Below are 48,230 nucleotides of genomic sequence, written 5' to 3' on the forward strand. Positions count from 1 at the left end.
AGTGCATCGGTATCCGCAAGCCAGAGTACCAGCATCCTGGACAGTCAGACGCCGTCTGAAGCAAGTGCTTCGGCATCAGCTTCCGCCAGTGCAAGTGCTTCTGCATCAGCTTCAGCTAGTGCAAGCGCAAGCTACAGCGAATCGGTATCTGGTTACCCAAGTCTGAGTGCATCACAGTCCGCTCAGGTATCCGCGATCGACTCCGCAAGCATCAAGGACAGCCAAGAACTGTCATTACTTGCCAGCTTGAGTGCATCGATTAGCGCTTCTGAAAGTGCCAGCGGTTCAGCATCAGTCAGTGCATCTGAAAGTGCTTCTGATAGTGCAATCCTTTCCGCTTCCGATAGCGCATCGGTATCCGCAAGCAACAGTGCCGACGGCTCTGCGATCGCCAGTGCTTCCGCAAGTGAATCAACCGACGCCTCCGCAATTGGCAGCTTGTCTGAGAGCATCTCTATTAAGAACTCGCAGTCAATTCCAGCCAGCGAATCCGCTAGCGCCTCCGCAAGTGCTTCCGCATCAGCTTCGGCTAGTGCCAGTGCTTCGACGAGTGCCAGCGAAAGTGCATCGGTATCCGCAAGCCAGAGTACCAGCATCCTGGACAGTCAGACGCCGTCTGAAGCAAGTGCTTCGGCATCAGCTTCCGCCAGTGCAAGTGCTTCTGCATCAGCTTCGGCTAGTGCAAGCGCAAGCTACAGCGAATCGGTATCTGGTTACCCAAGTCTGAGTGCATCACAATCCGCTCAGGTATCCGCGATCGACTCCGCAAGCATCAAGGACAGCCAGGAACTGTCACTACTTGCCAGCTTGAGTGCATCGATCAGTGCCACCGACTCTGCTTCGATTAGTGCTTCTGAAAGTGCTAGTGATTCAGCTACGGTCAGTGCGTCTGAAAGTGCCATCAATAGTGCATCACTTTCAGCTAGTCACAGTGCTTACGGCTCAGCGGTTGTCAGTGCTTCTGCTAGTGAGTCAACTGATGCATCAGTGATCAGTAGTCTATCTGAGAGTTTGGCAAACGCTGCTCGGCGGACAATAGCAGGGAACGCTTTGCGCAGTGCTTCTGCGAGTGCTTCGACATCAGCTTCGGCTAGTGCTGATGCTTCAACGAGTGCCAGCGTGAGCGCCTCTGTATCGGCAAGCCAGAGCACCAGCATTTTGGCTAGTCAGACGCCTTCTGAGGCTAGTGCTTCGACATCAGCTTCGGCTAGTGCTGATGCTTCAACGAGTGCCAGCGTGAGCGCCTCTGTATCGGCAAGCCAGAGCACCAGCATTTTGGCTAGTCAGACGCCTTCTGAGGCTAGTGCTTCGGCATCGGCTTCAGGTGTGGCCAGCGCCTCTGCATCAGCTTCGGCTAGTGCAAGTGCCAGCTACAGCGATGCGGTCTCCGGTTATCCAAGCTTGAGTGCTTCTGTATCGGCTCAGGTATCGGCAATCGACTCTGCAAGCATCCGCGACAGCCAGATGTTGTCACTGCTCGCTAGTCTAAGTGCCTCGGTCAGTGCCACTGACTCGGCCTCTGTCAGTGCTTCCAATAGCGCTAGTGGTTCTGCCACAGTTAGTGCTTCTGAAAGTGCAGTTGCTAGCGCATCACTGTCAGCCAGTCACAGTGCCTATGGTTCTGCGGTGGCCAGTGCTTCTGCTAGTGAATCGACAGATGCATCCGCAATCAGTAGCTTGTCTGAGAGCTTGGCTAACGCTGCTCGGCGGTCAATGGCAGGGAACGCTTTGCGCAGTGCTTCTGCGAGTGCTTCGACATCAGCTTCGGCTAGTGCCAGCGCTTCAATGAGTGCCAGCGAGAGTGCTTCAATCTCTGCAAGTCAGAGCACCAGCATTCTGGCTAGTCAGACGCCTTCTGAGGCGAGTGCTTCGGCATCCGCTTCAGGTGTGGCCAGCGCTTCTGCATCAGCTTCGGCTAGTGCCAGCGCAAGCTACAGCGAATCGGTATCTGGTTACCCAAGTCTGAGTGCTTCTGTATCCGCTCAGGTATCGGCAATCGACTCTGCAAGCATCCGCGACAGTCAGATGTTGTCACTGCTCGCTAGTCTGAGTGCTTCTGTCAGTGCCACTGATTCGGCCTCTGTCAGTGCTTCCAATAGCGCTAGTGGCTCTGCCACGGTTAGTGCTTCTGAGAGCGCCATCGACAGTGCTAAGGCTTCGGCAAGCATCAGTGCTCATGGCTCTGCGATTGCCAGTGCTTCGGCTAGTGAATCCGCTGACGCCTCGCTTCTCAGCAGCTTGTCCGCAAGCATGTCTGACGTGGCTCGTCGGTCACTTACCAGTGGCGCCATCAGCAGTGCCTCTGCGAGTGCTGCAACATCAGCTTCGGCTAGTGCCAGTGCTTCGACGAGTGCCAGCCAGAGTGCTTCGATCTCTGCAAGTCAGAGTACCAGCATTTTGGCCAGTCAGACGCCTTCTGAGGCCAGTGCTTCGGCATCCGCTTCAGGTGTGGCTAGTGCTTCTGCATCAGCTTCGGCTAGTGCCAGTGCCAGCTACAGCGAGTCAGTATCTGGCTACCCAAGTCTGAGTGCTTCTGAGTCGGCACAGGTTTCGGCCATCGACTCGGCAAGCATCAAGGACAGCGAGACGCTTTCACTCCTCACTAGTCTGAGTGCTTCCTACAGTGCCGACGGTTCGGCTTCCACGAGTGCTTCCGTCAGTGCTAGCGGCTCCGCTTCTGCTAGTGGCTCTGCTTCCGCTTCCGCTAGCGGTTCGGCTTCTGCCAGTGCCTCGCAGAGTACCTCTGCTCTGGCGTCTGCTAGTGCAAGCAACAGTGCTTCCGTTTCTACCAACATCGCAACCGGTGCTGGCAAGCATAACGGAAATACTGGCAACGGCAGTCGTGCGGTATCGACATCTGCGACTAACGCAGCTCGTGCTCGTCAGGCGCGCATCAAGAATGGTGCTCGGACTAACAACCGGCTGCCAAAGACGGGTGAACGCAGTGAATCACTGCTTTCCGCCATCGGTGCAAGCTTGATTGGCCTGATGGGAATTGGCGCTGCGGCTAGCCGCAAGAAGCGTCGTCACCAGGCTAAATAGGCCGTCTAAGATCTAAGGAATTAACAGAAAGGCTCTTCACCTACCTGCAAATGCAGGTTGGCTGAAGAGCCTTTTTGCGTGGGGAAGATTAAACATTGAATAAGCGAAGCGAATTCGGAGGTTGGCGAGCCAAGGCCAAATGATAAACAATTAGAATAAAATATTTAGATGTTTTTTTATCATTCTTCGAGGATGGTGTTACGACTGAACTTTATGTTATTCAACGATAGGCTTGTTTGAAAATGCGCTTGATGGCATGAAAGATGAGCACAAACGCCGAAGTGACAGGGATAATCAACGAAATTCATGCGACTTGTTAGTGCAAAAGCTTCATCAGTGTGGTTTCAAGCTTTGATTGATGCAATTGGCACGGCCACTGATCAACACTGTTCTTTGCCGGCGGCACCAAGAACTAACGGAAAAATGAAAAAATTATGAAAGTTTAGCAATCTTCTATGTTATTTTTATTGAATATTCTTATTGACGAAATATTTATGGGTTGTTATACTTTGGGCGTTATCTAATACTTCGCTGGGCGCAAAGGCGTCAGGGGGACAGCGAGTCAAATAGGAGGAACTCTATAATGAAGAAGTCTTTACTTGTTAGTGCTGCTGCTCTTGCTTTGGCTGCTGCCGCAACGGTTGCACCTATGACCGTGTCCGCTGCAACTGCAGATGGCAGTGCCCAAGGTACCACGACAGCCGAATTCACTGTTACTGCCGGTGACGATGGTAGCACCACGCCTGGTGGCGACAATGGTAGCGGCGTCAACAAAGATTTGTGGCTGGTTAATGCACCTGACATGAACTTCGGCACCACGACAGTCGCTAAGATCATTGCTGGTACCGCGGCAATGAACTATCAGGATGGTAAGGTTAAAGTCCAAACAGGCGATGCTGCTGAAAACACTGATGGCAAGTTGGCAGTTAGCGACTTGCGTGGTAACGGGGCGGGCTGGAAGCTTTCCGCCAACCTTACTCAGTTCACCAATAACGCAGATAAGACAGATGCCAACAAGTTGGATGGCCAGCTTGCACTCGCGCTGACAAATGTTGTTGCGCCGAACGCTACGCTTGGCACTGCGGCTACGCTTAAAACCGATGGCCAGGACGTCACAATCTGGACCGCTGGCAAGGACGAAGGTCAAGGTGCTAACACGGCTGACGTGGACACTGCGACTAAGTTGACCCTTGATAAAAATGCTCAAGTTAAAGCTGTTCAGTACGATGCAACCATTACCTGGACACTTTCCAGCACCATTACTGCAGGCTAAGCCACTCATGTGAGTACTTAACGCGATCGAGGGGCGTCCTCGGTCGCGTTTTTTCAGATTAAGGCTTAAAGGCCTTGTATCCTTGTTTTTCCATTATCGAAAGGAGTTTTACCTTGCGCCTTAAAACCTTGTTGTTCATCGCTTTGGCGGCCCTGGGTCTGGGGGTTGCCCAAGTGCAGCCCAACCAAACCCAAGCGGCCTCCGGAGCGGCGTACACCGTTAGCCCTGTCATTCCTGATAATCAGCGGACCTCAGTGTCGAGCTATTTTGACCTCGTCGTCAAACCTGGGGCCACCCAACCAATAACAGTAGCGGTGACCAACGCAACGGCGGGGGTTCGGCATATTAAGGTGTCTTTGACGCATGCCTATACACAGGATAATGGGGAGATTGGCTATAAACCTAATGGTCGCACGGATTCGTCCGCGCAGTACCGCGTTGATCAGTTAGGCCAAAAGAGTCAGGTGGTGACCTTGGCCGGGCATCAGACGAAGCGGGTGACTGTGAACCTGAAGATCCCGGAACAAGGCTTTAACGGTGTGCTGCTTGGTGGCCTGTATCTTGTCGACAAAGAAGAAACTGCTGGCAGCACTGGTGATGGCGTTCAGTTCAAAAATCGTTATGCGACTCTGGTCGGCATTCAATTGCAAACCAGTACCGGCGCAATCAACAATGTAAAGCCAGACCTGAAGCTGAAAGCAGTTGGGGCAGGGATTCAAAGCAACCAACCGGGCGTTTTGGCGACCGTTCAAAATCCAATGCCAACCTACTGGGGCAAGATGCTGTTTACCGCGAAGGTGTACAAGCGCAACTCCAACACCGTCGTCATGAAGCGGACCGCGAGTGGGTATACGACGGCGCCGAACAGCCATTTTGACTTCGGGATTACCCAAAAAGACGGGCTCACCCCGGGTGATTACACGTTGGATTTGCTGGTCACTGGCCCCCACGGCCGCTGGCACTGGAAGCGCAACTTCTCGATTTTGACTGAACAAGCACAAAAAATTAACAAAAAACTGGCGTTGAAGACGCCGTTTGTCATGCCATGGTGGGGTTGGATCCTCATCGGCATTGGCATTGTCTTGCTCCTAGGCTTGCTGTGGTGGCTGATTTTACTGCTGCTGCGTCGCAAGAAGGATGCTCAGGCTGAGAATACGCCGCAATAGCGGAAAGGAGCGTGCCCTATGCGATATTGGAAAATCGGCTTAGCAGTGGCCCTCACCGCAGCCGGCCTCACCCTCGGGGGCACCGGGGTGAACGCGGCGACGAATACGGGCGCGGCGGTGGGTCAAACCGTCGCCGAGTTCGTGGTGCTACCGAGTCCCTACCAGCCAAGTAAGCCGGGTAAACTGCCGTCGCGGGTGACCCCGGCGGATCACGTGCCTGGCACTAAAAGCGCGACCGGCCAAACTCACGGCGTTTTGCCTAAAACCGGTGAAACGCTTGCCTTGGTTTTAGCTGGTGTCGGCTTTGGCTTACTGGGATTAATTGCCATGATGTTGTTGCTGCTGTGGCGGCGAAGGGAGGACGCGACTAATGAAGCACTTAACTAAAAAGCGCCTGAGTCGCTGGCTGACCCTTGCTGCGGTGGCAACGCTGACCGCTGGGCTTGGCGGCACCGTGCAAACGGTGAAGGCAGCAGATGATATCTGGACTCATGCGACTGACCTTAACGGGAACCGTTTCCCGGAACCACTGGATCCAGATACCGGACTGCCAGCCTATGTCCCATTTGACCAAGCGATGACTACGGATGGCATTACGGGCACTAGTAGTAAGGTGTTGTCTAATGCTGCCGGTAATAATGTGGCAGTTCAGTTGACGAACGGTAAAACTCAATCAGGATCGATCTGGAGTACGTCAAAGCTTAAACTCCAGCAGACCTTTTCGACCAAGATGCACATCTACTTTGGGAACAATCCGAATCCTGCTGATGGGATGGCATTTGTGCTGAGAGGCGATAAACCCACCCAGGTTTACCAAAACGGGAGTGGCGTTGGGGTTTGGGGTGCCGGCACGAATCTTAACATCAAAGGTCAGATGCCAAACGCTTTTGCCGTGACCTTCGATACCTACTTCAACGGTGATACGACGGACAAAAATGTTGATAAGATTGCGGCAGGCTTTTCATCATCTGATGATGCCCAATACATTGGCTGGGGTTTTCCGGGGTTCCTTAACGGCAGCAATTCGGCCATCATGCAATATCAACGTGGTGATAAAGGGCAACTCTTGTTCGACAAGACCAATGCGGCTGATGGCGGCCTCAACAAGACAGGGTATGGCACAGACATGGGCCTTGGTGGCTATTATGTGCCGACTAAAAAAAGTGGTGAGAAATTCACCGACGGCCAGTGGCATACGGTCAAAGTTGACTGGGCCCCCGATACCGCAAAAGACGGCGGTGGGAGTTTAACTTTTAGTATTGAGCTCAGCTCAAGCCACACCTTCAGCAAGACCATGACTTGGACAGCGGCTGACATCACCAAGATCTTCGGTACTACTGCGATTTCTCAAGGGGTTAGCTGGGGCTTTACCGGCTCTACCGGGGCTCAAGCCGAAGAAGGCGTGGTGACCTTCGAAACTATTCCTGGCGTCGTTGATGCTAGTGTGGCTGCCACGGTCATTAGTCGTGATGGCTCCGCGGCGCCGAAGTCAGTTTATGAAGGCGACGCGCTCGCCCAGACTTACACTATTACTTATAACAGTAGTAACAGTAAGCAGAATTGGCCGGTGCAGAACACCACGAATACGGCGACCTTGACCGGCACGCTGCGAACGACCACTGGTTATGGTTTTGAGGTCAATGCTAATGGAAAAGTGAGCGTCACCATCCTCAGGAATGGCGTGACGCAGACGGCGGTGGGGATACCAACCAAAACGGCTCAGGTGACTGATAAGTTTGGGCAAACTAAGACTTATGCGACCCAGGTTGATGTCAGCTTATCAGGGTTTCTGAATTCAATTAGCGGGGTTCAAAGTTATACGGTCACGGCTCCCATCTTGGCGGCAAAGAAGAATGATGCTGCTACGGAAGGGGCCGGGGTCGTTGTGGGTAACAACGCTCGTTATACGACGACCGTGAGCACGCCAGCCGTACTTGAAAATCCACTGGGCATTGGCGCGCCGAATTTTCTCTTTAAAAATCTGAGCGTCGGCCAAATTATTAAAGGTCTGTCGGGCGTTACTGGCACGATGGACGGCACTGGCAACCTTGTCGCCGCGGCGCCCACCGGGGTGCATACGACGATTACCGCTTCCATGACGCCGGTTAACTTTCCGGCTGGGACTGGCTACACGGCCGGGAACACGACCATCGGCTTCACGTACAGTGGCCGCAATGTCACCTTGCCGGATAACAACACGGCGCAAACAGTCTACAGCGCCGATACGCCGCCAACCAGCGGCGCGATCACCAATCTGAAGCTGGGGATGCAGCCGTATCCGCAGATCAAGTTGGGTAATTATACTTCGACGATTACTTGGACCATTGCGGCGACACCGATTGCCGGTTAAAGAGAACGAACATAACGCGTCAAAAAGAGCCGACCAACTTGGCAATCAAGTTGATCGGCTTTTCGTTTACACTGACTGTTTGTTGCTGACGCCAACAGCCGCCTATTCTGTCGGTACTTGTCGCCGCATCTCCGCGTACTCCGGTTTCGTCTCGAATTCATGTAGCGCAAAGGAGCACAGCGGCTCGATCTTCTTGCCTTCCACGCGGGCTTGATCGACCACGGCTTTCACCAGCTTGCCGGCGATGCCCTGGCCGCGCAAAATCGGGTCAACGTAGGTGTGGTCGATGACGTAATTCTGACCATCATCGATGGGCTGGAAGGTCACTTCCGCAATCAGTTTCCCGGTATCGTCATTTAAGAAGTAACGGCCGGTTTCATGTTGAAAGGTCATCATAATTTCCCCCTTTTGGCTCGGTTAGGCGAGTCTTCTTTGATTATATGGTAACAATTTGAAAAGGTTAGTTCAAGAAAGCGCTGACAGCCGCAAAAAGCGGGGCGGCTCGTGGTAGAATGTGACGTATACCATTAAGGAGGAGACACGATGCGTAGTCGCGGCTTTGAAATTGTTTCGGCGTTTGAAAATCAGGGGGTGAAGCTCCCGGAACGGCAAACCAAAAATGCCGCTGGGTATGACTTTTTTGCCCGGGAGGATTTTGTCCTCAAGAGTATTTGGCGCTATGACTTCATTCGTCTGTTCCGCCTGATCAAAAACGAGCACCCGCTGACCGAACAGGACTTCACCCGGGCCACTAAGATCCTGAAGCCGCTGTTGGTCCCGACTGGGGTGAAGGCCTACATGCAGCCGAATGAGGTGCTGATTTTGGCCAATCGCTCCAGCAACCCGTTGAAGCGTGGGTTGGTGATTCCGAACGGGATTGGCGTGATCGACGCGGATTATTACAACAACACCAGCAACGAAGGCGAAATCTTTATCCAAATGCTCAACTTCTCGCCGCGGGATGTGGTGATTGAGCAAGGTGAACGCATCGGCCAAGGCATCTTCATGCCGTATCTGCTGGCCGATGGCGACACTGGGAACGAGAATGTCCGCACAGCCGGGTTTGGCTCCACTGGGAAGTAATAGCAAAGGAAGCGAGTAGATGGCCAAGGCTAGAACCAAATATGTTTGTCAAAATTGTGGCTACATCTCGGCCACCTTCCTCGGCCGCTGCCCGAACTGTGGGGCGTGGAATTCGCTGGTGGAAGAAACCGAAGCGCCAGTGAAGACGGCGGCGCCGCGCAAAACCAGCGGCGGCACCAAAATCACGCCGCAGCGGCTCAATGAGGTGTCGCTCAAAAAAGAGCCGCGCGTCGCCACCGAACTCAATGAGCTGAACCGCGTGCTTGGCGGCGGCATTGTGCCAGGCTCTTTGATTCTGATTGGCGGCGATCCGGGGATTGGCAAGTCGACGCTGCTGACGCAGGTGTCAGGTTACCTGGCCCGCGGCGGGGCGAAGGTCCTGTATGTGTCCGGGGAAGAAAGTGCCAGTCAGATCAAGCTGCGTGCGATGCGCTTGGGTGTGGGTGATTCGGGGATGTACCTGTATCCGGAAACGGATATGCCCAGCATCACTGCCGCCATCGATGACATGGCGCCAGATTATGTCATTATCGACTCGGTGCAGACCATGAACGTGCCGGATATGAATTCAGCAGTGGGATCGGTGAGTCAAATCCGCGAAGTCACCGCGGAGCTGATGCGGATTGCCAAAACTAACCAGATTACAATTTTCATTGTGGGCCATGTCACCAAGGAAGGCGCCATCGCGGGGCCGAAGATTTTGGAGCACATGGTGGACACGGTGCTGTACTTTGAAGGTGACATGCACCACACGTACCGCATGCTGCGATCGGTGAAAAACCGCTTCGGCTCCACCAATGAAATTGGCATCTTCGAGATGCACCAAAACGGCTTGGCTGAAGTGGCTAATCCCTCTGAGCTCTTTCTGGAGGAGCGGCTCGCCGGTGCCACCGGTTCAGCGGTGGTGGTGTCAATGGAAGGCACGCGGCCGATTTTGGTTGAACTGCAGGCCTTGATGACGCCGACCATGTACGGTAACGCCAAGCGCACGTCTAGCGGCTTGGACCATAACCGCGTCAGCCTGATTATCGCCGTGCTGGAAAAGCGTGCCAACTTGATGCTCCAAAACCAGGACGCTTACCTGAAGGCGACTGGTGGGGTGCGGCTGGATGAACCGGCAATCGATTTGGCGATGGCGATGGCGATTGCCAGCTCGTATCGCGATACTGAAATCGCCCCGACGGACTGTTTTGTCGGCGAAATTGGCTTGACTGGCGAGGTGCGCCGGGTCAATCGGATTGAGGATCGCATCAAAGAAGCGGCAAAATTGGGCTTTAAACGCATTTTTGTCCCTAAGAATAACCTGCAGGGCTTCGCTTCCCGTGATAAAATTAAAGTGATTGGTGTTGCCAGCGTCAGTGAGGCGCTGCAAGTCGTATTCAATCAGAAAGGAGGAACGAAATGAGAAAACGTGTGATTGCAATCGTGTTTGGGTTAGTCGGCGTCGGCGTTGGCGTCAACACGCTGCCGTTTTTGTGGATGCTCTTGCATCTGGACAGCATCGCGTGGTTGAACAACGCGATTGTCGACGGTTTGATCGGCGCCGTGGTGTTCTTGGCCATTTCTGAAGTCGCGTCTGGTTGGATTATTCGCAAACTCGATCAAGCAGAAAAATATCTCAGCACGAAATCGGCATCGTTCCTGTTGTTTGGTGTGTTAGGCACAATTGTTGGCCTGGTGTTAGCTGCCATTATTTCAATTCTCTTTTATAATCTCCCCGGGCCATGGGGCGTGCTGTTGCCGCTGGTATTGATGATGTTGCTTGGTTACTTCGGCTTTCGGCTGGGGACCACGCGGCGCGACGAATGGCGCAAGCTCTTCGGCCAGCGTAATCGTGACCGCGATCGTGATAAAAAAGAGGATGACAACGCGGCGCTGCTTGATCGCCGGGTGGGGGACAACTTCCGCAAGTACAAGTTGCTCGATACCAGTGTAATCATTGACGGCCGCGTGCAGGCGATTGCCAAAACTGGCTTTTTGGAAGGCACGTTGCTCGTGCCAACCTTCGTGGTGCATGAGTTGCAGCTGATTTCCGACTCGGCAGACGCCTTGAAGCGCGGCCGCGGCCGCCGCGGGCTGGATATCATCAACCAGATGAAGGCTGATGACGAAATCAACGTGGAAATGTATGACGGCGATTTCGAGGACATGACTGAAGTGGACAGCAAGCTGCTGAAACTGGCCAAAATGCTGGATGGGATTGTGGTGACCAATGACTACAACCTCAACAAAGTGGCCCAGTTCCAAAACGTGCCCGTGCTCAACATCAACGAGCTGGCCAATGCCTTGAAGCCGGATCTCATTCCAGGCGAGCCGATGACCGTCACGGTGATCAAGTCAGGGACTGAGCGTCAGCAAGGCGTCGCCTACATGGAAGACGGCACGATGGTCGTGGTCGAAGATGGCCAGTTCTACATGAACAAGCCCCTGAACGTCATTGTGACCTCTGCCATCCAAACCGCAGCCGGCCGGATGATTTTCGCCAAGCCTGCCCATCAGCAGCAGTCCTTGCGTGATGAAGCCGGCAAGGATGCCAAACCAGAGGCGTCAGAACCGAAGAACACTAAAAAGAAAAAGTAAGGCCGAGGCGCTCGCCGCCTCGCCGACCGAGTCGCCAGCGCATTGTCGCTGACGGCTTTTTTTGCAGAAAAACGGCGCCGGTGCCGCAATGAAAACTCGCAACCGGGCGTGTTTGGAGCCGCCCCTTGTGGTACACTGTCAATGCAAGTGCACTGCGCTTTATTTGGTGCACGCCCCAGTTTGGGGAACAAAATTATGGAGGCATCGTGCATTGACAGATCGACCAATTCGGGTGCGTTACGCACCGAGTCCAACCGGACATTTACACATCGGGAACGCGCGGACGGCGCTGTTCAACTATTTGTTTGCCCGGCATAACAACGGGACAATGGTGCTGCGGATCGAAGACACAGACACCAAGCGCAACATTGCAGACGGGGAAAAGAGTCAGATCGAAAACCTGCACTGGCTGGGGATCGACTGGGATGAAGGCCCTGATAAAGGCGGCGACTTTGGCCCTTACCGGCAATCTGAACGCAAGGACATCTATGAACGCTATATCCAGGAACTGATGGATAAAGGCCAAGCTTATGAATCCTACAAAACCGAAGCCGAATTGGAAGCCGATCGTGAAGCCCAAAAGGCCAATCACGAAATGCCGCATTATGTCTACGAATACGAAGGCATGACCGAAGCCGAGAAACAGGCTAAAATTGCCGCTGCTAAGGCGCAAGGCCTACAGCCGGTCATTCGCTTCCACATTCCAACGGACAAGACCTACGAATGGAATGATATCGTCAAAGGCGACATTTCCATCGAAGGTAAAACCATCGGTGGCGACTTTGTCATCATGAAACGTGATGGCATGCCAACCTATAACTTTGCGGTGGTGGTTGATGACCATTTGATGGAAATCACCCATGTGCTGCGTGGGGATGACCACATCGCTAACACGCCTAAGCAAATCGCGATTTACGAAGCGCTGGGCTGGGAACCACCGGTGTTTGGCCACATGACCTTGATCATCAATGGCGAGACTGGCAAGAAGCTGTCAAAGCGTGACGAATCTGTTTTGCAGTTCATCGAACAGTATCGCGAACTGGGCTACCTGCCAGAAGCCATGTTCAACTTCATCACCTTGCTGGGTTGGTCACCAAAAGGGGAAGACGAAATCTTCTCCAAGAAGGACTTCATCAAGCTCTTTGATGAAACCCGCCTGTCCAAGAGCCCGGCGCGCTTCGATAAGAAGAAGCTGGAATGGGTCAACAACCAGTACATTAAGAAGACCGATCCGAACGAACTGACCGCCTTGGCCAGCGAGAACCTGATCGAATCCGGCCGATTGCCAAAGGATCCAGATCCAAAGACTTTGGAATGGGCGCGGCAACTGATTAGCCTGTATATCCCGCAGATGAGTTACACCGGCCAAATCACCGAGCTGTCCAGCATTTTCTTCGAAGCGCCTAAGGCTTTGGATGAAGCTGCGCTGAAGGAATTAGCTGACGACAACGCTTTGCCAGTGATCCAAAACGTGGCCACCAAGCTGCGCGCTTTGGATACCTTCTCGGCTTACTTCATCAACCAGGCGGTTTACCACACCCGGCTTGAAACCGGCGTGAAGGGCCGCAAGCTCTACATGCCAATTCGTATCGCCACCACCCGTGAGATGCACGGCCCACAACTGGCCGAAACCATCGAACTGATGGGTCGCGAAAAAGTCTTAGCCAACATCGATTACGTGCTGCAAGCTTTGCAGAAGTAAGATGTTACCTCAACAGCCACTCCTAACGGGGGTGGCTGTTTTGAGTATTGCCCGGGAAATAGCAGTGCCTTGGTTCGATGGAAATTGTTTCAATTCATCCTTGCTACTTCACACCAATCCTGTTACAATAAATGTTGCAAGTTACTTATATTGTCACAGGACGAAGGGAGCGCTTTTTATGACAACATATGCTTTAACAGCTGCGACCGGTCACTTTGGCCAAACCGCGGTCAAACAATTGGTGGCGTTAGTCGGGGCTGAGAATGTGGTAGCGTTGGCCCGCAATGTCGACAAGGCGAAGGGCTTAATGCCAGCTGGCGTGACGGTGCGGCCTGGTGACTACACGGATCAGGACCAGTTGACGGCTTCACTGCAAGGCGTGGATCGGTTGCTATTTATTTCGTCGCTGCCAGGTGGCAAGATATCACGGATTCAGCAGCATCAGAATCTGATTAATGCGGCTAAGGCGGCGCAAGTCGGCTTTGTTGCCTACACCAGTTTTCCCCATGCGGATCAGTCGAAGGCCCCACTGGCGGCGGATCATCAAGCAACTGAGCAGGCACTGAAGGATTCGGGTTTAACGTATGCCTTTTTGCGCAATAACTGGTACTTGGAAAATGAAGCAAACGGCTTGAAGAAGGCGGCTGCTGGGAAGCCCCTGGTTTACGCGGCGGGCGCTGGCCAGGTTGGCTGGGCCTTGGAACGGGAATACGCCGAAGCGGCGGCCAAGATTTTGGTGGCCGATGCGCCAAAGGCCGTTTATGAATTGTCCGGCCCAGCGCGGACCTATGCTGACTTGGCGGCGGCCATTGATGGGGCAACGGCGCAGGCGCTCGATGTTGCGACATACAAACAAGGGCTGGAGGCGGCAGGCCTGCCAGCTGGTGCGGTTGCTGCGTTGTCTGGCATTCAGCAATCGATCCGCGACGGCCAGTTGACGCCAGATGGTGATACGCTGTCCGCCGTGCTGGGCCATGAATTGACCCCGCTGGCTGACGCGATTCAGGCAGTCCTGCGAGGGTAAATTGATGAAATACTCGCATAAGCTCAGCGACGGGGTGCACATTTTGGCCTATGTCGATATTTACCAAGACGCCGATCTCTCCAGTGGTGCCATCGCCGCCAGTATCGAAGCCAATCCGAGCTTGGTGCGCCGGCTGATGGCCCAGCTGGTTAAGGCCGGCCTGCTGACGAGTCAGCCTGGGGCCGCCGCGCCGGCGCTGGCCCGACCAGCGGCAGAGATTTCGCTGCTGGATGTCTACCAGGCTTTGGAGGGCAACAAGGAGCTGCTGCATATTGATGAGAAAACCAACCCGCAATGTATCGTTGGCGGTAATATCCAAGCGAGCTTGAATGTGGCTTACGCGCAGGTGCAACAAGCGGCCGAAGCGCAAATGGCGGCGATTAGTTTGCAGGGGATTATCTCAGATATTCTTCAGCGTGAAGCGGCGAAACATTAATCCAATTGGACAAAAAAGGTCAACGTCTTTAAGGCGTTGGCCTTTTCTAATGATACGAATCATTGAGCTTGAAGGAACGACTTGATTAAGCCGCGTGTCTCTTGAGCAGGAACGCCCCGCCCAATGCCGCAATAATGGCCATGAAACCCAGTCCAGCCAAAGCTGCCTCTTTCGCGTCGCCAGTCCGTGGTAGACTGGCCTTGGTGGTCTTCTTTGCCGCGGTTGCAACGACCTTATGGCCTGTATTCTTGGCTGACTTGGCCGGGGTCTTCACAGGTTTTGGCTGCGGCTTGCCTTGGTTATCTTTAGCAGCTTGCTTGCCGGTGTCGGTTGGTGTCGGGGTGGTTTCAACCGGTGTTTCTGCTTTAGCCAAGGCATCGATGGTCAAAGACAGTGGTGCGATATCGGTCATCCCAGTGCTCAGCACAACAGCTTGCTTGGCATCCGTCAGCGGGACGTCGATTTCGTACTTACCACCGGCGCCAATCACGGTTTCCGCTAAAGGTGCGCCGTCCACAGACTTGGCATAAATGGGTTCGCCTGTTGACAGGTCTGGATCGACGACGGTACCAGTGATGCGAGCGACTTTAGCGTCTTGGTCGTAAGTCACTTTGTCAGAGGTAATTTCTTTTTTGGCCAAATCGCCTTTGGTAATCAGGCCCAGTTTGCGCTTCAAGCTAAGGAGCCGGAACACGTGCTGGTCGATTTCGCTTTCTGACAAGTTGCCCGCTTTAACGGCATCAAGCAGGGCCGGAATGGCTTTCGCGTAATCATTATTCATGATGCCGTCGTTACCAGCTTCGGCAGCTAGCACGTCGACAGCAACGTCATTATGTTCCTGAGCAAACTTGGTGATGGCGCCCATACCCAGGCCGTCGGTGATAATCACACCTTGGAAGCCAAGTTCTTCGCGCAGCAAACCTTGAACGACCTTCCGCGATAGGGAGGAAGGATAGTCAGGATCAACAGCCTTCATCACAATATGAGCAATCATAATGGAATCAACGCCGGCTTCAATCCCGGCTTTGAACGGCAGCAGGTCCTCTTGTTCAAATTGTTCCTTGGTGCGATCAACCACAGCAAAATCCGTATGCGTGTCGATGGCCGCACCGTAACCTGGGAAGTGTTTCAACGTCGCCGCAACATTTTGCTGCCAAGCCGGAACGACTTGCTTGATGTAGTCCGCTGTGGTCGCGTAGTCCTGGCCAAATGAGCGGGCGTAGATGAAGGCATCCTTGTCGCTGGTGGTGTCTGCATCAGGGGCGAAGTTCCAGTTAACGCCAAGGTCACGTAGCATTGCACCGACATCGGTGGCCTCTTTCAACACTTCTGGCATGCCGCCTTCAGCATACGCCTGCTGCGGCGAAGGGAAGGCGCGATAATCGGACACGACTGGATTATCACTCAGCCGTGAAACCTTGCCGCCTTCCTGGTCAATACCGACCAGCAGCGGCAGATCAGCAGCATCTTGGAAACTCTGCATTTTGGTCTTAAACGCTGCTGCGTCTTTAACACTGGTGAAATCGGCGCCGTAAACAATCAACCCACCCAGGTGATATTTGGCGACGTCTTGGCGCACCTGCTGGTTGTCCTGCGGGGTGCGCGAGATAAACATTTGCCCAACTTTTTCTTCCAAGGTCATCCGGCTGATGTACGCGTTGATGTCTGCGTCAGTCAGCGTGTTGTCAGCCGTCGCGGCGTGAACCGTGGTGGCGCTGAAGCCGCTACTCCCCAGCAGCAGTCCAGCGGTACTCAACGTGGTGACCAAAAGATTTGCCCATTTCTTCATAACCCATGTACTCCTCTCGAGCCAATAATGGCTAGTGCACTGTCATTGGTCTATACTCCTCCTTGCTCAGGGTGAGTATAGCACCGGGAAATGATTGATGGAAGCGTTTTATAATATCTTTTTTAATTTTTTCACAAGTGTGAACGCCTTTATTTTGTGGGTATTAATTAATTAAATAACAATATAATCCCGGCGGTCTGGACCAAAACGGGATGGAGTGACGGTTGGAATACGCAAAGGATAAACAAGAAACTATTTTTCGAGTTAAAACTGCCTTTGCCTGTTGTCTGTAGTTGCGCTGCGTGAGGCCAACGCCCGAGCATGTAGCTACGCCCGAAGCCTCACCGCCAAAGAACGGCGGTAATGCTTCAGGCTGACATGCGGCAGAAAGGCTAATCATCCGGCTAAGTGCGGCCTCACTTCACAGCCTTTTACTTGCCGGTTTTAGTTGCGCTGCGGTTGGCAACGCGCGAGCGACTTGATCAGCCTGTAGCGCATAGCGTACAGGCTGACATGCGGTAGCAGCTACGCATCATGCCTCGAAGCCAAAGAACGGCTTCAATGCATGACGCTAGGCTATTCGTCGAGCTAGAAGCGCCAACCTCCACAGCCGGTTTTACACAACTTCATTTGGCGGGTAGAATAGTCTAATACGAAACGGGGGAGAAACGATGGCCAGTGCGGCGCAGAGTATTTTGAAAGAGAAATTCGGCTACGATGAGTTTCGGCCGGGGCAGGACGCAGCCATTAAGCGCGTGCTGGCGCACGAGAACACGCTGGTCATCATGCCCACTGGCGGCGGGAAATCGCTGTGCTATCAGGTGCCAGCCCTGCTGCAAAGCGGCCTGACGGTGGTGGTGTCGCCTTTGATTGCCTTGATGAAGGATCAGGTCGATGCCCTCAATGAAAATGCCATTCCTGCCACTTACATCAACAGCACCGTGGCATATCCAGAGGCCCAGCACCGGCTGGAGATGGCGGCGCGTGGTGAGGTAAAGCTGCTGTATGTCGCACCTGAGCGGCTAGAGATGCCGGATTTTCAGCAGGATCTGGCGAGCCTGCAGATTGACTTGCTAGCGGTAGACGAAGCACACTGTATTTCCCAGTGGGGCCATGATTTTCGACCGAGCTATCTGCAGCTGCAAACCATTGCCGCAGCCCTGCCGTCGCACCCGACGGTTATTGCATTAACCGCCACGGCGACGACGCGAGTGGCGCTGGATATTGGTCAGCGGCTGAACATTCCCGAAGCGGGGATGATCAACACTGGCTTTGCCCGACCAAATCTGAGCTTTCAAGTGGTCAAGGACCAGGACAAGGATGCCTTTTTGCTCGACTATTTGAAGCTCAACCAAACGCAAAGTGGCATTGTCTACTGTGCTACCCGCAAAGAAGTTGAGCGGCTTTATTTGCTACTGGAACGCCAAGGTATTGCCGTGACCAAGTATCATGCGGGGTTGTCCGAGCAGGAACGCACGGCCAATCAGGAAGACTTTCTCTTTGATCGCAAGCCGGTGATGGTGGCGACCAACGCTTTCGGAATGGGAATCGACAAAAGTAACGTGCGCTTTGTCATTCACGCTCAGGTGCCAGGCGACCTCGAGTCTTATTATCAAGAAGCCGGCCGCGCCGGGCGGGACGGGTTGCCCAGTGAGGCGATTTTGTTGTTTGCCCCAGCTGATTTGCAGATTCGCCGGTTCTTTATTGATCAAAGCGAAGGCGATGACGCTTACAAGCAAAATGAATACCGCAAGTTGCAGGTGATGAATCAATACGCCAACACCGGCGATTGTCTCCAGCAATTCATCCTGCAGTATTTCGGGCAGGCTTCACAACCCTGCGGCCAGTGCTCGAATTGCCGAGACGACCGCGAAGCCGTGGATGTGACGCTGGATGCGCAAAAGGCACTGTCCTGCGTGGTGCGGATGCATGGCCGCTACGGCAAGGGCCTGATTGCTGATGTGCTGGCAGGCTCCAAAAGTCGGCGCTTGACGCAACTGGGGCTGGAGCAGTTGTCCACTTACGGCTTGTTAAGTAGCTGGCGTAAAAAAGACATCAGCGGCTTTATCGACTTTCTGACGGCTGATGGCTACCTGATGCCTCAAGGCGGGCAGTATCCGACCCTGGGGCTGACGGAACTGGGCGCGCAGGTGCTGCGCGGCGAGGCGCAAGTGATGCGTAAGCAAGCCGTCAAGGCGCGCCAGTCGCTGCCAGTGGACGACGAGCTGTTCCAGCAGCTGCGCAGTTTGCGCTATGACTTAGCGCAGAAGCAAGGCGTGCCGCCGTATGTGATTTTCTCTGACGAAACGCTGCGGCAGTTGTGCCTGCTGCGGCCGCAAACCGAAGCCCAGATGCTCAATGTCAAAGGCGTGGGCCAGGTCAAAGTCGACAAATACGGGGCAATTTTCCTTGAAGCCCTGGCCGCGGATTAAAGGGCGCAACTAGCAACGACGCGGGTTTTCGAGTATGATACAAGAGACATAGGGGGCGACAGAATGCTGCAACTATATAACACGCTCACGCGGCAAAAAGAACCATTCACACCGATCAAACCAGGGGAAATCAGTATGTATGTCTGTGGCCCCACGGTGTACAACTATATTCACATTGGCAACGCCCGCTCGGCGATTGCCTTTGATACCATCCGCCGGTACTTCGAGTATCGCGGCTACAAGGTGAATTATGTCTCAAACTTCACCGATGTTGACGATAAAATCATCAACGCTGCGCATGAAACCGGCGAGGCGCCGCTTGACTTAGCACAGCGCTTCATTGATGCGTTCATGGCCGACACCGGCAAGCTAAATATCGAACCAGCCACGGCGCATCCTCGCGCCAGTCAAATGATTCCGGAAATCATTAGCTTCGTTGAACGGCTGATGGCCAAGGGCTATGCCTATGAATCCGAAGGCGATGTCTATTATCGCGCCCGCAAGTTCAAGCACTACGGCGAGTTGGCTAACAAAAACGTCGACGAACTGGAGCAAGGCGCCTCCCAGCATGTGGCCGATGCCGAAACCGCCCGTAAGGAAGATCCGATTGATTTTGCCTTGTGGAAAGCGGCCAAACCCGGCGAAATTGCCTGGGATTCGCCTTGGGGCCAAGGCCGGCCAGGCTGGCACATTGAATGTTCCGTGATGAGTACCACCCTGCTAGGCGATACCATCGATATTCATGGCGGCGGCCAGGACCTCGAGTTCCCGCACCACGAAAACGAAATCGCTCAGAGCGAAGCCGCTACCGGTAAGAAATTTGTCAACTACTGGATGCACAATGGCTTTGTGACCATCGGGGAAGCCGACGAAAAAATGAGCAAGTCGCTGGGTAATTTCATCACGGTGCATGACATTGTCAAAACTGTTGATCCTCAAACGCTGCGCTTTTTGATGGCCAGCACCCAGTACCGCCGGCCGATTCGCTATTCTGAAGCCGGCCTCAAGGAAGCCGCCCGCAACCTCGAACGGTTGAAAATTGCCCGCGAGGCCGTGGCCTACCGGCAGCAAGGCGCCCAACCTGGCAGCAGTGCAGAGGTGACGGCTCAGTTGGCCAGTCTGAAAGGCGCCTTTATCGCCGCCATGGATGACGACATTAACGTGCAAAATGGCCTGGCCGTGGTTTACGATTTGGCCAAGCTGATGAATGAAGTCGCCGGCGCCGATACGGTTTACGCAGACACCCTGCAGGCGCTACTCGATGTGCAGGCGCAGTGGCTGGCGATTTTCGGCGTGCAGTTCCAAGCCGAGCTGCTGGATGCCGACGTCGAAGCCTTGATTGAAAAGCGCAATGCCGCCCGGGCCGCCAAGGATTTTGCCTTGAGTGACCAGATTCGCGACGACTTGCAGGCCAAAGGAATTTTACTGGATGATACCGCACAAGGAACGAGGTGGCGCCGCAAATGACAGCTGACGCAAAACAATTGAATGGCATTGCCCTGGCGTACCTGGGGGATGCCGTGTATGAAGTTTACGTGCGCGAGCACCTGTTGGACCGCGGGTTAGTGCGGCCCAGTCAGCTGCAAAAAGCGGCGAAAAGTTTCGTGTCGGCCAAGGCCCAAGCGGCGCTGATTGGCGAAATGGAAGCCCAAAATCTGCTGTCTGAGGAAGAATGGGACTATTTCAAACGCGGGCGTAACGCCAAAAGCTACACGCACGCGAAACATACCGATGTGGTGACGTACCGCATTTCCACCGGGTTCGAAGCGTTGTTTGGTTATCTGAAGTTAACCGCGCAAACGGCGCGCATTGATGAGCTCGCTGCCTGGTGCATTGCATTTGTCGAAGAAGGAGGGACAGGCCATGGCCAATTCAAGACCAAGTGAAGCCCATCGCAGTCAGCCCAAGGATCAAGCGCACGAGGATGAATTCGTCTTCGGCCGCCATGCTGTGGCCGAAGCGCTGAAAAATGGGAGCGCCAAAACCATCAACAAGCTGTTCGTCCAAAACGGCCTGAATAGCGATCCGGTGCGGGCGATTGTCGATAAGGCGAAGAAGCAAAAAATCCTGGTTAGCCAGGTGCCGAAGACCAAGCTGGATCTGTTGACCGATGGTGGCAATCACCAAGGCGTGATGGTGGCGATGACGCCTTACGCCTATGCCACCTTGGATGAGCTGTTCGCGCATGCCGAAGGCCACGACCCGTTCTTTGTGATTTTGGATAACTTAGAAGACCCGCAAAACCTCGGCTCAATTTTACGGACAGCTGATGCGATTGGCGTGGATGGGATTATCATTCCCAAACACCGCGCGGTTGGTTTGACCAGCACCGTGGCGAAGGTCTCAACTGGGGCCATTGAGCATGTCCCGGTGGCGCGGGTGACGAATTTGGCCCAAACCATCAAGCAGCTCAAGGATAAAGGGGTCTGGATCTTTGGCACCGCTATGGATGGCCAGGACTTCCGCCAGTGGAATGCCACCGGCAGTATCGCCCTGGTGATTGGCAACGAAGGTAAAGGCATTTCCCCTGGGATTGCCAAATTGATGGATGCCACTTTGACCATTCCAATGGTGGGTCACGTGCAAAGCCTCAATGCCAGTGTCGCTGCCGGCATCTTGATGTATCAAGGCTTTACCAGCCGCGGAGGCAAATAAATGCGCCGGCATTTGTTGATTGTGGATGGCTACAATGTGATTGGTAATTGGCCGGAATTGGCCAAGCTCAAAGCCACCGGTCATTTTGACGCCGCTCGCGATCAACTGCTAGACGAAATTGCCGAGTACCGGGCGCATGAAGACGCCGAAATTATTGTGGTGTTTGATGCGATGTATGTGCCCGGCATCGGCGAAAGCTATGATAAGTGGCAGTTCAAAGTGGTGTTCACGCAGCAGGATGAAACCGCCGATAGCTACATCGAGCGCCTAGCCAATGATCTGAATACGCCGCTGGTGCAGCTCACCGTGGTCACTTCTGATCAGGCGGAACAGTGGACGGTGTTTTCGCGCGGGGCACTGCGGATTTCCTCACGCGAGTTCCATGGCGAAATTGCGCGGTCGAACCGCGAGTTCACCCATTCCACTGACCCGTTCATCATGCGGGAAAGCAAGCGCAACACCCCTTGGAGCAGTGAACAGCTGCGCAAGTTGGATAAAGCGCGGCGCAAGCTCACGCGGCATCCAGATCAAGATCAATAAAAAATGATCAGCCAAAGTAAAATCTTGGTTGGTCATTTTTTATTTGGCAGACGTCACTTCGAATCAAGCAGCGCGTCAGTGATGTCAATTTTCTTGGTGATGATGCCTTGTTCATAAAAGACATCGGCGATTTTTTGCTGCTCGGCAACAATCGCATCGGTGACTGGCGCCATCGAGAAGGTGCGGCGCTCCACAGTGAGCTTCATAATCTTCTTCGACAGTTTTAGCGTTTTGCTTAGCATATCGATCAGTTCAGTGGGGTGTTTGGTCGCCCAAGTCATATCTTGACCCATGTACTTAATCAACAAGCTGGAGACTTTGGTGTGGTTCTTCGCATACTTGCGCGTCGCCACCACGAAGTCCCGGTTCATGGCCAGGCCCTTGGCATTGGTCAGCAGCTTAGCATCCTGCTGGACCTGGGCGGTGGCGGTGTACGGGTCCCAAGTGACCCAGGCATCGACGTTACCTTTGGCAAAAGCGACACTGGCGGCACCTTGGTCCATGTTAACCAGCGTCACGTCTTTGGTGGTTAAACCAGCTTTGGCGAGCACCTGAATGATGGTAAATTCGGCGGCAGTGCCTTTGGCGTAGGCAATGCGCTTACCTTTGAGTTGTTTGATTGAGGTGATGCCTGAATTTTTGCCGACCAGCACGCCAGTCCCGTATTCTTTCGAGGCGCCGGCGCCGATGTAGACCAGATCCAACCCACTGGCTTGGTTAACCACCGGTGGGGTATCGCCTAACCGGGCATAGTCAATGTTGCCGGATTTCAGCGCAGTCATCAAGGCAGCGCCGCTTTGGAATTCCTTGAAGACGACCTTGTAACCTTTGGCCTTCATCTTCTTGGCGAGCTCGCCGCGCTGGCGGGAAATATCCGCTGGATCGGCTTTTTGGTACCCGACCACCACCCGGGTCAGTTTCTTGCCGTCGCTACTAGTGGAGGTAATCGTTTGGGTGTAGCCGTATACTGCGACCGCCAGCCAGGCAACTAGTGCCAGAAGCAGCAAAGCGATTTTAAAGCGCGGTTTGTGTGACATGGTCGCCCTCCTTCAGCCATTGCTTGAGCATGGGCCGCAAGACTTTGCCGGTTTGATTGCGCGGAAATTCATCCAAGAACATCACCTTGGTGGGCGCTTCGTACTTCGCCAGGTGGGCGCGGCCGTATTCAAGCACGGTTTGGCGCTGCTCCTCCTCGTTTTCACCAGGTGTGGTGGAAATAATCGCGGCTGTGACTTCTTCGCCGTAGAGTGGATCAGGCAGCCCAATCACGCACAACTGCGCGATGAAAGGTAGTTCGTCGAGCACGTTTTCGACATGAGCCGGCGCCACTTTTTCGCCGCCGCGGGAAATGATTTCCTTGGCGCGGCCTTTAACAAAGAGATAGCCATCTTCATCAAAGTAGCCCAAATCGCCAGTTAAAAACCAGCCATCAGCAAAGGCCCCTTCGTGCGGATCCATGTACTGATCGATGACATGGTCGCCGGCAATGACAATTTCACCCAGCACAGAAGGCGCAGTGGTTAAAGTGCCATCTTGCTGGCGGATTTTGACTTTGGTGCCGAAAGGCTTGCCCGCAGAGCCAATCTTCGGCGCTTCCAGTGGGTTAATCGTGCACTGGCTGGCAGATTCCGTCATGCCGTAGCCTTCAATCACATGGGTGTTGAAGCGATTCTGGAAAGTGCGGAGCTGATCTTCCGGCAGGGCAAACGAGCTGCACCGGGTGAACATCAAATTAATCTCGGTGCGACGCTGATGGTAGACTTGATTGGCGGTTTCGTTGAGCAGCAGAATGCCCACAATCGTCGGCACCACCGACGTCCAGTTGACCCCGTTATCGGCCACCCAATTCCAGAAACGAGAAGCCGAGAACTTCGGCGCAATCACGAGCTTACCACCAGCCATGCGCATCGCCAAGGCGACCATCACCTGCGCGTTGATATGAAACATGGGCATGGTAATCAACGCCACCGAGTCTTCATGCATGTCGTTGCTCTGAGCGTCATGCGTGGCAGCGTTGAAAATCAAACGCTGCGACAGACCGACGCGCTTGGGCTTGCCAGTGGTGCCACTGGTAGCTAAAATCAGCGCCAGGTCGTTTTCGGTCACTGGGCCGGCTTGGGCCGGGCCGCGGTCAGCTGGTGCGACCACCAGCGTGGCAGTCGGCAGGGTGGCCAGCGTCACCGCTTGCTGGGTGAAGCCGTCACGCCGGACCTGAGCGGCCATCTCTGGTAGAAGCAGCATGGCGGCATAGTGATGCTCATCGCGGTCAGCCAGCAGCTCACTGGCCGGGCTGGTGGGGGAAACTGGATGGACGGCAATCCCGACTTGCCAAGCGGCTTGGTCAATCGGGATAAACGCGGCAGAATTTGGCAGACACACCATCAAAACATCGCCGCGGCCTAAGCCAGCCTCTTGCCAGCCTGCTTTCAAAGCTTCAATGTCTTGGTCTAAATCCGCGCCAGTGAACCAGCGGTCTAAGGCGATGTCTTTGACCATGGGTTGGTCCTGATGCGATTGATTTTGCTGAGTCAGGTGTTTATTTAGCGGTGTCATTAAGCAAAGCTCCTTTAGGTTGACGATTATGTTTTAACAAGTGCCATTGCGGCCGACCAATCAAAATGCCAAACGGCGGCACCTTGTAGCAGAAACAGGCAATGCCGAAGGACACGGCCAGCACGAAGACGTACCCGAGTGGAATAGCGGCGAAATAGCCCCAATCCGACAAATGAGTTTGCGCCAAAATCCAGCGCAACAGGGTCAGGCCGATGGTTTGATCAAGGTAAATCCCGAAGGACACCTTGGCGCCATTTTTCACCCATTGATCCAGCCGCGCCGGCATGCCATGCTGGCGCCAGTCCGAGTATTTCAGCCCAATCCAGAAAATGGTCAGAATCATCAGCACGTCATACACAAACATGTAAGGCTGGTGCGGGGATACCGCATAGCTGTGAGCAAAGCCGAGCACATTGCGGTTCCAGAAGTAGTACGGCACGGTGCCGACACTCAGCAGCAAAGTCGCTGTAATCAAAGCGCGGGCGTGCTTGCGAATGCCTTGAACCATCTGCTGGTAGTGGAGCGACGTGTATTCACCAAAGATGAAGTAGAACTGGTAGGTGAAGACATTGACCCCGTAAGACCGCACCCACCAGGTCAGGTTGGAGCGATCCATGAATTGATAGTCATACTTGATGAAGAACACCACTGCCAGCTGGACGAGAAAGCTGACCAGTAAAATCAAATTGTGGTTCGATACTTTTTGGAAGAGTTTCACCATGAACGGAAACAGCACATACAACTGCAAGGTGACCACAATGTAGTACAGATAGAACTGATCGCCGTGTAGCAACGCAGAGGTTAACGTCGGCCAATAATTAGCCCAGGTGAACGGGGCAATCGCCAAGAGGCAAGACGCCGTCAGTAAGATGATGTTCCACAGCACATAGGGCCAGCCGGAGCCGGCAAAGCGTTTTTTGAAGAAGGTGGGCCAATCATTGCGATGATAGTAGTTCAAGGTCAACACCAGCCCGGTCATGAACATGAAGCCCATCCGGGTGAAGTGAATCAGCAAATGCGTGGCCAAAAGCGTCATGTGCGGCGCCCCAGCGGCATCAGCCATCGACTGGGAAAAAGCAGTGGTGGTGTGGTTAAGCAGCACCCCGAAGATGAAAATGATTCGCATTAAGTCGACTTCATGTAGATAAGGCCGTTTCTTCTTCTTGGTCGTTTCAGGCACGAGCGGTCACCGCCTGTTCTGGCGCGAGAATGACCTCAAGGACTTCTTCAGCGACTCGGGCCACGGTTTCGGCATCTTGCCCTTTAGCGCCTTTGGTCTCATACACATTGCGGCCACTTTTGACCACAATCACGCGGTCGGCCATGCGCGCTGCTTCATCCACGTCATGGGTGATAAGCAGCGTCGTCAGGTGTTTTTCGTCACAGATTTGCGTGATGAAGGCCTGCATATTGCGCCGGGTCAAGGCGTCCAAAGCGCCAAGCGGTTCATCGAGCAGGAGCAGTTGTGGATCAGCCATTAACGCGCGCGCCAAGGCCAGCCGCTGTTTTTGCCCACCAGAGAGGGCCGCCGGATACTGGGCGGCAAAGTCACTCAGCCCCACAGCGTCGAGGGTCGCTTGGGCCCGAGCTTTGACCTTGGCATCGTGACTGTTAAAAGAGACGTTTTGAAGCGTCGTCATCCATGGCAAGAGCCGGCCGTCCTGGAACATCACTCGCGTCACCAAGTTCGGCTGGCTGTAAGTGATGGTGCCGGCGCTAGGTTGCTCCAGTTGGGCGATCAAGCGCAGCAGCGTGCTTTTGCCGCCGCCACTCATGCCGACTAACGCGACGAATTCGCCTTGCTGAATGTCAAAACTGACATCTTTCAGCGCGTGATTATCGCCGTATTGCTTATCAATGTGGTCGAGCGTCACCAGAGCATTACTCACGGCTGGCACCTCCTTGGTTTTGCCAGTTGAGGCAGAGACTTTCTAGGGCTTTAGCAATCAGGTCGGACAACTTTCCGAGTAAAGCGTAAATCACGATACAGAGCAGCACCGTGGCCATGTCCATGAATTCCTGGGCGTTGGTAGCCATGTATCCAATCCCGGAGTTCGACGAAATGGTTTCGGCCACAATCAGGGTGGTCCACATGACCCCCAGGGCATAGCGCACCCCGACCAGAATCGTTGGCAACGCCCCAGGGAAAATGATTTTGGTGAACTGTTCCCATTTGGACAGGCCATAAGCGTGGCCCATTTCCATCAAATTCGGATCCACACTGGTGATGCCGTGGAAGGTGTTGATGTAGATGGGGAACATGACCCCGATGGTGACCAGTGAGATTTTGGCGGTTTCGCCAATCCCTAGCAGAATAATCACCAGTGGAATCAAGGATAAATGGGGGATGTTCCGCAGCATTTGAATCGAGGAATCCAGCAGCCGCCGACTGAACATGGATAAGCCATTGGCCAATCCTAGGATAAAGCCGATGCTACCGCCGAGCACAAAGCCAGTGGTGGCGCGGTATAGTGAAATGCTGATATTCTTCGGCAGTTCTCCGGTTTGCCACAGCGCAATTCCGTCTTGAATGACGGCAAGCGGCGAGGGTAACAGCTGACTGTCCACCCAACCTGCCGAAACCGACACCTGCCAAATCGCGATCAATAAAATAGGTAATAGAAAGGGCAAGAGCCCTGCCCAGCTAAAACTGAAAGACCGAGCTTTGTGCGTCGTTTGCGGCGAGGTCGTCGTTTGGTCCATCATGGTCATCTCCGTTTCTGAAATTTTAGACTATTGCTATTCTAAGAGATAAATTTGATGAAAATGTGAATATGCTAAGAAAAACACGGAACAACGCAATCAGTCTAGTGATGCGCTCGATGTGCAGGTTGCCACAAGTACCTGCTAACACCTGTTCGCTAGGCAGCAAAATAGTTTCCTGCTACACTACCGCCATAGACTTAGCCCGCCGTAAAGGAGGGTTTATGAATGCTGAAGAACTCAGTTTGATCCAGCGGGCACGCACTGATTCTCAAGCGTTTGCGACCTTATTCAATCAGTATCTGCCGCTGGTACTGAAAACCGTCAAAGCGTATTACATTCGCGATTTCGCCTATGATGACTGGTTGCAAGAAGCCCGGATTGCAATGTTGAATGCCGTGCGCCGTTATGACGGCAGCAGTGGCTCCCGCTTTGGCTCGTTTTACCGCATGGTGCTGGTGTCACACATTAATTCCTTGCTTCGCAATCGGCTGGCGCAAAAACGCATGGCCGATGCCACCGCTATTATTATTCCCGACCCCATTCCCACGACCTTTGGTGAAGGCACAGTCAGTTATCGCATCGAGGAAAATCTCTTCATCCGCGCCGAACTCGCTCATTTCATCGCCAGCCTCTCGGACCTTGAACGCGCCGGCCTCATCGCCCAGTTCGATCAAGCTACCCCCAAACCTGACCGCCGCGCCGTCGAACGTAGCAGAGCCAAGTTTGGCAGCTATTTGAAAGAACAATTGTATTAAGGAAAGGCAGCGGAGCATGGCCGCTCTTAGCCGGATGGGTAGCCTTTCTGCCGCATGTCAGCCTGTACGCGCTAAGCGCTACAGGCTGATCAAGCCACTCCGGCGTTGGCCTTGAGCAGCGCAACTAGCGCAACCAGTCCAGCATTTCCAGTTTTATCCAAAGCAAATAGCCCCTCTTTGACCGTGACGTCAAGGAGGGGCTATTTCAGTGTGGCGAACATTTTACTGTTTCCGGGTCAGTAGCGACTCAGTAAGCTGAATCAGCAGTGCCCGCGCCGGCAAATCCGGCAAGGTCGCTAGCTGCGCCTGCGCTTTGGCGGTGTAATCTGCTGCTAAAGCGCGCGCTTTGGCCACGCCGTCATATTGCTGGATCAAGGCCAGCACAGCGTCGACATCTTCATCGCTCATGGTCTCACGCTTGGCTAAGAGCGGCGTAAACGCTTGGCGATTTTGGCTCATGGCGAGTACCAGCGGCGCGGAGTAGACACCTTGACGCATGTCTTCGTGCACGGGCTTGCCCATGGCCGAAGCGGTGGCGGTGTAGTCGAGAATATCGTCTAACAGCTGAAAGGCGATGCCGATGTTCAGGCCAATCGCCTCGGTTTTCTTGGCAAATCGCAGCGACTGCCCGCTCTCATAGGCGCCAATGAAGGCCGCTAAAGCAAATAGCTGGCCAGTTTTGCCGGTGACCTGGTGCAGGTAGTCGTCAATGGTCATGTCAACATTGTAGCGGCGGGCCATCTGGGCCATTTCGCCGTTCAAAATCCGTTCCATGCTGAGCGAATCTTGCTGCACGGAGCGAAGGTCGCTGGCGTAATGCGCAATCAACTTGAAGCAGACCACAAACAGATAGTCGCCGGCGTAAACCGCCACATCATTGCCGAATTGGGCGGCAATGGTGGGCTCATTGCGCCGGGTGGCAGCCTTGTCCACAATGTCGTCATGCACCAAGGTGGCAGTATGCAGCGTTTCAATCGCAGCCGCCAAAGCAATCATTTTCTGGCGGTCAACGGTTTTGAACTGGGAAAACAGCAAGCAGTACGCAGGGCGCAGCAGCTTGCCGCCGCTATTGATCATGCGCACCAAGGCTTCGGCGACTGGCTTATTGTCGGGATGCACTTCATCTTCAATCAGCTGCAAAGTCGCGCTCAATTCCGGTGCTAGCGTGGGGTAAGCCGCCCACATTGGGTGTATCTTCATGATTTTGATAACTCCTTCTTCGGGCGTTTCTGATGATCAAAGCGCAAGCGCTTGAGGGTATCGATGTGTTCGAATAGAAAATTGGCCGCCACGCCAACCGCAATTCCTGACAAAATCCCCATGAACGCCAGCACCGGCAAATACAACATCACAGTCCAACTTTGCGCAATCAGGCTGGCTACAAGCAGCTGCCCGACGTTGTGCAAAATCCCGCCGGCCGCAGAAAGGCCAATCATACTGATGCGCTTTTCACCGAGCTGTTTGAGTAGCAACATCCCGCACCAGCTGAGCAAGGCGCCTGCACCGCTGTACATGAAAGTCGACAGCGTCCCACCAAGCAGGGTAGTCAGCAGAAGCCGTAGCAACATCAATAAGAAACTGTCAGACACAGACATCGTGTACAATGACACAATCGTAATCAGGTTGGCCAAGCCGAGCTTGGCGCCAGGCGCAAACGCGAAAGGAAAGGGAATCATCCGCTCCAGCAAGCCGATGATCACCCCTTGCGCACAAAGCAGGGCAATGTAAATCACCTGTCGCGTTCGTTCTGGGCGATAAGCGCGCCTCATTCAGTCACCATCCCGCCGGCGCCGGTGTTGGCCGCCTTGCTGGACTTGATTTCAACCAGGAGCTTGTGAGGCAAGCAGACAATGGTTTGGCCGGCCCGTTCAATCTTGCCTTTTTTGACGCAAAGCTGATCGGGGCAGTCGGCATCGCTGATTTCGATTTGCTCATTGGTGGCAACGACTTCATTGTATTCATTACCATTTTTAAAGCGAAATTTGCTGACGCCGTGATGGCCGGTGAGCTGGATGTGATAAACCTCTTTGCCATCATGGGTGACCACTGCGGTCAAGACTTGGTCAGCCGCTTGCGCCTTTGCCTGCTGGCGGGCAAAGACCACGTAAGGGATGAAGGAAGCCAGCATGAGCGCTAGAACGATGATGACGTCCCAGGGCCGGATCATTTTTAAATACTTATTTGATTTCGCCATGCTGTGCCTCCTTTCTAACTTGAGGGCTTGGCATAAAAAAGAGTTCCGGGGTCAAGTCTACCCCAGAACCCCTTAAGCAAGCAATGTTGCTATTTGGCTACATCACTGCCATATAACGCTTTTGGTTTTCCGTACCACCACTTGCCGAAGGTCTTTTGCAGGTAAGGGACAACCCACTTATCAAGCCCAAAGGCCCGGCCTGAGCCGTTCATCACGGCAATGGCCATCGGGATCATCCAAATGTTGACCCAGTAGAACATGCCAGACAGGCAGAAGATGGCGGTGAACATCACCGAAGTAGCACCGCTGAGCCAAGTGAAGAGCCCAGCCACCAGCGCCAACCCGATCAGAATTTCAATGACGGTCATGGTCTTTTGCATGAAGAAGGCAACGTCTTGGTTCGGAATCATGGCTTTGGTGATGCTGTACATCCAGTTTGGCATCTTTTCAAAGACCATCATCGGTTCCTTCCCATATTGATAGGAAAGGGAGAAGACGGACTTCACGGCTTTGGCCGTGGTCGCCACGGCATCAGCGCCGGCGCCAGAAGCGGCGCTGGTAGCGTCAGCCCCAGCAGCGGAAGCACCACTGGTCGTGGCTGGTTGCAACCAGTCAAATGGTAGGCGCAGCTTGTCGATGAACCAGGATTCCTTACCGGAAATCTTGCCGGCACAGTCAACCAACCACATCAGGCCTAAGAAAATCCGCGCTGGCACCGCCCAAAGGACATTACCTTGGCGAGAAATGTGACCGCGCATCAGGTTGCGGTCGTCATGGGTGCGGAAGAACTCGTGCATCAAGTACTGGAAGAAATAATAGCCAGAGTAGGTCTGCAAGAAGTAAAGCATGTTGACCAGGTGCTTCATCAACATGGCGAAGAACCCGGAAAGGTGCAGCCAGCCCATGATGTTGGCCACGCCGTAGCGGGAACCCAACGAAACCATGAAGCCAGAATAGGATGCCTTGTAGTCAACATCTGCCGCTTTGCCAGCGACTTGGTTTTCAATGTTGAGCAGGGCAGTCTTGGCACTGGCTTCGGCGCCTTGCACGATTTGTGGTTCGCCGCGATCGGAGTTGCCAGCAAAGAAGGAGACGTCCCCAACGACATAAATCGCAGGGTCATCTTGCGACTGCATGTGGCTGTTGACCACGATGCGGCCAGCGCGCGCCTGGGTCAAACCGAAGTTAGCCGCTTGGTCGGTGGCTTTCACGCCAGCGGTCCAGATCAAGGTGGCGGTTGGATAGGTGCTACCATCCTTCAGGTCAACATGGTCTTCGTGAACGCCAACCACGCCAGTGTTCTTCATGACCTTGATGCCACGCTTGAGCATGTAACGCTCCGCCTTATCGGCATCGGAGCGATCCAGCATGTTCATGATGGTCGGGGCCATTTCCATCAAAGCAAAGGTAATCTCTTCAGGATCTAGCTTGTATTCCTTGGCCAGGCTATCACGCCAGTCGCGCAATTCGCCGATGGTTTCGGTCCCGGTAAAGCCAGAACCAACCACCACGATGGAGAGCAGCGCCTTGCGCTTAGCTGGGTCGTGTTCTTCAGCGCCGCGGCGCACCACGTCCTCAACGTGCTTCTTCAAGGCAATGGCATGTTCCCATGAGCCCAAGGTGAAGCCGTGTTCTTTGACGCCAGGGGTGCCAAAGTCATTCGGTTCAGAGCCAATGCCGAGCATCACGTAATCGTAAGGATACGCACCATGCTTGGTTTTGACTTCTTTCTTCTCGCGGTCGATCGTGGTGACCGTGTCAGTGACGAGCTTAACGTTCTTGCGCCGGCAGAACAGCCGCTGCAAGTCGTATTGAATCGCATCTTGAGGGACGCGATCCGCCGCCACTTCATGTAACTCTGTCATATAGGTAAAGTAGGAATGACGGTCAATCAAGGTGATCGTCACGTCTTTATCGTGTTTAAAATGTTTGGCAAGCCGCTTGGTGGCGTAGACCCCCGCGAAGCCGGCGCCAACAATAACGATATTCTTCTGCGCCATGGTAACACTCCTTAATTTTGAATAATGCCAAAAGCTTGTTCAATGCAACACCAATTATACCTTTTTAGTACAGTAATTGTCCACGATTTCACGAACCCCAAAAATGTGTTCCCCAGCGTTTGCCAGAAAAGGAACAAGTTCCCTTTTTGTAGCAATGAAAGCGGCATCAATAAAATGAGAAAGCGCTCAGAATTGTTCGGTTTTAGTTGCATTTTTCCGATTGGCTGTTTAGACTTAGTTTGTGTGAAATGTAACACAAAGTTCGCCAATATGAGGTAAAAAGGGGTAATTCGATATGAAGTTAACCAAAACACTGACCAGCGTGTCCATCATTGCGTTGTCCGCCTTGACCCTTGCTGCTTGTGGCAGCAACAGCTCAGACAAGGACAGCTCCAGCAGCAAGACCAAGAGTTCCAAGGTGGCTAAGAAGTCATCTAGCAGCGCTAAGGAACAAAAGCAAACTGCCGGCGCCGCCCTTAAAGACGGCGACTACAGCTTGGAAGAAGCTGACTACTCTCATGGTTACAAAGTGGAAATGAGCATGACCGTTGCCGGGGGCAAGATCACCAAGACCACCTATGACTATGTCGACAAAGACGGCAAGTCCAAGACCCAAGACGCCGACTACGAAAAGACCATGAAGAAGCAAAGCGGCGTTGGGCCTAAGGAATACATTCCAGAACTGAACAAGTCCTTCACCAAGAATGGCTCCAACGTTGCTGCCATTGACGTTGTTTCTGGTGCGACTGACTCCAGTTTGAGCTTCAAGAACTACGCAGCGCAACTGGTCCAAGCAGCGCAGGCTGGCAAGACCGATAAGATCACCATCCAAAACGGCCAGAAGATGAAAGATGGTACCTACACCCTGGAAGAAGAAAACTACTCCCACGGCTACCGTACTGTCTTCTCCATCACCGTTGCCGGTGGCAAGATCACCGAAAGCAAGTACGACAACGTGGACAAGAACGGCAAGTCCAAGAGCGACGATGCTGAATACGAAAAGAGCATGAAGAAGGTCAACGGCGTAGGTCCTAAGGAATACACCGAAAAGCTGAACGCTTCTTTGGTTAAGAACCAAGAACCAGCCAAGGTTGACGTTGTGTCCGGTGCGACGCACAGTTCCGACTCCTTCATCTTGTATGCTGAACAGCTGATCAACGCTGCTCAGGCTGGCAACACCACACCAATCAAGGTGTCCAACATCGTTTACGCTGAATAATTTCAGCTGCGATGTCTGAAAGCAGTATCCCTGCGGATGCTGCTTTTTTTATTGGCGCCAGTCAGTATAATAAAAAGCGAAAGCGAGTTGAAGAAGATGAAGAAATGGCTGATCGCGCTCACGGCGCTGATCGCACTGGCGCTGCCACTAGCCGCCTGCAAGCAGCAGGCAAAGCCAAAAGCGGCGCCGGTGATCCAGACCCCATATAAGGATACGCAGTTTTTGATGGGGACTGTGGTCAATTTGAGTGTGTATAACAAGGGTAAGGAAAGTGCCTTAGACGATGGATTTGCCCGGATCAAACAGCTGGCCAAAGAAATTACCGTCAATCAAAAAGGCTCGGAAGTCGACGCGGTGAACAAGCAGGCGGGCATCAAGCCGGTCAAAGTGACCAAATCCGTGTATGCTTTGATCAAGTACGCCAAGGCCTACAGCGAGCGATCCAATGGCAGCTTTGACCTGGCCATCGGACCGGTGACGCAGTTGTGGCACATTGGCTTCTCTGATGCCCGCAAACCGGCGCAAAGCGAAATCGATGCGGTCTTGCCGCTGGTGCATTACCAAGATGTTGTTTTGAATGACAAGCAGCAAACTGTTTACCTGAAGAAAAAAGGTATGCAGCTGGATCTTGGCGGCATCGCCAAGGGCTTCATCGCCGATGAAGTGGTGAAAGTCTTCAAAAAAGACGGTGTCAACACTGCCATTATCGATTTGGGTGGCAATATCTTCGTGATGGGCCACAGTCCAAAAGCCAAAAATCGGCCGTGGACCGTGGGCATTCAAGATCCTAAGGCGAGCCGCGGGACTTCCATCGGCACCGTGCCGGCTGCGAACATCACGGTTGTCACCAGTGGCATTTACGAGCGGCATTTGGTGGTTGATGGCCACAACTACTCGCATTTGATGAATCCCAAAACTGGCTATCCGTTCGAAAACAACCTGGCCGGGGTGTCCATTATCACCAAGAAGTCTGTTGATGGGGATGCCTTGTCCACGGCGACCTTTGACAAGGGGCTCAAAGACGGGATGGCGTTCATCGAAAAGCAAAAAGATGCTGAAGCCATTTTCATCACCAAAGATAAGAAAGTTTATGTTTCCAGCGGCTTGAAGAAGACCTTTGAGCTCATTCCTGATACTGGGTACAAGCTGGCCACGTTGAAGTAGCCACCAAAAGGGGGAGTCCGGGACCAATGTCATTGGCCGTTTTCATAGACTTAGTTGAAGCGCGTACCAAACTTGCCAGCATTTTGCCGTTTACTGTCGGCATCGCGTTCACCCTGGCCTACTTTCACCAGTTGAATGGGCTGAACACGGTGCTGTTTTTCGTGGCCATGCTGCTGTTTGACATGATGACCACGGCGCTGAATAACCTGATGGATTACCAAAAAGCCAAGGATCAGCACTACAAAGCGAACGTGAATATCATTGGCACCGCCAAGCTCAAGGTGAAAACCGTGCAGGCGTTGATTATCACTTTGCTAGCTGTGGCCACTGGGTTGGGCCTGATTTTGGTCTGGCGTACCGGCTGGCTGCTGCTGGTGATTGGGGCGGCGTGCTTTGTGATTGGCATTTTCTATACCTTCGGACCGCTGCCGTTGTCGCGCTTGCCACTGGGGGAAGTCTTCTCTGGCGTCACCATGGGCCTGGGTATTCCGTTAATTGCGGTGTATGTCAATGTGGACGCGGCGAAATTGTTGGACCTGCAGCTGGCCTGGCCCCAGCTGGCGTTGACCGGCGACTGGCGGGCGTTGCTCTCGCTGGGCTTGGTGTGTGTGGCACCGATGGGCACGATTGCCAATATTATGTTGGCCAATAACCTGTCAGATTATGACCAGGACGTGGCCAATCATCGCCTGACGTTGCCGATGTATTTGAGCCGCGCCGCCAGTGGCCGCCTTTATTGGAGTTTGGCGCTAGTCGGGTTTGCCGCGGAAGTGCTGCTGGTGGGGTTTGGACTGTTGCCTTGGCCAGTGTTGATTGGTCTGCTAGCATTGCCGTTAGTTTGGCGCCAAAGTGCGCAGTTTGTCGCTAAACCGGATAAGCGGCTGACTTTTCCCAATGCCATTAAGACGCTGGTCGCGGAAAATGGGGCACTGATTGTAGGCCTGTTGGTGAGCTGGGGGGTGAGCCGATGACGGACGCACCTTATCGCAAGTTAACTTGGCCGCTGTTCATTGAACTCATTCGCCTGCCAGCTAAACTTGGCAGTTTTTTGCCGTTTGCCTTTGGGGTGGCTTATGCCTGGTATAGCTTCCACCAGTTCAACTGGCTCAACACCTTGATCTATTTTATTGGGCAAATGAGTATTGCCTTGTTTGTGACAGGCTTTAACAACGTGCAGGACTTTTATAAGGCCAAAGATGATCACTATCGCCAGACGCAAAACATTCTCGGCCGCGAGCACCTAGCGCCACACCGCATTCTGGCGCTGATGCGGGTCTTCCTGGCCATCGCCGTGGGGGCTGGGCTGATTTTGGTGTGGCGCACGAATTTGAGCCTGCTGCTGATCGGCGGTGCCGCGATTTTCGTCGCAATTTTCTACACCTATGGGCCGGTGCCGTTGTCCCGCATTCCTTCAGGCGAAGTGCTGGCAGGGATGGTGGAAGGGTTTGGCACGGTGTTTATCGCTGTGTTCGTCAATATCGTGCCGCAGCCCATCATGCTGGCCTTCGCCGGCAATCACTTCAGCCTCAGTGGCAACGTCCCCGTCATCCTCACGGTGTTTTTAGTGGCGCTGCCGATTGTGATTTTGGATGGCACGTTAATGTTCGCGGATAATATCTGTGACCTGGCCCAAGATCAGCGCAACCAGCGCTACACCTTGCCTTATTACCTAGGCAAAAAGCGCGCGCTGCGCATTTACCCCTGGCTGCCAGCTAGTGCCTATGTGCTGATCGTCTTGGCGGTGGGCCTGCGGTTTTTACCGTGGCTCGTGCTGCTGGTGCTACTGATGTGGCCGCGGGTGCGCAAAAATATTCAGCGCTTTGAAGCTGTACAAGATAAAGAAAAAACCTTCAACACCGCAGTGGCGAATATGCTACTGACATCAGGTACCGAGACGATTTTGCTCATCATGGCCATTGGGCTAAACCTTGCATGGCCCGGGGTTTTCTGATAAGCTGTTGAGAGCGAATGGAGGGCGAACATGTCAGTTAAAAAAGTTGCGCTGGCGTGCAGCGTGTGTGGCCGCCGGAATTATTTTGTGCCGGAAAACCCACGCCGCACTGAACGCCTAACATTAAACAAGTATTGTAAATATTGCGGGCGCGTCACTGAGCACCGCGAAACCAAGTAGGAGGCGAGCTAGATGAAGTTTATCAAGAGTGTTATTCATGAAATGACCTTAGTCACATGGCCAACCGCCAAGGAAACCCGGCGCGACACCACGACGGTTATCATCACTTCCTTGATCTTCGCCGCGTATTTTGCGCTGGCCGATTGGGTCATCCTGCTGTTGCTCAAAGCATTTGTATTCTAAAGTTGAAATTCACCGCTGGCATGGCGTATACTGATGTCAGCGAAAAAACCGCGGCCCTCGGGCAACGGTTTTTTATTTGCGCTTTAGCCAAGACATTCATTAAAGGAGAACAAACATGGTTGAATCAGCTGAAAAGCTTTGGTACGTGCTGCACACCTATTCTGGTTACGAAAATAAGGTCAAGACGAACCTCGAATCTCGAGTTTCCTCAATGAACATGGACGATTACATTTTCCGGGTCATCGTGCCAGAAGAAGAGGAACACGACGTTAAGGACGGCAAGGACAAGGTCAAGATGGAAAAGACCTTCCCTGGCTATGTCCTGGTCGAAATGGTCATGACTGATGAATCCTGGTTCGTGGTGCGGAACACGCCAGGTGTGACCGGGTTCGTGGGCTCGCATGGCGCTGGCTCCAAGCCAAGCCCGCTGATGCCCGATGAAGTGGCCACCATTTTGCACTCCTTAGGAATGTCCACCACGCATGCAAACTTGTCCTTCGAAGTAGGCGAAACCATCACCATCATCGCTGGCGCCTTTGCTGGCATGAAAGGTAAGATCACCGCTAATGATCCGGACAAGATGAAGCTGAAGGCCACCATCAACATGTTCGAACGTGAAGTGTCTGCCGACCTTGATTACGATCAGGTCGACAAGCTGTAAGATGCTGGCGCTGATGTTAATCGGTTGCGGTGCCATATTGGCTGCCGCAGCCGATTTTTATTACCTCGGGCACCCGCAAAAACACCGGCAAGTGGCAGTCGGGGATGAGATTCCGACGGTCTTTTTGCCGGGCTATTGGGGCAGCCGCTTTTCCTTCGGTCACATGCTGCGCCGTTTGGTGATGGACAAACAAGTCGTCGCCATCGTCAAACCCAACGGCCGGGTGCAACTGCGCGGCCACCTGCAACTCGGCCCGCATGTGGCGGTGCAGGTGCTATTCACCCAAAAACGCCTGCGCCCTGACCGCCAGCTGGCTGGCCTACAAGCGGTGGTTGTGGCGCTGCAAAAGCAGGCGGACTTCGATGCCATCAACTTGGTGGCGCACTCCATGGGTGGCATCACCGCCTTGATGTACGTCATCAGCCAACCGCCGGTGCCGGTGCGCACCTTGGTGTCCATCGCGGCCCCGTACAACGACCTAGAAGTCGCCAAAAACGACGCCATCCGCAACTGGCCGCTACTGCCCAGCGGCCCCAGCCAAACCGCACCGGTCTACGACTTCTTTCAAGCACACCGCCAGGCCCTGCCAGCCAATCTGCGCTGGTTAAACATCGCAGGCGACCTCTTCACCGGCGCTGCCCATGACGGCGTCGTCGGCGTGAATTCCAGCTTCGCCATCCGCTACCTCGCCCAAGACCACGTGGCTGACTACCACGAAGTCCTCATCCGCGGCCCCCGCGCCGCCCATAGCTTGCTCCATGAAAACCGTTTAGTCGATCATGACATCGAGCAATTTATCTGGGGCAAGTAGGGCAGATTTTGGCATCCATGTTTCCGCGCTGTTGAGTTCAGAGGACGGCATGGCGATTGCATCTTGAGCAATCGTCAAGCTGACAGTGAACGCATTACTGTAGGGCCGGGCAGCTGGAGCGGGGAGGGGCTCAGTGGTGAAATTGTTCTTAGCCGGTGGGCTTCCGGCTTAGAACAAGCCGCGACTTGAAGACAAGCTCTGCTTGGCTCCAAGCGCTGGCCACCACGTTCCAGCCCCTCCCCGCGGAAGCCGCCCGGCCCGGCTTTTAAAACACCGGTTGCCTATTGCGTTTTGCGCAGAATCATGATAGCCTATTCAGGTATGTTTTGAGCATACGCGTGGGAGGCCAAATCGACTGGCCATCATCACCACATCACGGACTTAAGGAGGTTATGTTTCGTGGCTAAAAAAGTAGCAAACATCGTTAAACTCCAGATTCCTGGCGGGAAGGCAACTCCAGCTCCCCCTGTTGGCCCTGCACTGGGCCAAGCTGGGATCAACATCATGGGCTTCACCAAGGATTTCAACGCTCGGACCGCAGACCAAAATGGCATGCTGATCCCAGTTGTCATCACCGTGTATGAAGATCGTTCATTCGACTTCATCACCAAGACCCCACCAGCTGCTGTTCTTCTGAAGAAGGCAGCCGGTGTGGAACACGGCTCCGGCGAACCTAACACCAAAAAGGTGGCTAAGGTAACCAAGGACCAAGTGAAGCAGATTGCTGAAACAAAGATGCAAGACCTTAACGCCGCAGACGTAGAAGCTGCGATGCGCATGGTTGAAGGGACAGCACGTTCCATGGGCTTCGAAGTCGAAGGCTAATGCATGTCCGGATCGTCAGCGAAAGCTGAATGAATCAAGTGGAAGGGCAAGTGCCCGCTGACCACATTTGCAAGGAGGAAAATTCCAGAATGGCTAAGAAAGCAAAGAAGTACCAAGACGCTGCCAAGCAGGTTGAAGCTGGCAAAGCTTACACCCCAGATGACGCAGTGGCATTGGTCAAAAAAATCGATTTTGCCAAGTTCGACGCAACCGTTGAAGTTGCTTACAACCTGAACATCGACGTTAAGCAAGCAGACCAGCAGATCCGTGGCGCCATCGTGCTGCCAAACGGGACTGGTAAGACCCAGCGTGTGATCGTCTTCGCTGAAGGCGAACAGGCTAAGGCCGCTGAAGAAGCTGGCGCTGACTTGGTTGGCTCCGACGACTTGGTCCAAAAGGTTCAAGACGGCTGGCTCGACTTTGACGTTGCCGTTGCTACCCCACCAATGATGGCGAAGGTTGGTCGTTTGGGCCGGGTCCTCGGACCTAAAGGCTTGATGCCTAACCCTAAGACCGGCACCGTGACGATGGACACCGCTAAGGCGGTTAACGACGTCAAGGCCGGCCAAGTGGCTTACCGCGCTGACAAAGCTGGGATCGTTCACGCCCCAATCGGCAAGGTTTCCTTTGATGATGCTAAGCTCGTTGAGAACTTCAAAGCCCTCAACGACACCATCCTCAAGGCTCGCCCTGCGTCTGCTAAAGGGACTTACATCCAAAGCTTGACCGTTACTTCCACCTTTGGCCCTGGGGTCAAGGTTGACGTTAACGCCTTCTAAGGATCATTTGCAAACGGCCTTTCCTCTTCGCTGAGGGAAGGCCGTTTTTGCGTGCTTAGAAATGGGCGATGGGGGTGCTGGTGCGCTCGTGGTAGTTGCGCTCGAAGTGACGATTGTACAGACAGGCGTAAAGGGTATTGAGCACATAGCTGATGGCAATTTGAGAGGAGAAATCCGACACCTTCATTTTGGCGGTTTCGCTCATCGGCACGGTGAGCACCACTTGCGCGTACAGCGCCAGCGGGCTTTCCGGGTCGGCGGTGATGGCAATGATTGGCGTGTGATTTTGCCGAAACAGTTTGGCATCGTTGACCACTTCGGCGGTGCGGCCACTGTAGGAAATGATCAACGCTATGTCTTTTTCGTCAGCGTGGTAGGCCAGATAATATTGCTCAGCCTGCAGGTCGAGGAGATTAACCGTGTAATTGATCTTCAGGAGTTTGAGCTGAAAGTCGCGGAGGCGAATGTAGTTGCCGCTCACCGCAATGCCGAAAATCGTGCGCGCCGCTAGTAGCAGATCCACCGCTTGTTTGAGCTGGGCCGGCACCACCGCCTGAGCGGTTTCCTCGATGGTTTCGGTGGACAGTTTGGCGATTTTCCGGGCCACTTCAGCATCACTGTCTGTCGGCAAAAACGGCACGTTGGCATTGACGTGAGGGCCAGCACTGGCAAGCTGCGAGCAGCACTGCGCCAGTTCGATTTTGAAGTCCCGGAAGTTGCTGGTGGAACACTTTTTACATAAGCGAGTGATGGTGGCAGGCGACGTGTGACAGCGCGTCGCCAAGTCATAAATTGAAGTGTCCAGCACCGCGGCCGGGTCTTTTAAGATGCAGGCAGCCACCGCTTGTTCGCTCCTGGTGAGCAGGGACTGATTTTTAAGCGTGGTGATTAAATTCGTCATGGGGAGCCTCCGTGAAAGAAAGTATCGTCAAAAGTCTTATTTTGAGCATTTCCCTTGTGAGTTTGTAACAAAGCCCGCGTTATCGTTTACATCAGCAACTGCACCTTGGTAGCCTGAAGAGGAAGAAAGGGGAGAATAAGCATGGATAAAATTACCACTTGGGTTGAGCACAGCGTGGTGCCCACGGTGTCCAAGGTCACTGATAAACGCTACTTCCAAGCCCTGCGAGCCGGCTTCTTTGCCATTATGCCGTTAACGATTATTGGCTCGATCTTTATGCTGATTACTGATTTTCCAATTGCCGGGTACGCCGATTTCATGGCGGGCATTTTTGGGAAAAACTGGGCGAACTACATTTCACCCGCCTATCGCGCAACGTTTAACATGATGGGGATGATGTTCGCCGGCACCATGTCGTACAAGCTGGCCGAGCAATACGATCTCGACAAGTTGACGGCGATGGTGCTGGGGCTGGTGTCCTATGTCATTGTCATTCCTAAGACGGTCATTGGCCCGAAAGGCGAGGTGGTCGAAAAGGTCATGTCTTTCGACTGGACCGGGACGCAAGGTGTCATCACTGCGATTTTTACCTCCATCATCACCGTTGAAGTCATTCGCTTCTGTGTGAATCGCAATATCACCATTAAGATGCCAGATAGCGTACCAGAAATGGTTAGCAAAGCCTTTAGCGCCTTAATTCCCGGCTCTTTCATCGCCGTGATTCTGCTGGTGCTCAACGGCATCGGTACGGTGATTTCTGGTTCCTTCCCGCAAATGATTTACTCCGCTTTGCAAGTGCCGATTCAAGGGATTATCGGCACGCCAGTCGCGATTATCATTGTGTCGGGATTAAACGGGCTGCTCTGGTGGTTCGGGATTCATCCGACGGTCATCAACTCCATGATTTACCCGATTTTGTATGCCAATGCCGACAAGAACCAAGCTTTGTTTGAAGCCGGCAAGCTGACCGCCCACACTGGGAACTTCGGCACGGTGCAAATGCTCGATCAGTTTGCCACGATTGGCGGGGCGGGGTGCACGATTGGCCTGGCGATTGCGATGCTGATTGTGGCCCGGTCTTCGCGAATGAAAGCCATGTCCAAAATCGCCAGTGTGCCTGCCATTTTCAATATCAACGAACCGCTGATTTTCGGGCTGCCGGTGATTTTCAATCCGCTGATGCTGATTCCAATCACCTTGGCGCCGATTGTGACGGTGCTGGTGGTGTACCTGGCCATGTCGATCGGCTTTATGCCAATGTTTCGAGGGATTCAAGCGCCATGGGCGACGCCGTTCTTCTTCTCTGGCTTTATTGTAGCCGGTTGGCAAGGCGCCGTCACGCAAACGATTGCTGTGGCGCTATGTGTGGTCATTTATTATCCGTTCGTGAAAGCCTTGGATCACCAGTATCAGCTGGAAGAACAAGGCGACAAGAGTATCAAACTGTAAGCAAAGTGAGGTTATGTTCATGGGATTGCGGAAAGATTTTCTCTGGGGCGGCGCAGTGGCGGCCCACCAACTCGAAGGCGCCTGGCAAGCCGGCGGTAAAGGGGTGTCGATTGCCGATGTGATGACGGTGGGCGCGCATGGCGTGCCGCGGCAGATTACCGCTGGGGTTTTGCCGGGTAAGAATTACCCCAACCATACGGCAATTGATTTTTATCATCATTATCCCGAAGATGTGAAGCTGCTAGGGGAATTGGGCCTGAAGTGTTTCCGCACCTCGATTGCCTGGACCCGCATCTTCCCTAATGGCGATGAAGATCAACCGAATGAGGCTGGCTTGCAGTTCTATGATGACCTGTTCGACGCGCTACTGGCGCAAGGCATTCAGCCAGTGATCACGCTATCGCATTTTGAGATGCCCTATCATCTCGTTGAGGCTTATGGCGCTTGGCGGTCGCGTCAGTTGATTGGGTTTTTCACCCATTTTGCCGAGGTGGTGTTTAACCGCTACCGCGACAAGGTGAAATACTGGATGACTTTCAACGAAATCAACAACCAAAACAGTCTTGATGTGTATGACCTGTGGACGAATTCCGGCATTAAGCCGCAAGCGGATGAAAACGCCGAGCGCTTGTTGTACCAGGCCGGTCACTACGAACTGGTGGCCAGCGCCTTGGCCGTGCAAATTGGCCACCGCATCAATCCGGATTTCCAAATCGGGTGCATGGTCAACATGCGCCCAGTGTATCCGGCTAGTCCGGCGCCGCAAGATGTGTTTAAAGCTTCCCGCATGATGCAGGCGAACTACTGGTTTGTCGATGTCCAGGTCAACGGCCGCTACCCAAACTGGCTCGCATGTTATCAAAGCAATCAAGCTTTTGGGCTGGACATCACGCAGGAAGATCTGGACGTGCTGGCGCAAGGCACCGTGGACTACATTGGCTTTTCGTATTACCGGTCAGAGACGGTGTCCGCGCGGGCTGACGAGCCAGCCTCGTATGTGACCCTCGGTTCTAACCACATTGTTGAAAATTCCAAGATTGAAACGTCGGAATGGGACTGGGGCATTGACCCCATCGGCCTGCGCTATGGCATGAACTGGTTCACCGACCGCTATCACGTACCGCTGTTCATTGTCGAAAACGGCTTTGGGGCGCGGGACACGGTAGAAGACGGTCGGGTGCATGATCCGTATCGGACCCAGTATCTGGCGGCGCACATCAAACAGATGAAACTCGCGGTGGAGCAAGATGGGGTGGACCTCATCGGCTACACGCCATGGGGCATCATCGATTTGGTCTCCGCAGGCACCGGGCAAATGGACAAGCGCTATGGCGTCATTTACGTGAACAAAAATGATGCCGGTGCCGGCGACCTCAGCCGGCTGAAGAAGGATTCTTTTGCCTGGTATCGCCAGGTGATTGCCTCCAACGGGGACCAGCTCGACCCAGTATCCACCAGCGATTAAAGCTAAGTTCGGGGAATGCAAACAGCCACTTCATCGCGAAGTGGCTGTTTTTGCGGCTTTGGCCGGCCGGTGGTTAAAGCTGGGGTGATTGGAGCGAGCTTGGCCGGTCGTTGGCCAAGAAGGCAAAAGGCGTGTCCGCTACCATCTGGTCATAAGTCTCAGCTTTCAGTTGGCTGGAAAAGGCGTATTCATCGCTGGCTTCAGGCAGCTGAGCGAGGTGCAACGCATCGACAATGGACAGCTGGCCAGGATGCCGCACCAGAAATTGGGCAGCCAAGCCGCCAGGGATTGCAAGATAAAAATCGTAATCTGGGGCCAGCACACGCAGGCCAGTGGCATAGGTAACATGGGTCCACAGCCAGGGTGCACGCTTGTCCATATTGATTTTGGTCAGGAACACGTCAAGTCGCGTTAACGTTAGCGTCAAAGGCGCCGTGCCGCGGGCCGTAATGGTCAGCCTCTGGTCGGCCACACTAGCGGTCACGCGCGAGCGCATTAGCTTGGCGAAGGTGCCTTGATCCGGGAAGGTCTGATCAAGCACATGCAGCGTGTTCACACTTAAACCGCGCCCATTCAACAAGGCTGGTGGGTCAGGCAGGGTTAAAAAATACGGCTGACGATAAGCTGCTGCCAAATTATCCATCGCATACCCCTCCTTGCTCGCGAAAAGCGATCATGCATCATTAACGCCGTCATTATACCACCATTCGAAAGCGCTTACGATAAACCCTGGGCTGGCTCGTGAGTGGCTCAGATACAAAACGGGAAAACGCGGTGTGTTATCATGGAGGCGTGAAGGTAAAGGAGGATGGAAAATGGCAACTGCTCAACCAATCGTCCAATATCTGGACGTCAACAAGGTGTACCGCGGTGGTAACGTCGCCGTGGAACACATAAATTTAACCATCGAACGCGGCGATTTCGTGTGCTTGATTGGGACCAGTGGCTCAGGGAAGACCACCACCATGCGCATGATCAATCGCATGCTGGAGCCTACCGGGGGCCAGATTTTATTCAATGGTGAAGATATCCACAAGAAAGACCCCGTCAAATTGCGCCGGCAAATTGGCTATGTGATTCAAAACATTGGCCTGATGCCGCATATGACGCTGTATGAAAACATCACGTTGGTACCGAAGCTCTTGAAGTGGCCGGAAGCTAAGCGCCGCGCCAAGGCGGAATCCCTCATCAAAATGGTGGAGCTACCGGTGGACTATCTCGACCGTTATCCGGCCGAACTGTCTGGCGGGCAGCAGCAGCGCATCGGCGTGATTCGCGCGCTGGCTGCGGATCAGGATCTGATTTTGATGGATGAACCCTTTGGCGCGCTGGACCCAATCACGCGTGAAAGCCTGCAGGAGCTGGTGAAGTCGCTGCAGGAGAAGCTCGGTAAAACCGTGGTCTTTGTCACCCATGACATGGACGAGGCGCTCAAGCTCGCCACTAAAATCGTGGTGATGGACGGCGGCCACATCATTCAAAATGCTACTCCAGCAGAATTGCTGCAGCACCCCGCCAACCAATTTGTCCGGGATTTGATCGGTGAAGAACGGCTGATTCAAGCGCGGGCCGATGTCACCACTGTGGGCGCAATTATGCTGAAGAACCCCGCGGTGATCACCCCAGGCAAATCGTTGCCGGAAGCCATCGCCTTGATGCGCAAGCGCCGCGTTGATACCTTGCTGGTGGTGGATGACAACGGCTATCTGAAGGGCTTCATTGATGTGGAATCGCTGACCCATCAGTATCAAAAATCCACCGCCGTGGCCGACATCATGCAAACCAAATTGTTCTATGTGCAAGAAACGGCTTTGCTGCGGGACAGTGTCGACCGGATCTTGAAGCGCGGCCTCAAGTATGTGCCGGTGGTGGATGCCGACAACAAGCTGCGCGGCATTGTCACCCGGGCGTCCTTGGTGGACATGGTTTATGACACCATTTGGGGCGGCGATAACGACAACGGCGAATCAGGCAACCCGGCACCGGTCGATCAAGAACCAGCGGAGGGAGGCGGCGTCAATGAGTAGCTTTTTGGCGGCGCATGGCACTGAACTGGTGGTCAAAACTTGGGAGCAGCTGTATATCTCAGCGATTGCCCTGGGTTTAGGCATTCTGGTGGCAGTGCCGCTGGGCATTGCCTTGACCCGCTTTCCGCGGACGGCCAAAGTGGTGATTGCCATTGCTAGCATGTTGCAAACCGTGCCGAGTTTGGCGCTGCTGGCATTGATGATTCCCTTGTTTGGGATTGGGCAAGTGCCAGCGATTGTGGCGTTGTTCATTTATTCGTTGCTCCCGATTTTGCGCAACACCTATATCGGCATGGAAGATGTTTCGCCGACGTTGAAGGACTCGGCGAAAGGCATGGGCATGACGCCGCTGCAGTCGATTTTCCAGGTGGAAATTCCCATGGCGATGCCAGTCATCATGGCGGGCATTCGTTTGTCGGCAGTGTACGTGATTGCCTGGGCGACCTTGGCGTCTTATATTGGCGCCGGCGGCTTAGGGGATTTGATCTTCAACGGTTTGAATTTGTTCCAGCCGGATCTGATTATCGGCGGTACAATTCCGGTGACGCTGCTGGCACTGCTGGTGGACTATGCTTTAGGCCGCTTGGAGAAGCGGCTGACTCCGCACACTGGGCGTGAGGAGGTGGGCCAATGAAACGATGGTGGCAAGCATCACTCGCGTTAATTGGGTCCCTGCTACTACTGACCGGCTGCGGGTTTCCGGGGATTGCCGGCACGCAAAAAGGCACCGTGCGGATCGCGGCGTTGAGCTCAACGGAAAGCAGCATTATGGCTAACATGTTGGCCGAGCTCATCACGCACGAAACTGGCATGCAAACCACGCTAGTGTCCAATCTGGGTTCAACGACGGTGACCCACCAGGCGATGATTCGCGGTGATGCCGATATTGCGGCCACGCGCTACACCGGCACGGACCTGACCGGCACGCTGAATATGCCAGTTGAAAAGGATCCCAAAAAGGCCGGCGCGATTGTAAAACGCGTGTTCAAGCAGAAGTATCACCAGACCTGGTACCCGACCTATGGTTTTGCGGATACTTACGCCTTCATGGTGACCAAGGAATTTGCCAAGGCCCACAATGTTCAAACTATCAGTCAGCTCAAACCGCTGGCGCCGAACATGAATGCCGGGGTGGACAGCTCTTGGATGAATCGCAAAGGCGATGGCTATCCCGATTTTGGCCAGGCTTATGGCTTTGATTTTAAGCGCGTTTACCCGATGCAAATCGGCCTGGTGTACGACGCTGTGGAAGCCGGCAAAATGCAAACCGTGCTGGGTTACTCCACCGATGGCCGCATTCGCAGCTACAATTTGACGGTGTTGAAGGATGACAAAAACTTCTTCCCGCCGTATGATGCGTCGCTCGTGGTTAATGACAGCCTACTGAAACGCCACCCGAAGCTGAAACCATTGCTGCACCGGCTAGATGGCAAAATCAGCCTGAAGACCATGCAAGATTTGAATTACCAGGTGGATGATCAGCTGAAGGAGCCATCAGTGGTGGCCCGCGAATTTTTAGAGAAGCATAACTATTTCCGGGGAGGTGAACAATAATGGCTGATATGAATACCTGGCAACAGTTCTGGTACTACATGAGCGAAAACGGCGCTTATGTCCTGAGCCAATTCACTCGCCATTTTCTGATTTCGATTTACGGCGTGTTGATTGCGGCTGTGGTGGGCATTCCGATTGGGTTGTTCATCGCTCGCAATCGCAAATTATCCAGCACCATTATCGGCATCGCCAATGTCATCCAAACCATTCCCAGTTTGGCGATGTTGTCGATTATCATGCTGGGGCTGGGCCTAGGGGTGAACACGGTGATTGTGACGGTATTCCTCTACTCCCTGCTGCCGATTATCAAAAACACCTACACCGGTATGGCCAGCGTCGATCCCAATGTGATTGACTCGGCCAAGGGGATGGGGATGACGAGTTTCCAGCGCCTCTACATGGTGGAAATCCCGCTTTCCTTGTCGGTGATCATGGCGGGCATCCGCAATGCGTTAGTGGTCGCCATTGGGATCACTGCCATTGGGGCCTTTGTTGGCGCTGGCGGCTTAGGCGACATCATCGTCCGCGGCACCAACGCGACCAACGGCGGCGCCATTATCCTCGCCGGCGCGCTACCGACCGCCTTGATGGCTATCATTGCCGACCTCGTGCTGGGCGCCGTGCAACGGCGCTTGGAACCGAAGAAAGCCCGGAGTTAACTTAAGCAAAGCACGACTTTGAAATAAGGTCGTGTTTTTTTGTGGGACGGATTTACAATTCAAGTGCAACAAATTAGTCAAATAGAAAGACTCATAGCCTGAGTCCTTGTAAGATGGAATCA

The 48,230-nt window shown here is 53.8% G+C and carries 46 protein-coding genes; 33 read left to right on the forward strand and 13 right to left on the reverse strand.

Annotated features, from left to right (window positions below; genetic code table 11):
• The 5 genes from JUF11_RS10450 to JUF11_RS10470 all read left to right on the forward strand — a co-directional run.
• Nucleotides 1–3,042, forward strand: a 3,042-nt coding sequence (locus tag JUF11_RS10450) for an LPXTG cell wall anchor domain-containing protein (RefSeq protein WP_204119560.1), incomplete at its 5' end; no start/stop codon positions are given.
• A gap of 583 nt (nucleotides 3,043–3,625) precedes the next feature.
• On the forward strand, nucleotides 3,626–4,315 hold the full coding sequence (locus JUF11_RS10455) for a WxL domain-containing protein (protein WP_204119561.1): 690 nt from the start codon (nucleotides 3,626–3,628) through the stop codon (nucleotides 4,313–4,315).
• A gap of 113 nt (nucleotides 4,316–4,428) precedes the next feature.
• Nucleotides 4,429–5,481: a WxLIP family cell surface protein gene (locus tag JUF11_RS10460; RefSeq protein ID WP_204119562.1), complete on the forward strand. Its 1,053-nt coding sequence runs from the start codon at nucleotides 4,429–4,431 to the stop codon at nucleotides 5,479–5,481.
• An 18-nt stretch (nucleotides 5,482–5,499) separates the two neighbouring features.
• Complete coding sequence (locus JUF11_RS10465) at nucleotides 5,500–5,868, forward strand: LPXTG cell wall anchor domain-containing protein (protein WP_204119563.1); 369 nt, start codon at nucleotides 5,500–5,502, stop codon at nucleotides 5,866–5,868.
• Complete coding sequence (locus JUF11_RS10470) at nucleotides 5,852–7,831, forward strand: lectin-like domain-containing protein (RefSeq protein WP_204119564.1); 1,980 nt, start codon at nucleotides 5,852–5,854, stop codon at nucleotides 7,829–7,831. Before JUF11_RS10465 ends, JUF11_RS10470 begins: the two co-directional genes overlap by 17 nt.
• Nucleotides 7,832–7,933: 102 nt before the next feature.
• Here JUF11_RS10470 and JUF11_RS10475 read toward each other — a convergent pair whose 3' ends face one another.
• Nucleotides 7,934–8,224, reverse strand: a complete 291-nt coding sequence (locus JUF11_RS10475) for a GNAT family N-acetyltransferase (protein ID WP_204119565.1) — start codon at nucleotides 8,222–8,224, stop codon at nucleotides 7,934–7,936.
• A gap of 150 nt (nucleotides 8,225–8,374) precedes the next feature.
• Here JUF11_RS10475 and JUF11_RS10480 point away from each other — a divergent pair, with 150 nt between their 5' ends.
• The 6 genes from JUF11_RS10480 to JUF11_RS10505 all read left to right on the forward strand — a co-directional run bounded on the left by JUF11_RS10480 (nucleotide 8,375) and on the right by JUF11_RS10505 (nucleotide 14,656).
• Entirely contained in the window at nucleotides 8,375–8,914 is a 540-nt protein-coding gene (locus tag JUF11_RS10480) for a dCTP deaminase/dUTPase family protein (protein ID WP_204119566.1), read from the forward strand.
• A 19-nt stretch (nucleotides 8,915–8,933) separates the two neighbouring features.
• Complete coding sequence (radA, locus tag JUF11_RS10485) at nucleotides 8,934–10,319, forward strand: DNA repair protein RadA (protein WP_204119567.1); 1,386 nt, start codon at nucleotides 8,934–8,936, stop codon at nucleotides 10,317–10,319.
• Complete coding sequence (locus tag JUF11_RS10490; RefSeq protein ID WP_204119568.1) at nucleotides 10,316–11,494, forward strand: PIN/TRAM domain-containing protein; 1,179 nt, start codon at nucleotides 10,316–10,318, stop codon at nucleotides 11,492–11,494. Before radA ends, JUF11_RS10490 begins: the two co-directional genes overlap by 4 nt.
• A 211-nt stretch (nucleotides 11,495–11,705) precedes the next feature.
• The gene (gene gltX, locus JUF11_RS10495; protein WP_204119569.1) at nucleotides 11,706–13,196 is read left to right on the forward strand and encodes a glutamate--tRNA ligase; all 1,491 of its coding nucleotides are present in this window, start codon (nucleotides 11,706–11,708) and stop codon (nucleotides 13,194–13,196) included.
• Between the two features lie 178 nt (nucleotides 13,197–13,374).
• A complete protein-coding gene (locus tag JUF11_RS10500) occupies nucleotides 13,375–14,220 on the forward strand; it encodes an NAD(P)H-binding protein (protein WP_204119570.1) in 846 nt (281 codons plus the stop codon).
• 4 nt (nucleotides 14,221–14,224) lie between these two features.
• Nucleotides 14,225–14,656 (forward strand): Rrf2 family transcriptional regulator, encoded by a 432-nt coding sequence (locus JUF11_RS10505; protein WP_204119571.1) that lies wholly within the window; start codon nucleotides 14,225–14,227, stop codon nucleotides 14,654–14,656.
• Nucleotides 14,657–14,741: 85 nt separating this feature from the next.
• Here JUF11_RS10505 and JUF11_RS10510 read toward each other — a convergent pair whose 3' ends face one another.
• Nucleotides 14,742–16,445, reverse strand: a complete 1,704-nt coding sequence (locus tag JUF11_RS10510; protein WP_204119572.1) for a glycoside hydrolase family 3 protein — start codon at nucleotides 16,443–16,445, stop codon at nucleotides 14,742–14,744.
• A 671-nt stretch (nucleotides 16,446–17,116) separates the two neighbouring features.
• Here JUF11_RS10510 and recQ point away from each other — a divergent pair.
• The 5 genes from recQ (at nucleotide 17,117) to JUF11_RS10535 (ending at nucleotide 22,072) form a co-directional block, all read left to right on the forward strand.
• Nucleotides 17,117–18,877: a DNA helicase RecQ gene (recQ, locus tag JUF11_RS10515; protein WP_204119573.1), complete on the forward strand. Its 1,761-nt coding sequence runs from the start codon at nucleotides 17,117–17,119 to the stop codon at nucleotides 18,875–18,877.
• 63 nt (nucleotides 18,878–18,940) lie between these two features.
• A complete protein-coding gene (cysS, locus tag JUF11_RS10520) occupies nucleotides 18,941–20,344 on the forward strand; it encodes a cysteine--tRNA ligase (protein ID WP_204119574.1) in 1,404 nt (467 codons plus the stop codon).
• Nucleotides 20,341–20,763 carry a Mini-ribonuclease 3 gene (locus JUF11_RS10525; RefSeq protein WP_204119575.1) on the forward strand — a complete coding sequence of 141 codons (423 nt, stop codon included), beginning with the start codon at nucleotides 20,341–20,343 and terminating at the stop codon, nucleotides 20,761–20,763. The genes cysS and JUF11_RS10525 overlap by 4 nt, the downstream gene beginning before the upstream one ends.
• Entirely contained in the window at nucleotides 20,741–21,532 is a 792-nt protein-coding gene (gene rlmB / locus JUF11_RS10530) for a 23S rRNA (guanosine(2251)-2'-O)-methyltransferase RlmB (protein WP_204119576.1), read from the forward strand. The genes JUF11_RS10525 and rlmB overlap by 23 nt, the downstream gene beginning before the upstream one ends.
• Complete coding sequence (locus JUF11_RS10535; protein WP_204119577.1) at nucleotides 21,533–22,072, forward strand: NYN domain-containing protein; 540 nt, start codon at nucleotides 21,533–21,535, stop codon at nucleotides 22,070–22,072.
• 53 nt (nucleotides 22,073–22,125) lie between these two features.
• Here JUF11_RS10535 and JUF11_RS10540 read toward each other — a convergent pair whose 3' ends face one another.
• From JUF11_RS10540 to JUF11_RS10560, 5 genes are read right to left on the reverse strand one after another with little or no spacing between them, the layout of a single operon-like run.
• On the reverse strand, nucleotides 22,126–23,109 hold the full coding sequence (locus JUF11_RS10540; RefSeq protein ID WP_204119578.1) for an aliphatic sulfonate ABC transporter substrate-binding protein: 984 nt from the start codon (nucleotides 23,107–23,109) through the stop codon (nucleotides 22,126–22,128).
• Nucleotides 23,087–24,625, reverse strand: coding sequence for an AMP-binding protein (locus JUF11_RS10545; RefSeq protein ID WP_204119579.1), 1,539 nt, complete (start codon nucleotides 24,623–24,625; stop codon nucleotides 23,087–23,089). Before JUF11_RS10545 ends, JUF11_RS10540 begins: the two co-directional genes overlap by 23 nt.
• The gene (locus JUF11_RS10550) at nucleotides 24,609–25,805 is read right to left on the reverse strand and encodes an acyltransferase (RefSeq protein ID WP_236000556.1); all 1,197 of its coding nucleotides are present in this window, start codon (nucleotides 25,803–25,805) and stop codon (nucleotides 24,609–24,611) included. Before JUF11_RS10550 ends, JUF11_RS10545 begins: the two co-directional genes overlap by 17 nt.
• Nucleotides 25,798–26,514: an ABC transporter ATP-binding protein gene (locus JUF11_RS10555; protein ID WP_204119580.1), complete on the reverse strand. Its 717-nt coding sequence runs from the start codon at nucleotides 26,512–26,514 to the stop codon at nucleotides 25,798–25,800. The genes JUF11_RS10550 and JUF11_RS10555 overlap by 8 nt, the downstream gene beginning before the upstream one ends.
• Nucleotides 26,507–27,328: an ABC transporter permease subunit gene (locus JUF11_RS10560; protein WP_204119598.1), complete on the reverse strand. Its 822-nt coding sequence runs from the start codon at nucleotides 27,326–27,328 to the stop codon at nucleotides 26,507–26,509. The genes JUF11_RS10555 and JUF11_RS10560 overlap by 8 nt, the downstream gene beginning before the upstream one ends.
• Before the next feature lie 224 nt (nucleotides 27,329–27,552).
• On the opposite strand from JUF11_RS10560, the gene JUF11_RS10565 reads away from it, so the two are divergent.
• Nucleotides 27,553–28,086, forward strand: a complete 534-nt coding sequence (locus JUF11_RS10565; protein ID WP_204119581.1) for a sigma-70 family RNA polymerase sigma factor — start codon at nucleotides 27,553–27,555, stop codon at nucleotides 28,084–28,086.
• 222 nt (nucleotides 28,087–28,308) lie between these two features.
• Here JUF11_RS10565 and JUF11_RS10570 read toward each other — a convergent pair whose 3' ends face one another.
• The 4 genes from JUF11_RS10570 to JUF11_RS10585 form a co-directional block, all read right to left on the reverse strand.
• Nucleotides 28,309–29,286, reverse strand: a complete 978-nt coding sequence (locus tag JUF11_RS10570) for a polyprenyl synthetase family protein (RefSeq protein ID WP_204119582.1) — start codon at nucleotides 29,284–29,286, stop codon at nucleotides 28,309–28,311.
• Complete coding sequence (locus JUF11_RS10575) at nucleotides 29,283–29,855, reverse strand: Gx transporter family protein (RefSeq protein ID WP_125579901.1); 573 nt, start codon at nucleotides 29,853–29,855, stop codon at nucleotides 29,283–29,285. The genes JUF11_RS10570 and JUF11_RS10575 overlap by 4 nt, the downstream gene beginning before the upstream one ends.
• A complete protein-coding gene (locus tag JUF11_RS10580; RefSeq protein WP_204119583.1) occupies nucleotides 29,852–30,280 on the reverse strand; it encodes a NusG domain II-containing protein in 429 nt (142 codons plus the stop codon). The genes JUF11_RS10575 and JUF11_RS10580 overlap by 4 nt, the downstream gene beginning before the upstream one ends.
• Nucleotides 30,281–30,369: 89 nt before the next feature.
• Nucleotides 30,370–32,280, reverse strand: a complete 1,911-nt coding sequence (locus JUF11_RS10585) for an NAD(P)/FAD-dependent oxidoreductase (protein WP_204119584.1) — start codon at nucleotides 32,278–32,280, stop codon at nucleotides 30,370–30,372.
• A gap of 295 nt (nucleotides 32,281–32,575) precedes the next feature.
• On the opposite strand from JUF11_RS10585, the gene pplA reads away from it, so the two are divergent.
• The 10 genes from pplA to rplA all read left to right on the forward strand — a co-directional run bounded on the left by pplA (nucleotide 32,576) and on the right by rplA (nucleotide 40,053).
• A complete protein-coding gene (pplA, locus tag JUF11_RS10590) occupies nucleotides 32,576–33,499 on the forward strand; it encodes an extracellular electron transfer flavoprotein PplA (protein ID WP_204119585.1) in 924 nt (307 codons plus the stop codon).
• Nucleotides 33,500–33,595: 96 nt separating this feature from the next.
• A complete protein-coding gene (locus JUF11_RS10595) occupies nucleotides 33,596–34,663 on the forward strand; it encodes an FAD:protein FMN transferase (RefSeq protein ID WP_204119586.1) in 1,068 nt (355 codons plus the stop codon).
• Between the two features lie 26 nt (nucleotides 34,664–34,689).
• Complete coding sequence (locus JUF11_RS10600; RefSeq protein ID WP_204119587.1) at nucleotides 34,690–35,634, forward strand: 1,4-dihydroxy-2-naphthoate polyprenyltransferase; 945 nt, start codon at nucleotides 34,690–34,692, stop codon at nucleotides 35,632–35,634.
• Nucleotides 35,631–36,614: a UbiA family prenyltransferase gene (locus tag JUF11_RS10605; protein WP_204119588.1), complete on the forward strand. Its 984-nt coding sequence runs from the start codon at nucleotides 35,631–35,633 to the stop codon at nucleotides 36,612–36,614. The genes JUF11_RS10600 and JUF11_RS10605 overlap by 4 nt, the downstream gene beginning before the upstream one ends.
• A gap of 30 nt (nucleotides 36,615–36,644) precedes the next feature.
• Nucleotides 36,645–36,794: a 50S ribosomal protein L33 gene (rpmG, locus tag JUF11_RS10610; RefSeq protein WP_125579887.1), complete on the forward strand. Its 150-nt coding sequence runs from the start codon at nucleotides 36,645–36,647 to the stop codon at nucleotides 36,792–36,794.
• A 12-nt stretch (nucleotides 36,795–36,806) separates the two neighbouring features.
• Complete coding sequence (gene secE / locus JUF11_RS10615; RefSeq protein WP_125579885.1) at nucleotides 36,807–36,977, forward strand: preprotein translocase subunit SecE; 171 nt, start codon at nucleotides 36,807–36,809, stop codon at nucleotides 36,975–36,977.
• A gap of 115 nt (nucleotides 36,978–37,092) precedes the next feature.
• Nucleotides 37,093–37,638, forward strand: a complete 546-nt coding sequence (gene nusG / locus JUF11_RS10620; RefSeq protein ID WP_125579883.1) for a transcription termination/antitermination protein NusG — start codon at nucleotides 37,093–37,095, stop codon at nucleotides 37,636–37,638.
• Nucleotides 37,639–37,651: 13 nt separating this feature from the next.
• Complete coding sequence (locus JUF11_RS10625) at nucleotides 37,652–38,449, forward strand: alpha/beta fold hydrolase (RefSeq protein ID WP_236000558.1); 798 nt, start codon at nucleotides 37,652–37,654, stop codon at nucleotides 38,447–38,449.
• A 399-nt stretch (nucleotides 38,450–38,848) separates the two neighbouring features.
• Entirely contained in the window at nucleotides 38,849–39,274 is a 426-nt protein-coding gene (gene rplK / locus JUF11_RS10630; RefSeq protein ID WP_125579879.1) for a 50S ribosomal protein L11, read from the forward strand.
• An 89-nt stretch (nucleotides 39,275–39,363) separates the two neighbouring features.
• Entirely contained in the window at nucleotides 39,364–40,053 is a 690-nt protein-coding gene (rplA, locus tag JUF11_RS10635) for a 50S ribosomal protein L1 (RefSeq protein ID WP_125579877.1), read from the forward strand.
• A gap of 55 nt (nucleotides 40,054–40,108) precedes the next feature.
• On the opposite strand, the gene JUF11_RS10640 is transcribed toward rplA, so the two are convergent.
• The gene (locus JUF11_RS10640; RefSeq protein ID WP_204119590.1) at nucleotides 40,109–40,954 is read right to left on the reverse strand and encodes a MurR/RpiR family transcriptional regulator; all 846 of its coding nucleotides are present in this window, start codon (nucleotides 40,952–40,954) and stop codon (nucleotides 40,109–40,111) included.
• 141 nt (nucleotides 40,955–41,095) lie between these two features.
• On the opposite strand from JUF11_RS10640, the gene JUF11_RS10645 reads away from it, so the two are divergent.
• Both JUF11_RS10645 and JUF11_RS10650 read left to right on the forward strand, forming a co-directional pair.
• Nucleotides 41,096–42,403 (forward strand): PTS sugar transporter subunit IIC, encoded by a 1,308-nt coding sequence (locus tag JUF11_RS10645; protein WP_204119591.1) that lies wholly within the window; start codon nucleotides 41,096–41,098, stop codon nucleotides 42,401–42,403.
• A 19-nt stretch (nucleotides 42,404–42,422) separates the two neighbouring features.
• Nucleotides 42,423–43,868 (forward strand): 6-phospho-beta-glucosidase, encoded by a 1,446-nt coding sequence (locus JUF11_RS10650; protein ID WP_204119592.1) that lies wholly within the window; start codon nucleotides 42,423–42,425, stop codon nucleotides 43,866–43,868.
• Nucleotides 43,869–43,941: 73 nt separating this feature from the next.
• Here JUF11_RS10650 and JUF11_RS10655 read toward each other — a convergent pair whose 3' ends face one another.
• Entirely contained in the window at nucleotides 43,942–44,511 is a 570-nt protein-coding gene (locus tag JUF11_RS10655) for a hypothetical protein (RefSeq protein ID WP_204119593.1), read from the reverse strand.
• A gap of 172 nt (nucleotides 44,512–44,683) precedes the next feature.
• On the opposite strand from JUF11_RS10655, the gene JUF11_RS10660 reads away from it, so the two are divergent.
• The 4 genes from JUF11_RS10660 to JUF11_RS10675 are packed head-to-tail and all read left to right on the forward strand — an operon-like array spanning nucleotide 44,684 to nucleotide 48,108.
• The gene (locus JUF11_RS10660; protein ID WP_204119594.1) at nucleotides 44,684–45,895 is read left to right on the forward strand and encodes a betaine/proline/choline family ABC transporter ATP-binding protein; all 1,212 of its coding nucleotides are present in this window, start codon (nucleotides 44,684–44,686) and stop codon (nucleotides 45,893–45,895) included.
• On the forward strand, nucleotides 45,888–46,529 hold the full coding sequence (locus tag JUF11_RS10665) for an ABC transporter permease (RefSeq protein ID WP_125579865.1): 642 nt from the start codon (nucleotides 45,888–45,890) through the stop codon (nucleotides 46,527–46,529). Before JUF11_RS10660 ends, JUF11_RS10665 begins: the two co-directional genes overlap by 8 nt.
• Entirely contained in the window at nucleotides 46,526–47,449 is a 924-nt protein-coding gene (locus JUF11_RS10670) for an osmoprotectant ABC transporter substrate-binding protein (protein WP_204119595.1), read from the forward strand. Before JUF11_RS10665 ends, JUF11_RS10670 begins: the two co-directional genes overlap by 4 nt.
• Nucleotides 47,449–48,108 (forward strand): ABC transporter permease, encoded by a 660-nt coding sequence (locus tag JUF11_RS10675; protein WP_204119596.1) that lies wholly within the window; start codon nucleotides 47,449–47,451, stop codon nucleotides 48,106–48,108. The genes JUF11_RS10670 and JUF11_RS10675 overlap by 1 nt, the downstream gene beginning before the upstream one ends.
• Nucleotides 48,109–48,230: the final 122 nt, after the last annotated feature.

Origin of the sequence: Lacticaseibacillus suilingensis (assembly GCF_016861845.1) — a bacterium.
Classification (GTDB): domain Bacteria; phylum Bacillota; class Bacilli; order Lactobacillales; family Lactobacillaceae; genus Lacticaseibacillus; species Lacticaseibacillus suilingensis.

Excerpts from the sequence above, each read along its gene's own strand:
- cysS (WP_204119574.1), top strand. The coding sequence starts at position 18,941 with ATGCTGCAACTATATAACACGCTCACGCGGCAAAAAGAACCATTCACA.
- JUF11_RS10490 (WP_204119568.1), top strand. The coding sequence starts at position 10,316 with ATGAGAAAACGTGTGATTGCAATCGTGTTTGGGTTAGTCGGCGTCGGC.
- rplA (WP_125579877.1), top strand. The coding sequence starts at position 39,364 with ATGGCTAAGAAAGCAAAGAAGTACCAAGACGCTGCCAAGCAGGTTGAA.
- JUF11_RS10455 (WP_204119561.1), top strand. The coding sequence starts at position 3,626 with ATGAAGAAGTCTTTACTTGTTAGTGCTGCTGCTCTTGCTTTGGCTGCT.
- nusG (WP_125579883.1), top strand. The coding sequence starts at position 37,093 with ATGGTTGAATCAGCTGAAAAGCTTTGGTACGTGCTGCACACCTATTCT.
- JUF11_RS10640 (WP_204119590.1), bottom strand. The coding sequence starts at position 40,954 with ATGACGAATTTAATCACCACGCTTAAAAATCAGTCCCTGCTCACCAGG.
- JUF11_RS10575 (WP_125579901.1), bottom strand. The coding sequence starts at position 29,855 with ATGAGGCGCGCTTATCGCCCAGAACGAACGCGACAGGTGATTTACATT.
- JUF11_RS10465 (WP_204119563.1), top strand. The coding sequence starts at position 5,500 with ATGCGATATTGGAAAATCGGCTTAGCAGTGGCCCTCACCGCAGCCGGC.
- radA (WP_204119567.1), top strand. The coding sequence starts at position 8,934 with ATGGCCAAGGCTAGAACCAAATATGTTTGTCAAAATTGTGGCTACATC.
- pplA (WP_204119585.1), top strand. The coding sequence starts at position 32,576 with ATGAAGTTAACCAAAACACTGACCAGCGTGTCCATCATTGCGTTGTCC.
- JUF11_RS10580 (WP_204119583.1), bottom strand. The coding sequence starts at position 30,280 with ATGGCGAAATCAAATAAGTATTTAAAAATGATCCGGCCCTGGGACGTC.
- JUF11_RS10650 (WP_204119592.1), top strand. The coding sequence starts at position 42,423 with ATGGGATTGCGGAAAGATTTTCTCTGGGGCGGCGCAGTGGCGGCCCAC.
- rlmB (WP_204119576.1), top strand. The coding sequence starts at position 20,741 with ATGGCCAATTCAAGACCAAGTGAAGCCCATCGCAGTCAGCCCAAGGAT.
- JUF11_RS10475 (WP_204119565.1), bottom strand. The coding sequence starts at position 8,224 with ATGACCTTTCAACATGAAACCGGCCGTTACTTCTTAAATGACGATACC.
- JUF11_RS10480 (WP_204119566.1), top strand. The coding sequence starts at position 8,375 with ATGCGTAGTCGCGGCTTTGAAATTGTTTCGGCGTTTGAAAATCAGGGG.
- JUF11_RS10500 (WP_204119570.1), top strand. The coding sequence starts at position 13,375 with ATGACAACATATGCTTTAACAGCTGCGACCGGTCACTTTGGCCAAACC.
- JUF11_RS10675 (WP_204119596.1), top strand. The coding sequence starts at position 47,449 with ATGGCTGATATGAATACCTGGCAACAGTTCTGGTACTACATGAGCGAA.
- JUF11_RS10570 (WP_204119582.1), bottom strand. The coding sequence starts at position 29,286 with ATGAAGATACACCCAATGTGGGCGGCTTACCCCACGCTAGCACCGGAA.
- JUF11_RS10670 (WP_204119595.1), top strand. The coding sequence starts at position 46,526 with ATGAAACGATGGTGGCAAGCATCACTCGCGTTAATTGGGTCCCTGCTA.
- JUF11_RS10660 (WP_204119594.1), top strand. The coding sequence starts at position 44,684 with ATGGCAACTGCTCAACCAATCGTCCAATATCTGGACGTCAACAAGGTG.
- secE (WP_125579885.1), top strand. The coding sequence starts at position 36,807 with ATGAAGTTTATCAAGAGTGTTATTCATGAAATGACCTTAGTCACATGG.
- JUF11_RS10525 (WP_204119575.1), top strand. The coding sequence starts at position 20,341 with ATGACAGCTGACGCAAAACAATTGAATGGCATTGCCCTGGCGTACCTG.
- JUF11_RS10605 (WP_204119588.1), top strand. The coding sequence starts at position 35,631 with ATGACGGACGCACCTTATCGCAAGTTAACTTGGCCGCTGTTCATTGAA.
- JUF11_RS10600 (WP_204119587.1), top strand. The coding sequence starts at position 34,690 with ATGTCATTGGCCGTTTTCATAGACTTAGTTGAAGCGCGTACCAAACTT.
- JUF11_RS10540 (WP_204119578.1), bottom strand. The coding sequence starts at position 23,109 with ATGTCACACAAACCGCGCTTTAAAATCGCTTTGCTGCTTCTGGCACTA.
- JUF11_RS10510 (WP_204119572.1), bottom strand. The coding sequence starts at position 16,445 with ATGAAGAAATGGGCAAATCTTTTGGTCACCACGTTGAGTACCGCTGGA.
- JUF11_RS10560 (WP_204119598.1), bottom strand. The coding sequence starts at position 27,328 with ATGGACCAAACGACGACCTCGCCGCAAACGACGCACAAAGCTCGGTCT.
- JUF11_RS10655 (WP_204119593.1), bottom strand. The coding sequence starts at position 44,511 with ATGGATAATTTGGCAGCAGCTTATCGTCAGCCGTATTTTTTAACCCTG.
- JUF11_RS10565 (WP_204119581.1), top strand. The coding sequence starts at position 27,553 with ATGAATGCTGAAGAACTCAGTTTGATCCAGCGGGCACGCACTGATTCT.
- JUF11_RS10535 (WP_204119577.1), top strand. The coding sequence starts at position 21,533 with ATGCGCCGGCATTTGTTGATTGTGGATGGCTACAATGTGATTGGTAAT.
- rpmG (WP_125579887.1), top strand. The coding sequence starts at position 36,645 with ATGTCAGTTAAAAAAGTTGCGCTGGCGTGCAGCGTGTGTGGCCGCCGG.
- JUF11_RS10625 (WP_236000558.1), top strand. The coding sequence starts at position 37,652 with ATGTTAATCGGTTGCGGTGCCATATTGGCTGCCGCAGCCGATTTTTAT.
- JUF11_RS10545 (WP_204119579.1), bottom strand. The coding sequence starts at position 24,625 with ATGACACCGCTAAATAAACACCTGACTCAGCAAAATCAATCGCATCAG.
- JUF11_RS10505 (WP_204119571.1), top strand. The coding sequence starts at position 14,225 with ATGAAATACTCGCATAAGCTCAGCGACGGGGTGCACATTTTGGCCTAT.
- JUF11_RS10470 (WP_204119564.1), top strand. The coding sequence starts at position 5,852 with ATGAAGCACTTAACTAAAAAGCGCCTGAGTCGCTGGCTGACCCTTGCT.
- recQ (WP_204119573.1), top strand. The coding sequence starts at position 17,117 with ATGGCCAGTGCGGCGCAGAGTATTTTGAAAGAGAAATTCGGCTACGAT.
- JUF11_RS10595 (WP_204119586.1), top strand. The coding sequence starts at position 33,596 with ATGAAGAAATGGCTGATCGCGCTCACGGCGCTGATCGCACTGGCGCTG.
- JUF11_RS10645 (WP_204119591.1), top strand. The coding sequence starts at position 41,096 with ATGGATAAAATTACCACTTGGGTTGAGCACAGCGTGGTGCCCACGGTG.
- JUF11_RS10665 (WP_125579865.1), top strand. The coding sequence starts at position 45,888 with ATGAGTAGCTTTTTGGCGGCGCATGGCACTGAACTGGTGGTCAAAACT.
- JUF11_RS10585 (WP_204119584.1), bottom strand. The coding sequence starts at position 32,280 with ATGGCGCAGAAGAATATCGTTATTGTTGGCGCCGGCTTCGCGGGGGTC.